Source organism: Terrabacter sp. AAH1, assembly GCF_054456855.1.
The window spans coordinates 1-56551 of record NZ_JBTJJV010000018.1; the positions used below are offsets into that span (position 1 = coordinate 1).

A 56551-nucleotide genomic window follows, 5' to 3' on the forward strand; every position below is an offset into this window, starting at 1 on the left:
CGCCAGCCCCGCCCCCAGCAGCGCCAACGCCTGCTCCCGCTGAGCCAACGAGTACGTCCCCGGGATTCCGCCCATGCCTGCCTCCACGCAATTCGTGTTGCGCAGACGATCTGAAGCCAAGGTGTGAGGAACTGCGCACTCGATGGTCGAGTGCTCAGTTCCCGACGCGCGGCGTCCCGTCGAGTGCTCAGTTCCCGACGGGCGGCGTGGTTCAGCGGGCGGGGACGATCGTCCCGGTCACCTCGGCGATGCCGACGCGGGAGCCGTCGGGGCCGGGCGCCCAGGCCGTCATCGTGACGGTGTCGCCGTCCTCGAGAAAGCCGCGGGTCGTGCCGTCGTCGAGGGTGAGCGGCTCGGTGGCGTTCCAGGTCAGCTCGAGCAGGCTGCCGCGGCTCTCGCGGGTCGGGCCGCTGATGGTCCCCGAGGCGAAGAGGTCACCGTCCCTCAGGGACGCTCCGTTGACCGTCAGGTGCGCCAGCATCTGGGCCGGTGACCAGTACATCGCGGAGTGCTCGGGGCGCGAGACGACCGTGCCGTTGAGGGCGACCTCCAGGTGGACGTCGAGGCCGAACGCATCACCCTGAAGGTAGGGCAGGACCTGCGGATCGGACTGTCCCGGAAGGGGGATGCGTGCATCGGCGAGCGCGTCGAGCGGCGTCACCCACGCCGAGACCGACGTCGCGAACGACTTGCCGAGGAAGGGCCCGAGCGGGACGTACTCCCAGGCCTGGATGTCGCGGGCGCTCCAGTCGTTGAGGATGACGACGCCGAAGAGGTGGTCGGCCGCGTCGTCGACGGAGACCCGAGAACCGAGCTCCGTCGAGCCGCCGACGACGTAGCCGAGCTCGGCCTCGATGTCGAGACGGATGCTGGGGCCGAAGACGGGGGCGGGGCCGGACGGCGCCTTGCGCTGGCCGGTCGGTCGGACGACGTCGGTGCCGGAGACGACGACCGTGCCCGCGCGGCCGTGGTAGCCGATGGGAAGGTGCTTCCAGTTCGGCGGCAGCGCGGCATTGTCGGGCCGGAAGATCTTGCCGACGTTGCTCGCGTGGTCCTCGCTCGCGTAGAAGTCGACGTAGTCCGCGACCTCGACGGGTAGGTGGAGCTCGACCTCGGCGATCGGGTGCACGTGGGGGGACACGCCGGCGCGGTGCACCTCGTCGGTGAGGACCTCGACGAGCCACTCGCGCGCCACCGTCCACGCGGCACGGCCGAGGGCCAGGAACGCGTTGAGGTTCGGCGTCAGCCACGCGGTCGCGAGGTCGGGGCCGTCACCGACGAGCCCTGCGTCACGACCCACCGCGGCAACGGCACCGGCGTCGAGCACGAGGTCGCCGATGCGCACCCCTACCCGGCGAGTGGGGTCGTCGCTCGTGCTGAAGACGCCGTAGGGCAGCGTGTGGATGCCGAAGGGGTGGTCGTCGGGGACGTCGAGCCAGGTGGACTTCTGGGCGGGCGTGGTCACGCGCGGGTCTCCTTGGTGGGAACGAGGCCGAGCGCCTCGAGCTCGGTCAGGGGGTCGAGCACGCCGCAGCAGCCGTATGCCGTGAAGCTGGTGCGCAGGCGTCGGGCGTCGTCGTCGTGCAGGCCCGACACCGCGGTGACGAGCACCTCGGTGTCGCGGCGCCCCAGCTCGACCGCGAGCTCGCGGGTCTCGGCGCCGTCGAGGGCCTCGTGGGTGGCGAGGAGCACGTTCAGCAGGCCGTGCATGGGCTCACCGCCGTGGTCGCCGCGCACCACGTGGTGCAGCCCGCCGGTCAGCTTGAACGACAGTCCGCGCAGCACGACGGCGTCGAGGAACCCGGCGAGGGTGGTCTCGTCGGGCCACGGCCAGGCCGGGGTCGCTCCGGTGCGGAACTTGGCGGTGACGTCGTGCTCGTGGTCGACGGCTTCGGCGATGTCGTCGAGGCCCGACTCCTGGTCGGAGCCGAGTCCGACCTCGACGACGAGGGGGACCTCCAGGTCGAGCGCGCGGCGCCAGCCGGAGTCGCCGTCTGCCCAACCGAGCTCGACGGCGGTGACGGCGACGCGGGGGTCGTCGCGCAGCAGGTCGACGGCGTCGAAGAGCGGGTCGAGGGGGGCGCCGGGACGCACGACCAGCCCGACCTGCAGGGGGTCGGCGACGGCCCTGTCGTCCTTGGCGGCCAGCACTGCGACCTCGGCCGCCGCGGTGGCCGGCACGAGCAACGGACCGAGGTGCACGGCATACGGCCCGGTGCGACGGTCGAGGTGCTCGCGGACCGCGACGTCGACCGGGGCGAGGCCCGGCGGGAAGACGGCGGCGTCGTCGACGAGGTGGTCGAACAGAGGCGCGAACGGCGTCCTTGACATGACCGGGAGCGTACTCCACTGTTGCGATAGTGATACACCAGCGTCCGCTGAGCGGACGCGCTCGACGGAGAGGCTCGCACCCGTGGCGCACTACCAGGCTGTCGGAGACATCCCGCCCAAGCGGCACACCCAGCACCGCCGTCCCGGCAAGGGCCGCACGCCGGGCGAGCTCTACTACGAGGAGCTCATGGGCGAGGAGGGCTTCAGCTCCGACAGCTCGCTGCTCTACCACCGCAACATCCCGTCGACGACGGTCGGCGCCGCGGTCTGGGAGCTGCCAGACCAGTCGACCACTCCGAACCACCCGCTGGTGCCGCGCCACCTCAAGCTGCACGACCTCTTCGACGCGAAGGCGGTCCGCGACACCGACGTCGTCACCGGACGACGCCTCGTGCTCGGCAACGGCGATGTGCGCATCTCGTATGCCGTTGCGGCACAAGCGAGTCCGTGGTACCGCAACGGCATCGGCGACGAGTGTGTCTACGTCGAACGGGGCCGCGCCAGGGTCGAGACCGTGTTCGGCGCGTTCGAGGTCGGTGAGGGCGACTACGTGATCCTCCCTCGCGCGACGACGCACCGCTGGATCCCGAAGCGCTCGACGAAGGACCCGCTCCGCGTCTACTGCATCGAGGCCAACAGCCACATCGCGCCGCCGAAGCGCTACCTGAGCAAGTACGGCCAGCTCCTCGAGCACGCCCCCTACTGCGAGCGCGACCTGCGTCAGCCCGAGGGGCCGCTGCTCGCCGAGCACGTCGGCGCCGACCCCGACGAGCAGACCGACGTCTACATCAAGCACCGGGGCAACGGGCCCGGCGGTGTCGTCGGCACGATCCACACCCTGCCCTTCCACCCGCTTGACGTCGTCGGGTGGGACGGCTGCCTCTACCCCTACGTCTTCAACGTGCGCGACTTCGAACCGATCACGGGCCGCATCCACCAGCCGCCGCCCGTCCACCAGGTCTTCGAGGGTTGGAACTTCGTCATCTGCAACTTCGTGCCGCGCAAGGTGGACTACCACCCGCTCGCGATCCCGGTGCCCTACTACCACTCGAACGTCGACAGCGACGAGATCATGTTCTACGTCGACGGCGACTACGAGGCGCGCAAGGGCTCCGGCATCGGCAGGGGCTCGATCTCCGTGCACCCCGGCGGTCACCCCCACGGTCCCCAGCCGGGAGCGACCGAGGGGTCGCTCGGGGTCGAGCGGTTCGACGAGCTGGCGGTCATGGTCGACACCTTCCGCCCCCTCGAGCTAGGTGAGGGCGGCCTCGCCGTCGACGACGGGGTCTACGCGGCGTCGTGGTCCAAGGGCCTCGGCGGTGCGTCAGGTCCCGGTGGCGCCCACTCCGAGGGCTGAACGTGGTCCCCGGCCCAGAGGTCGGTCGCGGGCCCGCGCGAGTCGAGTCCTCGCAGACCCTCGACCGCGGCATCCGAGTGCTCGAGGCGCTGGCGGGGGACGTCGGGCCCGGAGGCCTCACCGTGACGGAGCTCGCGGCCTCGCTCGGTGTCGGTCGGCCCGTCGTCTACCGCCTCGTGACGACCCTGGAGGAGCACCGCCTGGTCTCGCGGGCCCCCGACGGCCGCCTACGTCTGGGGCTCGGCGTGAGCCGGCTCGCCGCGGCGGTGACGCCCATCGTCCGAGCTGAGGCGCGACCGGTCCTGCGCGAGCTCGCGGACGCGGTCGGGGCCACGGCCCACCTCACCATCGCCGAGGGGGACGAGGCGCTCGCGCTCGTCGTCGTGGAGCCCTCGTGGACCGACTTCCACGTGGCCTACCGCTCCGGCGCGCGCCACCGGCTCGACCAGGGCGCAGCCGGGCGCGCCATCCTGGCCGGCCGCGCAGGGCGAGCCGGCCTCGTGGCGACGGACGGCGAGCTGCAGGCCGGCGCCCACGGGCTCGCAGTGCCGCTCGGCGTGGGTGCAGACGCCCTGCCCGGCGGTGTCGAGGCGTCGGTAGGTGTCGTCTCCCTCGAGCCCCTCGACGCGCGCAGTGTGGGCCCCCGCCTGCAGCGAGCGGCTAAAACCCTGCGAGCCGTCCTGCGCTGACAGCCCACCGTGACGGGTCGAGGTGTGACGTCGCAACCGAGCGCGACGGCATACCTCGATCCGGCGTCAGCCGGCGACCGCCGGTGCGCCCAACAGCCTCACGCCGGCCTCGCTGAGCTCAGCCAGCGCCGCGTCGGTCGTCCCTCGCGCGACACCGGCGGTCAGGTCGAGCAGGACGGTCGTGTGCAGACCCTCGCGCCGCGCGTCGAGCGCCGTGGCTCGCACGCAGTGGTCGGTCGCGATGCCGACGACGTCGACCTGGGCGACACCCCGGTGCCGGAGCCAGTCGGCGAGCGGGACGTGGTCGTCGTCGTCGGACCGGCCCTCGAAACCGCTGTAGGCCGCGGCGTGCTCACCCTTGCGGAAGACCGCCTCGACGTGGCCCAGGGCCCCCGCGAGACGTGGGTGGAACTCGGCGCCCTCGCTGCCGGCGACGCAGTGCACGGGCCACGTGTCGACGTAGTCGGGGCGCTGCGAGAAGTGGTCGCCCGGGTCGATGTGCCAGTCGGCCGTGGCCACCACGTGGTCGTAGTCGGCGGCGTGCCGGCTCACGTGCTCGGTGACCAGTCGGGCCACCTCGGCGCCTCCCGCGACGGCGAGCGACCCGCCCTCGCAGAAGTCGTTCTGCACGTCGACGATGACCAGCGCCCGCGTGCTGCCGCCGGGGGCGTCGGGATGGCTCTCGCTCTTGGATTCGGCCACGGCTCAGTCCTCCTCGTAGATGGTGGGGATCACAGGCTCGCCGCGTGACAGCTGCGCGGCAGCGCGCGGCAGCTCGGCACGCGAGGCCTCGTGGCGAGCTCTCGCCTCGTGGATGTCCTGGTGGTCGACGACCTCGCCGCCACGCACCAGCTCGATCATGAGGGGCCGGTCGTCGCCGTCGTCGCGGGGACGCTCGCCGATGCCGATGACCTCGGCCTGGGCGACCCCGTCGGGTCCGAGCCGCCGCATCGCCCACTTGCGGCCGCCGACCGAGGTCTTGTCCTTGCTCTTCTTGGCCACCCCCTGCATCGCGCCGGAGGCGTCCTCGCGCTGGACGAGCTTGTAGACCATCGACGCGGTGGGGGCTCCGGAGCCGGTGACGAGCGCGGTGCCGACGCCGTAGCCACTGACCGGGCCTGCGGCCAGTCCCGCGATGGCGTACTCGTCGAGGTCGGACGTCACGATGATGCGGGTGTCGGTGTTGCCGGCGGCGTCGAGCTGGGCGCGCACCTCCGTGGCCTGGATCAGCAGGTCGCCGGAGTCGAGCCGCACCGCCCCGAGCTCCGGACCGGCGATCTCCATCGCGAGCGCGACCGCCGTCCTGACGTCGTAGGTGTCGACGAGGAGGGTCGTGCCCTTGCCGAGCGACTCGACCTGCGCGGTGAACGCCTCCCTCTCGGAGTCGTAGAGCAGCGTGAAGGCGTGGGCCGCCGTTCCCGTCGTCGGGACGCCGTAGCGCCGACCTGCCTCGAGGTTGCTCGTCGCGTCGAACCCGGCCACGTAGGCCGCTCGGGCAGCGGCGACGGCCGACTCCTCGTGGGTGCGGCGCGACCCCATCTCGATGCACGGGCGACCCCCCGCGGCGCTGGTCATGCGCGAGGCCGCCGACGCGATCGCCGTGTCGTGGTTGAGGATCGAGAGCACCAGCGTCTCGAGGATGACGCCCTCGGCGAAGGTGGACTCGACGACGAGCACGGGCGACTGCGGGAAGTAGCACTCGCCCTCGGCGTAGCCGCTCACGTCGCCCGAGAACCGGTAGGACGCGAGCCAGTCGACGGTCGCGCGGTCGACGACGTCGTTGTCCCTGAGGAAGCGCAGCTCGTCGTCGCCGAACCGGAACTGCTCGAGCGCCTCGAGCACCCGTCCGGTGCCGGCGATGACGCCGTAGCGGCGCCCGTCGGGCAGCCGACGCGCGAACGCCTCGAACACGCACCGGCGCTGCGCCTCGCCCGAGGCGAGGGCCGCCTGGAGCATGGTCAGCTCGTAGTGGTCGGTCAGCAGCGCCGTGCTCGCGGCGCGAGGGCTCGTCGGGCTCACCCTTCTCACCCTAGGGGTGCGCGGGCGCCGAACGCCCGAGGAGCCGTGGGGCTCGCCTCCGGGTCGGGGGCGGCCGCCCGGGGACCTAGGGTGGCTCTGTGACCGCAGCCACCCTCTCCCTGGCCCCCGTCGAGCAGGAGGTGACCTCGACCCAGGACGTCGTCGCGCCCGACCTCCCGTGGGTGACGATCGTCTGGAACGACCCGGTCAACCTCATGACGTACGTGACGTGGGTCTTCGAGACGTACTTCGGCTACCCGCGGCCCAAGGCGGAGAAGCTGATGATGGACGTCCACGTCAAGGGCAAGGCGGTCGTCTCCAACGGGCCCCGTGAGTCCATGGAGCGCGACGCCGAGGCCCTTCAGGGCTACGGACTCTGGGCGACCTTCGAGAAGGACGATTGATGGCACGCGCCTTCCTGCGCGAGGACGACGACTACGTCGCGCTGCTCGACACGACCGAGCGCACGGTTCTCTACGGGTTGATGCAGCAGACCCGCACCCTGCTGTCTCCCGAGATCGAGCCCACGGGTGACACGTTCGACGACCTCGTCGCGACGATGGGGCTGTCCTTGAGCGCGAGCGACTCTGCGACGCAACCGGACTCGTCCGGCCTTGCTGACCGCGACCCCGCCCTCGACCGGCTCCTGCCGACCGCGCACCGCGGTGACGACCAGGTGGCGGCGGAGTTCCGTCGGCTCACCGAGGAGGGCCTGCGGCAGCGCAAGAGCGGCAACCTCGACCTCGCACTCGACCGCCTGTCGGACGCCTCCGGCGACCGGGTGGTCCTCGGCCCGCACCAGGCGCCGGCCTTCCTCATGGCGCTCACCGACGTGCGCCTGCTCCTCGGCGAGCGGATGGGCATGCGCACGGAGGAGGACGCCGAGGCGCTGCACGCCGCGATGGAGGTCATCGACGACGACGACCCGCTCGGCTACGCCATGGCCTGGTACGACTTCCTCACCTGGCTGCAGGAGACGCTGACCCACGCGCTCATGGGCACCGACCTCGCGCTCGGCGAGGCGGCCTACGACGAGGACGACATCGACGACCTCACCGAGGACGACGACTACGACGACGTCGACGACCGCGACCACGACGTCGAGGACGGGCCGCGCGGGGCGGTGTGACACACCCGACGTCCCGGTCGCGGTCCGGCGTCGGCGTCGGCACCTAGGCTCGTCCCGTGGACGTCACGATCGTCGGGTGCTCCGGATCCTTCGCGGGGCCGCGCTCGCCCGCGTCGTCGTACCTCGTCCAGGCCGAGCACGAGGGGCGCACGTGGAGCATCGTGCTCGACCTCGGCAACGGGGCGCTGGGCGCCCTCCAGAACCACGTCCAGCCGTATGCCGTCGACGCCGTCCTGCTCAGCCACCTGCACGTCGACCACTGCATCGACATGTGCGGCCTCTACGTCATGATGCGCTACGTGCCCGGTGGCCCCGGCCGTCCGGCGATGCCGGTGTGGGGTCCGCCCGGCACCGGCGTGCACCTGGCCCGTGCCTACGGCGGCGGCGACAGCGAGGACGTCTTCGGCACGTTCGACTTCCACGACCTGCGCGACCGCGAGCCGGTGTCCGTCGGGCCGTTCACGGTCACGCCGGTCCGGGTCAACCACCCCGTCGAGGCGTTCGGCTTCCGGGTCGAGGCCCACGGCCGCACCCTCGCCTACACGGGCGACACCGACACCTGCGACGAGCTCTCCGACCTCATGGCCGACGCCGACCTCGTCCTGGCCGACTCCGCCTTCGTCGACGGGCGCGACAGCGTGCCCGACATCCACCTCTCCGGCAGACGTGCCGCAGAGGCCGCCATCCGGGCCGGGGGAGTGGGACGCCTCATGCTCACGCACATCCCGGCGTGGAACGACCCCGAGGTCTGCCGCGACCAGGCCGCGGCCGTCTGGCCGGGCAAGGTCGAGCTCGCCGAACCGGGCGCCAGCTACACCCTCTGAGCCGGCCACGAGGTGGACGGCCGGGGTGGTCACGGCGGTCGCCCGGGTACGGAGACTCTCGGTGCGGGCGCCGACGGCCCCACCCCGAACCCACAGGAGGCACCGTGCAGCAGCGAACCATCGGGACGAGGAAGGTCAGCGCCATCGGGCTCGGCGGCATGCCGATGTCGATCGAGGGACGACCCGACGAGGAGCGCTCGATCCGCACGATCCACGCGGCCCTCGACGCCGGGGTCACCTTCATCGACACGGCGGACGCGTACCACCGCGACGCCGACGAGGTCGGGCACAACGAGTCGCTCATCGCCAAGGCCCTCTCGTCGTGGACGGGCGGCGGGTCCGACGTGCTCGTCGCGACCAAGGGCGGCCACCTGCGCCCGGGCGACGGCTCCTGGACGCTGAACGGCCGCCCCGACCACCTCGAGGCGGCGGCCAAGGCCTCGCTGGCGCGGCTGGGCGGCGACGCCATCGGGCTCTACCAGTTCCACCGGCCCGACCCCGACGTGCCGTACGCCGAGTCGGTGGGGGCACTCGCCGACCTGCTCGACGAGGGCGTCATCGAGATGGCCGGCATCTCGAACGCCGACCCCGCCCAGATCCGCGAGGCGCAGGAGGTGCTCGGCGGCCGGCTCGTCTCGGTGCAGAACCAGTTCTCGCCGGCCTTCCGCAGCAGCACGCCCGAGCTCGAGGTGTGCGCCGAGCTCGGCATCGCCTTCCTGCCGTGGAGCCCGCTCGGCGGCATCAGCAAGGCCGGCGAGCTCGGCAGCCGCCACGACGCGTTCGCCGACGTGGCCCGCGCGCACGACGTGAGCCCGCAGCAGGTCGCCCTGGCGTGGGAGCTCGCGCTCGCCCCGGTCGTCGTGCCGATCCCCGGTGCCTCGCGCCCCGAGAGCATCCGCGACTCGGTGCGGGCGGTCGACCTCGAGCTGTCGCCCGACGAGGTGGAGCGGCTGTCGGCGGCGTCCGCGGACTGACCACCCGGCACCCGCGGTGCGGACCCGCGCCCCCGGCATGGCTAGCCTCGACGTCATGACCAACCGACATGACGGACGTGCCCCCGACCAGACGCGCGAGGTGCGGATCACGCGCAACTGGCTCGACCATGCCGAGGGGAGCGTCCTCGTCGAGTTCGGCCGCACCCGGGTGCTGTGCGCGGCGTCCTTCACCGAGGGTGTGCCCCGGTGGCTCAAGGGCAAGGGCACCGGTTGGGTCACCGCCGAGTACGCCATGCTGCCGCGGGCCACGAACACCCGCTCCGACCGCGAGAGCGTCAAGGGCCGCATCGGCGGCCGCACGCACGAGATCAGCCGGCTCATCGGACGCAGTCTCCGAGCCGTCATCGACACCAAGGCGCTGGGCGAGAACACCATCGTCCTCGACTGCGACGTGCTCCAGGCCGACGGCGGCACCCGCACGGCTGCGATCACCGGCGCCTTCGTCGCGCTCGCGGACGCCATCGAGGACGCGCGCGCCAAGGGCCTCATCGCCAAGAAGGCCGAGCCGCTCACCGGTTCCGTGGCCGCCGTCTCCGTCGGCGTCGTGGGCGGGCAGGCCGTCCTCGACCTCGACTACCCCGAGGACTCCACGGCCGAGACCGACATGAACGTCGTCATGACCGGCGACGGACGCTTCATCGAGGTGCAGGGCACAGCCGAGGGCGAACCCTTCGACCGCAACCTGCTCGACCAGCTGCTCGACCTCGCGAAGAAGGGGTGCGCCGACCTCACCGAGCGCCAGCAGCAGGCGCTCGCCTCCCCGGCCCTCGACACGGTCGACACGGTCGGCTCGGCCGGCACGGCGGACGTCGCCGACGGGGGGTCGGTCGCGTGACGAAGGTCGTCCTCGCCACCCGCAACTCCCACAAGGTCGAGGAGCTGCGCGAGATCCTCGCCGACGTGAGCGCCGAGCTCGGGCTCGAGATCGTCGGACTCGACGAGTTCCCCGACGCGCCCGACGTCGTCGAGGACGGCGTCACCTTCGAGCAGAACGCCATCCTCAAGGCCGCGTCGGCGGCGCACGCCACCGGTATGCCGGCACTCGCCGACGACTCCGGGCTCGCCGTCGACGTGCTCGGTGGAGCCCCGGGGATCTTCAGCGCGCGCTGGTCCGGTGGGGGCGGCGACCGCGCCAACCTCGAGCTGCTCCTCAACCAGCTGGGTGACGTGCGCGACGAGCACCGTGCGGCGGCGTTCGTCTGCGCGGCGGCGCTCGTACTGCCCGACGGACGCTCGGCCGCCGAGCTCGGCCGGTTCCCGGGCACGGTGGGCCGCGAGCCGCGGGGCACGAATGGTTTCGGTTACGACCCGATCTTCGTCCCATCCGACCAACCGGACGGCAACGAACGCACACTGGCGGAGTACGACGCCGACGAGAAGAACCACGTGTCGCACCGGTCGCTCGCCTTCCGAGCCCTGGTGCCGCACCTGAAGGAGCACCTGAGGCCATGACCGCAACCAGCCCGGCCACCCGTCCCGAGACCGCTCAGGAGCCGGTGGCTCGCCCACTGTGGTGGGGAGCCGTCGACGGGTTCGTGGCCGGGCTGGTCACCGTCGGTCTCGCGACCCTGGCGGCGGCCGCGCTCGTCGCGGTCGGCCAGTCCTCCGGACAGCCGGCGCCGATCGCGGCGGTGAGCGGAGCCTTCATCGACCGGACGCCGCCGTGGCTCAAGGACTTCGCCGTGTCCACCTTCGGCACGAACGACAAGCGAGCCCTGCTCGTCGGCACCGTGGTGGTGCTCGCGCTCGTCTGCGCCGCGATCGGCGCGGTCGCCATGCGGCGCCTGGTGCCGGCGCTCGTCGCCTTCGCCCTCGTCGGGGTCGTCGGGGCCGCGGCCGTGATGACCCGACCGGCTGCCGGGCCGCTCGACGTCCTCCCGACCGTGCTCGGAACCGTCGCCGGGCTATGGTTCCTCAGCCGCGCCGCCCCAGCACCGACCGGCGCTGCCGGCGCTGCGAACCCGGGCAGGCGCTGGCTGCTCGGTGGCGCGGTGGGTGCCGTGACGGCATACCTCGGCGGTTATGCGGGTGGCGGCTCGTCGGCGGCCACCGTGTCGCGTGACGCGCTCAAGAGCGCGCCGGTCAAGGGCACGAAGCTCGCCATCCCTGCCGGGGCCGACCTGCGCATCCCCGGCCTGACGCCCTACCTCGTCCCGAACGCCGACTTCTACCGCATCGACACGGCGATCGTCGTGCCGCGCATCGACGCCGACGACTGGAGGCTCAAGGTCACCGGCATGGTCGACCGTGAGGTCGAGATCGACTGGAAGACCTTGCAGGGCAAAGAGATGCAGGAAGCCCTCGTGACGTTGACGTGCGTCTCGAACGAGGTCGGCGGCGACCTCGTCGGCAACGCCGTATGGACCGGGTGGCCGGTGCGCGAGCTGCTGGCGCTCGCCGGGCCGAAGGCCGGCGCCGACATGGTGCTGCAGACGAGCATCGACGGCTTCACGGCCTCGACGCCGCTCGGGGCGCTCACCGACGACCGCAACGCGCTCCTCGCGATCAGGATGAACGGCGAGCCGCTGCCCTTCGAGCACGGCTTCCCCGTACGCGTCGTCGTCCCGGGCCTCTACGGCTACGTGTCCGCGACGAAATGGGTCACCGAGCTCAAGGTGACGACGTACGAGAAGGACGTCGCGTACTGGTCGACGCGTGGTTGGTCGGCGACGGGGCCGATCAAGACCGCCTCGCGCATCGACGTGCCTCGAGCCGGCGCCACCGTCAAGGCCGGGACGGTGGCCGTGGCAGGTGTCGCGTGGCACCAGCACACCGGCATCTCCAAGGTCGAGGTGCAGGTCGACCAGCAACCCTGGGCCGAGGCGCGGCTCGCCGCGGACGCCAGCATCGACACCTGGCGGCAGTGGGTCTACGAGTGGCAGGCGACGCCCGGCAGCCACGAGCTTCGGGTGCGCGCGTACGACGCGAAGGGCGAGGCGCAGTCACCGCTCGAGGCCCCGCCGGCACCGGACGGCGCGACCGGCATCCACGTCGTCACCGTGAAGGTGGAGTGACACCGCTGCCGACGACGGCCTCGGCCTCGATCTCGACGAGCAGCTCGGGCTCGACGAGCGCGCCGACCTGGACCATCGTCGACGCCGGCCGCACCTCGGCGAAGACCTCGCCGTGCGCGCGGCCGACGGCCTCCCAGTCGCGGATGTCGGTGACGTAGAGGCGGGTGCGCACGACGTCGGCGGGGGAGGCCCCGCACTCGGCGAGGGCAGCCACGACGATCTCGAGAGCCACCTGCGCCTGCCGGTACGCGTCGCCGGGCGCCACCACCTGCCCGTCGCGCACCGCGGTGGTGCCGGCGACGTGCACCGTGTCGCCGACGCGCACGGCGCGCGAGTAGCCGACCACGCCCTCCCACGGGCTCCCCGTGCCGATGTTGCGTCTCATGCACGCAGGCTAGCCACCGGCACGACGACGGTCGGCAGGCCGGCGGTCGGCAGGAGGAACCAGTGCCGCGCGAGACACACGACGCGGGCGTGCTCGACCGGTCCGTCGGTGCTGTCGAGCTGGTAGCGGTCGGTCAGCTCGGCGACGGCGCCGCACTCGGGACACACCGTCGTCTCCAGCCCCGGCGCGCCTGCGCCCGCGATCGTCTCGTCCATGTCGACCCCCCGGCTCGAATCCGTTCTTCCCAGACGGAGCCTCGGGAACGGTCCGGTGATACCGGCTCGCGTGCCTGCTGGCTCCTCGCGGCGAGCGGCCAACTACAGTGGGCGGCGCAGCAGTCGGCGGACGTGGTGGAACTGGTAGACACGCAGGATTTAGGTTCCTGTGCCTCAGGTGTGCGGGTTCGAGTCCCGCCGTCCGCACCAGCGGCACCGATCGGCCGCCCCGGGGGCGGCCGGATCGCCCGAGGCGGGTACGAGGGGTACCGATACGCTTCGTGAAAGCCTTTCGTCCAGCGCGAGATTCGTGCGCGCCCTGACCACAAGCAGCGGTCAGCCGGCGCGCACCGACCAGGAGGAGCCCCCGTGACGTCCAGACTCGAGCCCGGCGAGCAGGCACCGGCCTTCTCCCTCCCTGACGACGCCGGCAGCACCGTCTCGCTCGACGACTTCGCCGGCCGCAAGGTCATCGTCTACTTCTACCCGGCCGCCATGACCCCCGGCTGCACGAAGCAGGCGTGCGACTTCAGCGAGTCGCTCGACTCCCTCAAGAAGGACGGCTACGAGGTCGTCGGCATCTCGAAGGACAAGCCGGCGAAGCTCGCGAAGTTCCGCGAGCGCGACCACCTCACCATCCCGCTGCTGAGCGACGAGGACCTCTCGGTCCACCACGCGTACGGCGCCTGGGGTGAGAAGAAGCTCTACGGCAAGACCGTGGAGGGTGTCATCCGGTCGACGTTCGTCGTCGACGAGGAGGGCAAGGTCAGCCACGCGTTCTACAACGTCAAGGCGACCGGCCACGTGGCCAAGCTCCGCCGCGATCTCGGCCTCGCCGACTAGAGTCGAATCGTCCCGAAAGGAAGCCAGATGACCGACACCGCACGCATCGAGCAGGACATCCGGGCCGCCCGCGCGCGTCTCGAGGGCACCGTCAACGAGCTGGCCTACCGGGCGCAACCGCAGGTCATCGCCGAGCGGCAGGTGCAGAGCCTCAAGCTGCGCCTCGCGTCGGCGACGCACACCGAGGACGGCGAGCTGCGCATCGAGCGCATCGGTGCGGTCGTGGCCGCCGCCGTCGTGGTCGTCGTGGCGGTGGGACTGCTCCGCCGCCGGCGCGGCTGACCCGGCCGCCACCGGTCACCGACCAGCGCAAGCACGAGGCGGTACGGGTCACCATGGGCAAGAAGGACACCGCCACGACGGCGCAGGAGCTGCCGGTGCGGATGCTGCACGACCGGGTGCTCGTCTCCCTCGAGAAGGAGGGGGACCGGCGCTCAGGCGGCGGCATCCTGATCCCCGCCACGGCATCCGTCGGCAAGCGCCTGGCGTGGGGCGAGGTCGTGGCCACCGGGCCGAACGTGCGTCAGGTGCAGCTCGGCGACCGGGTGCTCTTCGACCCCGAGGACCGGGCCGAGGTGGAGCTGCAGGGCACCGACTACGTGCTGCTGCGCGAGCGCGACATCCACGCCGTCGCGGCGCAGCGCACCGACGCCGGGCAGACCGGCCTCTACCTCTGAGCGCCCGGACCAGACCTCAGAGGACCGCGGAGCCGTACATCTCGCCGAGCGGGTCGCAGATCAGCTCGAGGCGGGCTCCGTTCGGGTCGCGGAAGTAGATCGAGGTCCCGCTCTCCTCGACGTACTCCACGCCGGCCCCTGTGAGCCGGCCCTTGAGCCTCTCCCACGTCGCGGGCTCGACCGAGATGGCGATGTGGTGCAGTCCGCCGAGCACCTCCGCGTACGGGCCGACGTCGAGGCCGGGGAAGTCGAAGAAGGCCAGGAGGTTGCCGTTGCCGATGTCGAAGAAGAAGTGGTTCGAACCCCGGTAGTCGCGGTTCTCGAAGATCTCGGTCAGCGGGAAGCCGAGCACCTCCTGGTAGAACTTCACGGTCTCCTCGAGGTCGCGGGCCACGACGGCGAAGTGGTGCAGCCCCCGAGCGGTCGACGCCGGGCGGTTCTCGGGCGGCTGCAGGTACGCGCCACGCACCCGCTCGCGCTCGGCGTCGATGGCGGACAGGTCGATCTCGGTCACGGGTGCCTCGGATCCTGGCGTCGGTGTCGACAGGCGGTCGGCAGTTGCGCGTTCAACTCAGGCTAGCCCCGCGGTCGGCGGCTGGTGCCGAGTTGACCTCAGCCGACGACGGTGACCGAGTACCCACCGGACTCCTGCCGCTCGGCGTCGGTGTGCGAGAACCGGAGCAGGTGGGCGTGGGGTCCGCCCTCGGCGAGCGCGCGGGCAATGCCCTGCGCGTCGAGCCCATCGAGGTTCCACAGCCGGCTGAGGCCCTCGAGCAGGGCGTCGCCAGGCTCTGCGTCGCTGAGCACACCGAGCTGCTCGAACCGCTCGGGGCCGACCTTCTCGATGAGACGCCGCGTCCCGAGCGGTCTCGCGAACGGGTGGACGCGCTGCTTGTCGCGGCCGGGTCGTACGCGCTCGACGACCCCGAGCTCGACGGCGACGTCCCAGAGCCTGGCGCTGTCGGCGACGAGCCAGCCCCGGTCGGTGCGGAACATGGTCAGCAGGTGCTGGCCCGAGCCCGTCGGCACCCCCAGCCGCAGCGCCTTGGCCGACGGTGGCCTCAGTCGCGCTGCCGCACCGAGCTCGGTCTTCGTCGTGCCGAGGACGCCCTTGAGGAGCGGCGTGACGGCAGCACCGCCGTGGCGCAGCTCGAGCGTCCCTGTCGTCGTGACGAGGCCGCCGAGCGTGAGGAGCAACGACTTCGCCGAGTCCGTCCCCGCGAGGATGGTGAGGTTGCGCTGCGCCACGTGACGGTCGTGGTTGGCGTCGAGCGCCCCCGACCACTCGTCGAGCGGGCAGCTGACGCTGGCCATGAGGCACTCGTGCCCGGTGAGGTCGGCCGGGACGTCCCAGGTCCGGTCTAGCTCGACGACCCGCATCGCGCCGGGCTTGGTGCGGTCGTCGAGCTGCGGCACCACCGCCATGCCGATGGGCTGGGGCTGGTAGGCCGGGTTGGCGGGGTCGCCGCCGAAGAAGCCCGGGTTGACGAACCACGCCCGCACGTGGACCCCCACCGCGGGCAGCAGACCGAGGTTCCAGACCCGGACGAAGACCCGGTAGCGGCGGCCGGCGGTCGGGCTGGCGACGAGCTGCGCGGGCGAGAACGGGCCCGTGTACGCGGCGTCGACGAGCAGGATGTCGGGCGACTCCCAGCACGGGATGCTCGGCCAGGTCGGGCGGACGGCACGGTCTCCCGGGCTGTAGGCGCGGACGAGGAGGTAGGGGTAGACGTCCTCACGCCGGGGTCGCCGCTCGCCCCCGATCCGCTCGATGAGCTCCCTGGCAGCGTCCTCGACGCCGTGGCCGGGAGTCCAGTTCGGGTCGAGGTCTCCGCTCGGACGCTCGGTGTGCCCGAACGATCCCGGCGGGTCCTGCCCGCGCTGGGCGGCGTCCTCCTTGGGGGTGAGGACGGGGTGCTGCTGGTCGTCGCGGTGGCGTGCCATCGCTCAGCCCTCCTTGCGGTGCAGGCGCTCGCGCCATTCGGGGTCGGTGTTCGGCTCGTGCTCCTGGGGCCGGCCGCAGTCGGCCGGGCCCGAGCCGGGCAGGTAGTGGACGGCGAGATCGTGCGACTCGTCGTACCAGCGGTCTGGCTGCGTCGGGCAGTCGTGGTCGGCGTGGAAGAACTGGGGCGAGGTGCACGGCAGGTCGTAGCCGTAGTCCTCCGACCCGACCGGGTCGATGTCGGGCACGCAGGGCACCGTGCTGCGGTCCCAGTCCCACGTGCGCCAGGCGTAGCCGCGGTCGGAGTCGAGGTTGAAGTCGGGCACCCCGAAGTCCTTCTGCCCGACCTCGTCCGCCATCCGCCCGACGAGGTAGAGGCCGTAGTCGACCGGGCCGCCGAGGTGCTGGTCCGCGGGCAGTCGCGCGTCGAGCACCTGCTCGGTCTCGCCGGGTGAGCCCGCCTTCTCGAGGTCGTGCCGCGCGCCGTCGTGGCCCGTCACGCCGGAGAGCAGGACGGTGGAGCGAGACCCGACGACGTAGGGCCCGGCGTGGGTCGGGGCACCCTCCTGGGCGACGCCGTCGCCGGCCTGGTTGGTCAACGGATACCGCCAGGGCGCAACCCATTCCGAAGGTTTGAACTCGTCGCCTGCGGCGTCGCCGGCATACCGGAGCGGTGACGTGAGCCCCAGCGCGCCGACGAGGTCGACGCGGCCGATCGACGACGGGAGGTCGCGGACGATGCCGCGCGGGTACGCGTGGTCGAGTCCCCGGGCGTCCGTGGCGTGGAGCCGGCCGGACGGCTCGGTGACCGGCGGCGGCGAGGTCGGGATCCCGAACGGGTTGTCGAGGGCGGACGCGATGTCGTACGTGCCCTCACGGCCGAGCGTCGTGAGGCCGGGGTTGATCTCGGCCGGCTTCGGCATGGCGAAGCCCGACATCACGAGGGCGCGGCGGGCCAGCAGGTAGAGGTTCCACGCCGGCACGATGACGGCCCAGTAGATGACCTGTCGCGCGGGGAACGTCGCGATGTCGACGATGAGGCCGGGCAGCACCGTCGCGAGCCACACCGCCACCTGGGCGAGGTAGACGGCCCACGCGAAGAGCGCGAGGAGCAGGTCGAGCAGGGTGAACGAGTCGTCGTCGTCGACGTCGGCGCCGCGCGAGGGGTCGTCGTCGATGCCGGAGCCGCCGCCCCCGGGAGGCGTCGGGAAGGAGTGGTCGGTGAAGACCGATGGCGGTGGCGGGAGCCTGAGGCTGATCGCGTCGCTGCTCGTCATCTTGAGGTAGCGGTAGACCATCTCCCACATCTGCGCCAGCGCCGGCTCGTTCGGGCGCCCGTCCGGTTGCCCGGTCACGGGGTCGGTGGCCGAGAACGGCGGGTCCTGCAGCAGGATGTGCGGCCCGTCCGCGCCGTAGACGTCCCGCATCGCGTCGAGGAGTCCTTCGACGAGGTGGTCGGGCAGCGGCCCCGTGTCGAGGTCGAAGAACGTGTGCCGGAAGGCGGTCGCCGTCGGCCCGTCCCCGTTGTCGTATGCCGGGAAGCCGGCCCAGTAGTCGTAGGCGGGCGCGTCGTCGCGACCGTTGTACGGCGCGTCGTCGCGGTGGCGGAAGGCGAGCCGGAAGTGGAGCGCCGAGGTGCCGTACTCGCCGTAGAGAGCGCCGGGGTGCCGGGCGCCGTAGTTCTCGGAGTCCATGTGGTTCTCGACGAGGTGGTGGCGCTGCCAGTGGTCGCGGTAGGGGCCGCCGGACTTCGCGTTCGTGAACGGGTGCCCGGTGACGTCGGTGGCGCAGTGCGACATCCAGCCCACGGCGAAGGCGATGCGCGCCTCGGCGTCCTGCCGCTCGTCGTCGGTCGTCGCCGCGGCGAGCGCCTCCTGCGCCTGCTGGAAGAGGACGAACGGGAACTGGTACGTGCGCCGGTAGTGGAACATGTCGGACCAGTAGAAGGCGTCGTCGCCGAACCCCTGAGGCACCCCCGAGGTGAGCACCCCGAACCAGTCGCCCATCTCGGCGAGCAGGCCCTTGAAGGCGGTGATGATCGCGGAGGTGAGCGAGTCGAGGACCTGCGCGAGCTGCGTCGAGAGCCCGCCGGTGAGCTGCGAGGCGAGCTGCGCGTTGTTCGTGGTGATCGGGTCGATCCACTTCTCCCACTTGCTGACGAACTCCGCGTCCACCACCTCCCACACGTCGAGGGCCCACTGGACGACCTGGCGGATGACCTGACCGGTGGTGTTCTTGAAGTCGGGCAGCAGGTAGAAGAGGTCTGGGCCGAGGGATCCCAGCTCGAGGTAGTTGCGCCAGGTGTGGCAGTGCTCGCCGATGACCCGGGCCTGGGCCGGGTCGATGGCGAGGCTCGGCGGGACGGTCCCGTCGCGGAGGTTGCGGGCGGTGTCGTGCGCCGCCTCGAGGTGGACGTACCAACCGGGCATGTCGGACTCCTTCGCGGGAACGGGACCGATTGGTCCTCTTTTTCCAAGAGGTCCGACTCACCGGCGTGATACGCCGCCGGCTGCTCGGGCGTCGATGAGGTGCCGCGTCGAGTGGGCGACGAACGGCTCGCCGCCCCGCAGCTGCTCGTCGAGCCGACGCAGGGTCGTCTCGTACCGCTCGACCGTGAAGTCCGGCACCCACCACACGCACTTGCGCAGGATCCACACGACCGCGCCGATGTCGTGGAACTCCATCCGGCACCGTGCCCGGTCCAGGCGCTCGACCACGAGCCCGTGCTGCTCTGCCGTGGCGCGCTCGCGCTCGGGGTCGCGTCCCCGGCGCTCCTCCGGCAGCGGGCCGAGGAAGTACTCGACGAGCTCGAAGGCCGACGCCGGCCCGACGTGCTGCGCGAGATAGCGCCCTCCGGGCTGCAGGACCCTGGCGATCTCCGCCCAGTCGGGCCGCACGGGGTGCCGGGACGTGACCAGCTCGAAGGAGTCGTCTGCGAAGGGGAGCGGGCCGCCGTCGGTGGGGACGACGCGTACGCCACGTGGGCCGAGCGTCTGCCGGGCCTTCTCGGCGTTGGGCGCCCACCCCTCGGTCACGACCATGACGGGGGGCAGGGTCGCAGCCTCGGCGACCACCTCACCGCCACCGGTGTCGAGGTCGAGGGCCGAGCCCACCGTGGCGAGGCGTTCCGCGAGCAGACGGGAGTACCCCCACGGTGGCCGCTCCTCGGTCGCCCGGCCCTCGAGCCAGCCGAAACCCCACCCCGTGACGTCTGCCGCCTCAGCCTCCGACACCAGCTCCTCGAACGAACGCATGCCCGAAGGTTGGCAACGGGTCCCCAAGCGGGTCAACTGGATTCGGTTCCTCGGTCTCGTGGGCACCGGTGAGCCGGAGTCTGCCGCCGCGACCAACTATGGTGCGAGCATGGTCACCCGGACCCGGATCGCCGTGGCGGCGCTGGTGCGCGCCGACCAGATCCTGCTCGCGCACCGCCATCCGTCGCGTGAGCACTATCCGGACTGCTGGGACCTCGTCGGGGGGCATGTCGAGCCTGGTGAGTCGCCTCGACAGGCGGTCGGACGGGAGTGCCTCGAGGAGCTCGGTGTGCGCCTGCACGACCCTCGACGGATCCCGATGACCATCGCCGACCCCACCCTCGAGATGCACGCCTTCCTCGTCACCCGCTGGGACGGGGAGCCCGTCAACAGGGCACCCGAGGAGCACGACGACCTGCGCTGGTTCCGGCGGGGCGAGCTCACGGACCTGACGATGGCGCACGCCGGCTGCCTCGCGAGCGCCCTGCACGCGCTGGAGCTGGCGGCCGCGGAGCCGGGCGGGGCGGCGGTCCGGCCACCGGGCCAGGTGTCGACCCGGACCGTCGGGGACGTGCCGCAGGCGTGAGGAGGGCCCCGGTCCCTGTGGACCGGGCCCTCCGCCCGAGTCGAACGAGGGCGGGCGCTCTCGCGAGACCCGGTGGACGGCATACGTCCTCGGGGCATTCTCAGCGCCCGCTCGGCATCCGGTCCGTGCCGGTCGGTCAGGGTTCGGCAAGGGTTCACGGGCACGCCACGTCGTGGGCACCGCGACCGGCCGCGACCTCCCTAGCGTCGAGTGGCCAGAACCCCACCACCCCAGAGGACCTCTGATGCAGCTCCGCCACCTCCTGACCGCCCTGGCCTCCGTCGCCCTGGCCGGCCCGCTCGCCACGGGTGCCGCGGCCCCCGCCACCGCGGGCGACTCCACCACGACCCCCGGGCCGGTCCTGCCACAGAAGACCCACTTCGACCTGCAGGCCCACCGCGGCGGCATCGGCATGACGACCGAGGAGTCCCTCGAAGGCTTCGGCAAGGCGATGCGCCTCGGCGTGACGACACTCGAGCTCGACACGCAGGTGACCAGGGACGAGAAGGTCGTCGTCAACCACGACCGCCAGGTCAGCGCCCAGAAGTGCCGCGACACGGCGCCGGTCACGCCCGGGGACCCGATGTACCCCTACGTCGGCAAGTACCTCAAGGACCTCACGCTCGCCCAGGTCAAGACGATGGACTGCGGCTACCAGCAGCTGCCCGGCTTTCCCGAGCAGGAGCAGGTCGCCGGCTTCCGCATCGTCGAGCTCAAGGACGTGCTGAACCTCGTCAAGGCGTACGACGCCAAGCAGGTCACGCTCAACATCGAGACCAAGGTAGAGGCCGGTGCGCCAGAGCAGACCGCGCCGCGAGCGCTCTTCGTGCGCCGCGTCTTCGAGGAGATCCGCGCCTCGGGCATCGAGGACCAGGTGACGATCCAGTCGTTCGACTGGGGCGCCCTCAACGAGATGCACCGCCTCGCGCCGACGTGGCCGCTCGTCGCCCTCACGAACCACGACTTCCTCCAGGTCGGCAAGCCGGGTGCATCACCGTGGCTCGGCGGCGTCGACGCCGACGACTTCGGCGGCGACTTCGTGCGCACCGCCGCCGCTGCGGTGCCCGCGGGCCTCGTCGCGCTCTCGCCCAACTACGGCTTCCCGCAGAACGGCAAGGTCGGCGACGCCGGGTTCCGCTTCTACCCCGACGCCGCGATGGTCCGCGCCGCCCACGGTCGCGGCCTGAAGGTCGTCCCGTGGACGTGCGACGACATGGCCACGGTGAGCGCCCTCATCGACACGGGCGTCGACGGCATCATCACGAACTACCCGAACCGGGTCCGCCAGCTGATGGCCGACCGCGGCATGCGCCTGCCGAAGGCGTACGCGCCCCGCTGAGCCCGGCGGACACGTCGGCTTCAACCCACCAGCTCCGCACTCCCACAGGAGATCTCATGGTCAACCTCGACCGCCGCCGCTTCCTCCAGATCGCCGGAGGCGCCACCGCCGCCACGATGCTCGGCGACAGCATCGCCCGGGCCGCCTCCATCCCGGCGAACCGCCGCACCGGAACCGTCAAGGATGTCGAACACATCGTCGTCCTCATGCAGGAGAACCGCTCCTTCGAGCACTACCTGGGCAGCCTCCGCGGCGTGCGCGGCTTCGGCGACCCGCACCCGGTGCAGCTGCCCAGTGGGCGCTCGGTGTGGCACCAGTCCGACGGCGCACGCGACGTGCTGCCCTTCCACCCCACGGCCGACGACCTCGGCGCGGCCTTCCTCGAGGGCCTCCCGCACAGCTGGACCGACGGTCAGGCAGCCGTCAACAGAGGGCACTACGACGGGTGGGTGCCGGCCAAGGGGACGACGACGATGGCGTACCTCGAGCGTGAGGACGCGGCCTTCCACTATGCCCTGGCCGACGCGTTCACGGTCTGCGACGCCTACTACTGCTCCTTCATCGGCAACACCGACCCGAACCGCTACTACCTGTGGTCCGGCTGGACCGGCAACGACGGCAAGGGCGGCGGCCCCGTCCTCTACAACGACGAGCTCGGCTACGACTGGCGCACCTACCCGGAGCGCCTCGAGAAGGCCGGCGTCTCGTGGAAGGTCTACCAGGACGAGGGCACCGGGCTCGACGCGGCGGGCTCGTGGGGCTGGACGTCCGACCCCTACATCGGCAACTACGGTGACAACTCGCTGCTCTACTTCAACAGCTACCGCAACGCCGCGGCGGGAACCCCGTTGTACGAGAAGGCTCGTCGTGGCACCAAGGCCCGCGACGGAGAGGACTACTTCGAGCTGCTGCGCCGCGACGTCCAGTCCGGCCAGCTGCCGTCTGTCAGCTACATCGCCGCGCCCGAGGCCTTCAGCGAGCACTCGAACTGGCCGACGAACTACGGCGCCTGGTACATCTCGAAGGTCTTGGACACCCTGACCTCGAACCCGGAGGTGTGGGCGAAGACGGTGCTGCTCATCACGTACGACGAGAACGACGGGTTCTTCGACCATCTCGTGCCGCCGCACGCGAACTCCCCTGTCATTCCGGGCGCCTCGACCGTGCCGACCGACCACGAGTTCTACGACGGGCAGCACGGTCCGGGGTCGTACGGCCTGGGGCCGCGCGTGCCGATGTTCGTCGTGTCGCCGTGGAGCACCGGCGGCTGGGTGGCGTCCGAGACGTTCGACCACACGTCGGTGATCCGGCTCATGGAGACCTGCTTCGGGGTGAGGGAGCCCAACATCACGCCGTGGCGTCGCGCCGTCACCGGCGACCTCACCTCGGCGTTCGACTTCTCGCGCACGGACGAGAAGGTGCCGAGCCTGCCGAGCACGACGAGCTGGAAGCCGTTCGACGACAAGCGCCACCCGTCCTACCGCCCGACGCCGCCCGCGCAGGGGTCGATGCCGGCGCAGGAGCCGGGCACCCGCCCGGCGCGCCCGACGCCGTACGACCTCGACGTCCGCGAGCTGTCGACGCCGAGCGCGGTCACGCTCGAGCTGCACAACCGTGGGCAGCGGGGAGCGCACCTGCAGGCGCGCCTGATCGAGCCGGGGGAAGTGCAGGTCGGTCGGACGGTCCATGTCGCGCACCACCCCGTCGGCGCGGTCGAGGAACGAGTTGGCCGGCACGCCGGAGCGGTCCGGACGCACCCCGGTCATCATCATGACGTGGTTGGGGATGGTCTCCATGACCGGCAGGGACCGCGCGTTCGGGTACCACGTGCCGCCGTCGCGCAGGGCGACGAGGTTCGGCATCAGGGTGGCGTCGAGCTCGTCGGGTCTCATGCCGTCGGTCACGAGCACGTACACGCGGGTGCGGGAGGGGCCCCCGAACGTGCCGGCCGTCGCCGGTGCGGCGGCCAGGGAGGCGCCGGCCGCCGCCGACAGCACGACGGCGGCACCACCCCCGCCTGCGAGCCGCAGGAAGGTCCGGCGGGAGGTCATGGGCGCACTCATCGGGCCGCCCCCGCCGCCGCCGTGAGGGCGTTCGTGCCGACGGGCACGGTGAACCCGGTCTCCCACGACGACGTCGCAGCGCGGTCGGTGCGGTCGGTGACGACGTACCAGTCCATCTGGGCGGCCTTGGGGGTGAGCGTCAGCACCGAGTATCCGTGGCTGTCGAAGTCGAGCCACTTCACGTGCCGGTTGTTCGCGCGGATGGCGTCCTCCACCGCGAGCGACGTGGTGCGCGGCGCCGCGCCGGTGAGGTCGTCGAGGTTGTTCGAGGTCACCGACGTCGCGACGAGCTCGACCCCGACGGTCCGGCTCAGCGGGTAGGTGCCCGCGTCGACGGGCAGCTCGCACGCCCAGCCGGAGTGGATGTCGCCGGTGATGAACACGGTGTTCGTGACACCGTGGTCGGCGAGGAACGTGACGAGCTCACGCCGGTCAGCGGTGTAGCCGTCCCACTGGTCGACGTTGTACGGGACGCCCTGCCGCGGCAGCAGGCCGGTCATGTCGGCGATCGGTCCCGCCACGTAGTTGTCGAGCGGCGGGAAGAGCACGGGGGTGACCATGACGGGGTTGCCGACGAGCTTCCACACCGCGTCGTTCTCGATGAGGCGGTCCTTGAGGAACTGCATCTGGGCGTCGCCGGTGATGGTCCGGGCCGGGTCGTCGACGGCGGCGAGGTCTGTCGTCGTGACCTGCTGGCTGCGGTAGCTGCGCAGGTCGAGCATCGTCAGGTCGGCGAGGCTGCCCCACTGGAGGTGCCGGTAGGCCTGCACGCCGTCGCCGAGGGCCGCGGTGCCGGAGAGGCGGATCGGCATCCACTCGTCGTAGGCGCGCCGGGCGGCCGCCTTGCGCGCGGCGAAGTCGCCCTCCCCGGGCTGGTGGTTCTCTGCGCCGCCGGACCAGGCGTCGTTCGCGGTCTCGTGGTCGTCCCACGTCGTCACCCAGGGCACGTGGGCGTGCAGCGCCTGCAGGTCGGTGTCGGTCTTGTACTGGCCGTGCCGCTGGCGGTAGTCCGCGAGCGAGACCATCTCGTGGGTCGGCTCATGCGGGCGCACGACGACGTTGGCCCGGCCGTTGGCGTACTCGCCGGTGCCGTACTCGTACACGTAGTCGCCGAGGTGGACGACGGCGTCGAGGTCGCCGCGCGCGGCGAGGTGGCGGTACGGCGAGAACCAACCGGCCTCCCAGTTCGAGCACGAGACGACCCCGAGCCGGAGGCGGTCGACGGAGGCGCCGCGAGCCGGGGCGGTGCGGGTGCGGCCCGTCCCGGAGACAGCGGACCCGAGGGTGAAGCGGTAGTAGTAGGTGGTTGCCGCGGCGAGGCCGGTGACGTCGACCTTGACGGTGTGGTCGCGTTCCACACCGGTCGTCACGGTTCCCTTGCGCACGACCGCGCGAAAGCCCGCGTCGGTGGCGACCTGCCAGCCGACGGTCGCGCTCGGGCCGGTGCCCGATCCCGGCGTCGCCTCGGCGGTAGGGTCACGCGAGTCCAGATGACGACCGCCCCGGGGAGCGGGTCACCGGAGGCGACTCCGTGCCGGAAGGTGGCCGCGGACCCGGGGGTGCTGGCTCCGGACGAGGGGGCGGCGCCGACCGCCAGCGCCACGGACCCGGCGGCGGCTGCGGAGCCTGCGAGGAAGCTGCGTCGTTCGATCATGGTCATGCAGCGTCAACGGTGCTTGTGTCCGGCGGGTGACGGAGACGAGCCGAACGTTCACCAAGGCGTCGTCTGTGGGTCACGTCCGTGCGTGAAGGGCCGGATGCGCGGCGCCCGACGGCTCGCCGGACGTGACGACGACCACTCGTCATCGGAAACGGGCAGCCCGGACGAGACCGTTCTCGGGGACACGAGTAAGGCCCGGTCCGCGGGGACCGGGCCTTACTCGTGAAAGTGCGCCGTCAGGGACTCGAACCCCGAACCCAGTGATTAAGAGTCACTTGCTCTGCCAATTGAGCTAACGGCGCAACGAGGGGAAACGTTAGCAGCCGCCCCCGGCCGGTACAAAATCGAGGGTCCGTCGGCCCCTCGAGAGCGCGGCGGCGGCGCGGGCAGCCCCTGCCGACGGGCGGATTCGTCCTCCCGGGGACGCGGGCCGAGGCCGCGCGCGCGTCACGGCGTCGCGCTCGCCGTGGAGATGAGCGACAGCGCCAAGCTGACGACGATCACTCCGATGACGATGCCGACGGTGATCCGCTGGGCCTTCTTGTTTCCCATGAGCATGTCACCCATTGTCGGGCACGGGCGGTCGTGCGTCTCAGCCGGCCAGCACGACGACGAGCGTGCGTGGGCCGTGGACGCCCTCGACACGGCTGAGCTCGATGTCGCTGGTGGCCGACGGCCCGCTGATCAGGGTGGTCGGCCGCGTCGGGTCGAGCCGGCCCAGGCCTTCGGGCACGGTCTGCACGACGTCCTGCACGCGTACGACGCAGACGTGCGTGTCGGGCACGAGGCTGAGCGCGCGCCGCCCGCAGAGCGGACCTCCGTCGAGCGCGATCGTGCCGGTCTCGGAGACCGCGGCGACACTGCCGGTGACGACGGCCGGCACCGCGTCGAGGTCACGGGCGGAGGCGGTGCCGTCGTCGCTGCGCGCCACGTGGACCCCGCGCACCCAGGCGTCGGGGACGCCGGGCGCGTGCAGCACCTCGTGGATGCCGCGCCCGGCGAGGGCGGCGGCGACGGCGGCGCCGATCGCGACGTCGTCGCCGCCGGCGCGGACCACGGTCGCCCGGTAGTCCTCGAGCCGGTCGACGAGCTGCGCGACGACCGCGTCGGAGCCGGGTGCGTGCTCGCCTACGACGCGGTAGCTGCGGGGCACGGGCAGCCCCTCGGACGCGTCGCCGCGCGCCCGGCGGATGCGCGCGAGCATCTCGTCGCGGGCGCTCACGGCCGGTCACCTCGCGTCCGCGCCCACCAGTCGCGGAACGTCTCGGCGGGCGGGCTCGGCACGTCGCGCGACGCGGTCCAGCCGTTGAGCGGCGGCGGGAGCGGCAGCACCGGCTTGCCCTGTCGTATGCCGTGCCGACCCCTCGTCGCCGCGCGTCCGACCCGCGCGAAGCGCTTCGGGTCGGCCATGACCCAAGCGGCTGCCTTCATCGCCGCGGCCTCGGATGTGGGGAGCCGGTGCTTGGCAGCGTGCGCCTCGGTGTGCTCGGCGCGCAGCTCGACGAGCAGGTCGGGGATGTTGATCTTGACCGGGCACACGTCGTAGCAGGCGCCGCAGAGGCTCGACGCGTACGGCAGCGAGTCGTTGGGATCGGACCCGCCGGTGATGCCGGTGAGGAACGGGGTGAGCACGGCCCCGATCGGACCGGGGTAGACCGATCCGTACGCGTGCCCTCCGGTTCGCTCGTAGACCGGGCAGACGTTGAGGCAGGCCGAGCAGCGGATGCAGTGCAGCGCGGTGCGGCCGAGGTCGTCCGCCAGGGCGCGCGTGCGACCGTTGTCGAGCAGCACGAGGTGGAACTCCTGCGGCCCGTCGCCGGGCGTGACGCCGGCCCAGCTCGAGGTGTAGGGGTTCATCCGCTCACCGGTCGAGCTGCGGGGCAGCAGCTGGAGGAACACCTCGAGGTCTCGCCAGGTCGGCACGACCTTCTCGATGCCCATGACGGTGATGAGCGTCTCGGGGAGCGTGAGGCACATGCGCCCGTTGCCCTCGGACTCGACGACGGTCAGCGTGCCGGTCTCGGCCACACCGAAGTTGGCGCCCGAGACGGCCACCTTCGCCCGGAGGAAGACCTCACGCAGGTGGGTCCGGGCGGCCGCGGCGAGCACGGCCGGCTCGTCGGTGAGGCCGGGGTCGACGCCGGGCATCTCGAGGGCGAAGATCTCGCGGATCTCCGATCGACCCCGGTGGATGGCGGGCACGAGGATGTGCGACGGCTTGTCGTGGCCGAGCTGGACGATGAGCTCGGCGAGGTCGGTCTCGTGGGCGGTGATGCCGGCGCCCTCGAGGGCCTCGTTGAGGCCGATCTCCTGCGTGGCCATCGACTTGACCTTGACGACCTCGTTCTCGCCCGTCGCCCGCACGAGGTCGAGGACGGTGCGGTTGGCCTCGGCCGCGTCGCGGGCCCAGTGCACGGTGCCACCGCGCGCGGTGACGTTGGCCTCGAGCTGCTCGAGCAGCTCGGGCAGCCGGGCCATCGTGTCGGCCTTGATCGCCGAGCCGGCCTCGCGCAGCGCCTCCCAGTCGGGCACCTCGCCGACGACGGCAGCGCGCTTCGCGCGGATCGTCGAGGTCGCGTGGGCGAGGTTGCGGCGCAGCTGCGTGTTCGCCAGCGCGTCGCGCGCGGCGGCCGGGAAGGGCCGGTCGCCGGTGAGCTGGCCCACCGCAGTGTCGGCGGCGGGACCGGGGACCCGGCCCTGCGGCATACCCAGGAAGGTGCTCATGCGGTGCTCGCGAGGATCTCGGCGAGGTGCACCGGGCGCACTCCGGTGCGCAGCCGGGACAGGCCGCCGCCGATGTGCATGAGGCACGACGCGTCGCCGGCCGTGACGACCTCTGCGTCGGTCGCGAGCACCGCCGACATCTTGTCGGCGAGCATCGCGGTCGAGGTGTCGGCGTTCTTCACCGAGAAGGTGCCACCGAAGCCGCAGCAGGAGTCCGCGGCAGGCAGCTCGACGAGGTCGATGCGCCGGACGGCCCGCAACAGCTGGAGCGGCCGGTCGCCGACCCCGAGCAGACGCAGCGAGTGACAGGTCGGGTGGTAGGTGACGCGGTGCGGGTAGGCGGCGCCGACGTCGGTGACCCCGAGCACGTCGACGAGCAGCTCGGACAGTTCGAAGGTGCGCGCGGCGACAGCCTCGGCGCGGACCGCGAGCGCCTCGTCACCGCTGCGCCTCGCGACGGCGGCGTGCTGGTGGCGCACCGAGCCGACGCACGAGCCCGACGGCGCCACGACGGCCTCGCAGCCCCGTGCCATTGCCTGCTCGAAGACGTCGACGTGGTGGCGCACCAGGCCCACGGCGTCGTGCTGGTAGCCGGTGTTGGTGTGCATCTGGCCGCAGCAGGTCTGCGCCTCGGGGAAGACGACGTCGTGGCCGAGTCGCTCGAGCACGGCCACCGTCGCCCGCGCCACGTCGGGGAAGAGCACGTCGCCGAGGCAGGTGACGAACAAGGCGATCCTCATGCGCACTCCTCTCGTCACAGCAATCTACCCGGTCGAGCCTCCGTGCTCGGGACGTGACTGGGGGAGTACACCATTCGACGTAGTCACCCCTCGTGCGCGGGAGCGAGGACGCGTCGCCCGCTCCTGCCCACACTGGAAGGTCCAAGAGCAGGACGAGAAAGACGGGGGCCCGCCGATGGCACGTCCAGTGGCACGCCGGCACGAACGGTCACGGCGACGGATCGGCCTCGCCACGAGCGTCGCCGCCGCACTGGGGCTGGCGACAGTCCCGCTCGGGGCCGCGGAGGGCGCGGTCAGCACCCTCTACGTGGCCAAGACCGGGTGCTCCGACACGGGGACGGGCACCTCGAGCGTGCCGTACTGCACGATCGCGAAGGCCGCCAAGGTGGCCGTCGCCGGCCAGACCGTGCTCGTCTCCAGCGGCACGTACACCGACGAGGTGTTTCCTTGGCACTCGGGCGTCTCCGGCTCGCCCATCGTGTTCCGGCCCGCACCCGGAGCCACGGTGACCATCTCGGGGGCCAAGCACGGTTTCACCATCTCCAACCAGAGCTGGATCACGGTGTCGGGCTTCACCATCCAGCGCTCCACGAGCAACGGCATCTACGTCTTCAACGCGACCGGCCTGACCCTTTCGGGCAACACCGTGCGCACCTCGGGCCAGCGCGTGTCGGGCGCGACGGCATACGGGATGTACCTCAACTCGATGACCCGATCGGTCGTGCAGGGCAACCTCGTGACCGACAACTCGGCGTCCGGCATCTTCGTGACCAACGGCTCGACCGGCAACCAGCTCGTCGGCAACGAGAGCTCGTGGAACGCGTACGGCTACGTGCGCAACGCCGTCGGCATCGACCTGCGCGCACCGGGCAACCTCGTGAGCGGCAACCGGACCCACGACAACGAGGACTCCGGCATCCAGTCGTACCCGGGCGGCGACCGCAACACCATCGTCGGCAACGTCAGCCACCACAACATGGGGTTCACCACCGCGGCCCTGTCGAACTGCAGCCCACCTCCCACCGGCAACACGTCGGGGTGCATCACGGGCGACCACGGCATCGACGACTTCGGGGTGACGGGAAGCTCCGTCGTGGGCAACACCGTCTACAACAACGTCAGCGCCGGCATCAACCTCGAAGGGATCGCCTCGGGGACGTCGACCGGCTTCACCATTGCGAACAACATCGCCGTCGACAACGCGATCGGCTGCCCCGACGGCGCCGGCGGCACGGTCAAGTGCCCGCGGACGAGAGGCAACATCCGCGTCGACTCCACGTCGCAGCTCGGCACCACGGTCGACTCCGACCTCGTCAACCTCAGCACGACCGGCACGATGATGGTCTGGGGGTCGACGTCCTACACGTCGATGGCCGCCTTCCGGACCGCGAGCGGACAGGAGTCGCGCGGACTGCAGGGCGACCCGCGGCTGGGCAACCCGACCGCAGGCGACTTCTCCCTGCGGGGCGGTTCGCCCGCGATCGACTCGGCGAACTCCGGCGCCCCCGGCGAGCCCACCACCGACGCGGCCCGTCGGGCGCGCGTCGACGACCCGGCCACGGCGAACACCGGCACCGGCCCCCGCGCGTACGACGATCGCGGCGCCTACGAGTACCAGCCTTCGACCCTGAGCCAGGTGACGCCATGAACCGGTCATCAGCCCGTCTCCGCCCGCTGCTGGGCGCCGCCCTCGCGCTCGGCGTGGCCGCGGGAGTCGCGGTCGCGGCGAACGGCGCCACCGGAGAGGCAGCGCGCGACGCGGCATCCGTCGTGTCGCAGACGTCCCCGGTGTCCTCCCTGCCGTCGACCGCCGAGTGCACCGCCATGGGCACCCTCGCGGCGGACGCGGCCGGCGCCGCCGCGTCCTCCGGCACGCCGGCGTCCGTGCGCGCCCTCCGGGGCAGAGCCGCCGCCGCGGCGCGCGCCACGAGCTCGGACGACGTGCGTGAGGCGACCCAGAACCTCGCCGACGACCTCGCGGCCCTGCGCGTGGCCCTGGCGACCGTGGCGGGCGACCCGGCGCAAGCCGCCCACCGGCGCGCCGACATCGAGGGCGTGATCCGTGGCGACGTGGCGGCGATGCGTCGCCTCTGCGGCCGCTGACGCGTCGACCCGGACCGGGCGAGACCCGCGTCGACGCGCGAAGGGCCCCGCACCACGTGCGGGGCCCTTCGCTTCTGGGGTGAGTGACGGGACTTGAACCCGCGGCCACCTGGACCACAACCAGGTGCTCTACCAGCTGAGCTACACCCACCATGCACAACACGAGCCGGGCCCGAGGGCTCGGCGCCGTGTCACGGCGACGACAATGCTACAGGCTCTCCGAGGGTGCTCGTGACCACCCCGCGTCGTGCGGCGGACGGCTCAGTGCTCGATGACGTGCGGCGACGCGAGGGCCTTCGCCGTGGCCGAGTCCGGACCGGGCTGCGGCACGAAGACGGCCTCGCGGTAGTAGCGCAGCTCGGCGATCGACTCCCGGATGTCGGCCAGCGCCCGGTGGCCACCCGACTTCTTCGGTGCGTTGAAGTAGACCCGGGGATACCAGCGGCGCGAGAGCTCCTTGATCGAGCTCACGTCGATGATGCGGTAGTGCAGGTAGGACTCGAGCACCGGCATGTCGCGCGAGAGGAAGCCGCGGTCGGTGGCGACCGTGTTGCCGCCGAGCGGAGCCTTGCGCGGCTCGGGCACGAAGGTGCGGATGTAGTCGAGGACGATGTGCTCGGCCTCCTGGAGGGTCACACCCGAGTCGAGCTCGGTGATGAGGCCCGAGGTGGTGTGCATGTCGCGCACGAAGTCGTCCATCTGCTCGAGGGCCTCGGCCGGGGGCCTGATGACCACGTCGATGCCGTCACCGAGCTGGTTGAGCTCGAAGTCGGTGACAAGAGCGGCGACCTCCACAAGGGCGTCGGACTTCAGCGATAGGCCCGTCATTTCGCAGTCGATCCAGATGATCCGGTCGGCGATGGCTCGGTGGTTGGTGTCGCTCACCGCTCCACCATAGTTGTTCGGGCCTCACGGTCCCGGCGCACGGACGGCCGACGGGCACCGCCCTGCACTAGCCTGCCTGCATGACCTCAGGGGACGTGACGACCCAGCAGCCGGGAGGCGGCGCGGGCAACCATCCGCAGCAGTGGAGCCCGGTGCGCAATCCGACCCGCAGACCGATGCTCCGGACCGCGCTCACGATCGGGATCTCGGCCTCCGTCTTCCTCGTGTGCCTGCTGATCCTCCTCGGGATCCTTGGCGAGCGGCTCAGCTCGCAGACCATCGTCACGTCGGCGCTGATGGCGATCATCCCGCTGTTCATCATCGTGCCCACGTTCCTGTGGCTCGACCGCTATGAGGCGGAACCCGTTCGATACCAGTTGTTCTCGTTCCTGTGGGGCGCACTGGTGGCTGTCGTCGGAGCGTTCTTCCTCAACACGTTCGGCCTCAAGCTGCTCGTCGAGGCCAGCTGGACCGACCCGCTGCAGACCGGCGCCGTCTACCTCGCACCCGTCACGGAGGAGACGCTCAAGGGCCTGGGCATCCTGCTCATCTACCTGCTGCGTCGCCGCGAGTTCGACGGGATCGTCGACGGCATCGTCTACGCCGGTCTCATCGGTGCGGGCTTCGCCTTCAGTGAGAACATCCTCTACCTCGGCCAGGCCTACAACGAGTACGGCAACGAGGGCCTCACGTCGACCTTCCTCGTGCGCGGCCTGATGGGCCCGTTCGGCCACCCGCTCTTCACGTCCCTCACCGGCATCGGCATCGGTATCGCAGTGTCCGCCCGCCGGCCCCTCGTGCGCGTGCTGGCGGTCCTCGTCGGCTGGGTGTGCGCGATGATCCTCCACGGCCTCTGGAACCTCTCCGCGCTCGCCGGCATGGACGGGTTCTTCGAGGCGTACGTGACCTACCAGGTCCCTCTCTTCCTCGCCTTCGTGGCCTTCCTCTTCTGGCTGCGCCGTCGTGAGGGGCGGCTCATCGGCCGCTACCTCTCGCCGTATGCCGACGCGGGCTGGCTGACGCACGCCGAGGTGACGATGCTGTCGCACCTGCGGCTGCGCCGGTCCGCGCGGGCGTGGGCGCGTCGCAACGGGGGCCGGGCGGCGAAGAGGTCGATGGACGCGTTCCAGGACAGTGCGAGCGACCTGGCGCTGCTGCGCTCGAGGCTCGTCCACGGCACCGCCGAGGACGGCGCGTCGGAACGCGAGATGGTGCTGCTCGAGGCGATCACGGCGCACCGTCGCGCCTTCGTCGGCTCGCCGGTCACCTGAGCGAGGCGGGCGGCCCGGCGCGTCGCTGCCGGTGCCTATCATTGGACGGCGCCCGCTTCGGGCGCCCGCCCCTGTAGCTCAGCGGATAGAGCAAGAGCCTTCTAATCTCTTGGTCGCAGGTTCGAGTCCTGCCGGGGGCGCTCTCGCCATGTACGGCGCCACGACTGGGTACGTGTTCACGGCACGCCCGCCGATGGGTTTGGTTGTGCCGACGCAACACGGAAGGATTCAGGCGTGGCAGGTGATACAGGGGTGGGCAATGCCCGTCTCCTCTCGGCGGTGCAGGCGCTGCGATCCGCCGTCTCCGAAGCCACCCTCCCGCTCGACCTCCCCGGCGCCCCGGCCGCCCGGCTGACCCGCACGCGGCTGCTCGACCAGCTCGACGACTACGTCATCCCGAGGCTGACGTCGCTCGACGCCCCGTTGCTCGCCGTCGTCGGCGGGTCGACGGGCGCCGGCAAGTCGACCCTCGTCAACTCCGTCGTGGGCCGTGAGGTGACCCTGCCGGGGGTGCTTCGGCCGACCACCCGCTCGCCGGTGCTCATCCACCACCCGTCCGACGCGGCGTGGTTCTCCGGCCCCCGCATCCTGCCCGGCCTCGCCCGGATCACCGGCCGCCACTCGGCGTCCGACGGGCCGGGCGCCGTGCGCCTCGTGCCCACCGACGAGGTGGCGGCAGGTCTGGCGCTGCTCGACGCCCCCGACATCGACAGCGTCGTCGAGGCCAACCGCGACCTGGCTGCCCAGCTCCTCGCCGCCGCGGACCTCTGGATCTTCGTGACCACCGCCGCCCGCTACGCCGACGCCGTGCCGTGGGAGCTGCTGCGCGAGGCGTCCGAGCGCGGCACCGCGGTCGCGGTCGTGCTCGACCGCGTGCCCCCCAACGCGGTCGACGACATCCGCACCCATCTGGCGGGGATGCTGCGCGAGCAGGGCCTGGACCAGGCGCCGATCTTCACCGTCGTCGAGTCCGAGCTCGTCGACGGCCTGCTCCCCGACGACCAGACCCAACGGCTGCGCGGCTGGCTCGCGGCGCTCGCGGGCGACGCCCAGGCGCGCGCCGACGTCGTCCGCCAGACGCTCCAGGGCGCCCTCGTCTCGCTCGACGCGCGCACCACGTCGCTCGTCACCGCCTCGAAGGAGCAGACGGCGGCAGGCCACACGCTCGTGAGAGCGGCCGAGGCGGCATACGCGGAGGCGAGTGCCCAGGTGCACGAGGGGATGGTCGACGGGACCCTGTTGCGTGGAGAGGTGCTCGCGCGCTGGCAGGAGTTCGTCGGCACCGGCGAGTTCTTCCGGCAGGTCGAGTCGACGGTGTCGCGCGTGCGTGACCGGTTCACGTCGTTCCTGCGCGGTGAGCCGGCCCGGGCCGACCACCTCGGGGAGGCGCTCCAGTCGGGGGTCGAGTCCCTCGTCGTCAACCGCGCCGAGCTCGCTGCCAGCTCCATCGCCCGGGTCTGGCGCACCCTGCCCGGCGGCGACCAGCTGATCGTCGCCCACCCCGGGCTCGCCCGCTCCAGCAGCGACCTCGAGACCCGCATCCAGCGCCTCGTGCGCGACTGGCAGGGCGACATCCTGCAGATGGTGCGCGACGAGGGCAAGGACCGTCGCACGACCGCGCGCATCATGGCCTACGGCGTCAACGGGCTCGGCGTCGTGCTCATGCTCGTCACGTTCGCGAGCACCGCAGGGATCACCGGCGCCGAGGTCGGCATCGCCGGCGGCACCGCGGTCGTCGGCCAGAAGCTGCTCGAGGCCGTCTTCGGTGACCAGGCCGTCCGCGAGCTGGCGCGCAAGGCCAGGGAGCTGCTGACCACCCGCGTCGACGAGCTGTATGCCGTCGAGCTCGCCCGCTACGAAGGAGCTGTCTCGACGTTGCAGGTCGCCACCGACCAGACCGACCGACTGACTGCCGCAGCCGCTGCCGTCGAGGACGCGCGATGAGCCCGATCAGGATGGGGCGCGCGTCGGTGAAGGCCGTCTCGGCGGCCGAGCTCGGCACCCGCACCACCGAGCTGTCCATGGCGCTGGTGTCCGGCGCCGACGAGCTCGACCCCACCCACGTGCAGGGCGCGCGCCGCGTCGTCGACAAGGCCGTGGAACGCCTGGGCATCGCCGGCGAGCACACCGTCGTCGCGCTCGCGGGCGCCACGGGCAGCGGCAAGTCCTCGCTCTTCAACGCGCTCGTGGGCGCCGACGTCGCCACCATCGGCGCGCGCCGTCCGACGACCTCGCTCCCGACGGCGGCCATCTGGGGTGACGCCGACGCGTCCGAGCTGCTCGACTGGCTCGGCGTGAAGGAGCGGCACGTCGTCGACACCTCCACTCCCCGTGGTGACGGTGCGGCGGCCCCCGGTCCCGTCAGGGTCGAGGTGGCAGGCTCGCTCGACGGCCTCGTGCTGCTCGACCTGCCCGACTTCGACTCGCGCGAGCTCTCACACCGGCGCGAGGCGGAGCGCATCCTCGAGCTCGTCGACGTCTTCGTGTGGGTGACCGACCCGCAGAAGTACGCCGACGCCCGCCTGCACGACGAGTTCGTCAGCCTCATGTCGCAGCACGACGCGGTGACGCTCGCCGTGCTCAACCAGGCCGACCGGCTCCCGGGCGAGGGGGTGAGGACTGTGGGCAAGGACCTCGCGCGGCTCCTGGTCGCCGACGGCGTCACCGGCGCACAGGTGCTCGCCACGTCCACGGTCACCGGCAACGGCGTCGCCGAGCTGAAGCAGCGTCTCGCCAATGCCGTTGCAGGACATGCGGCCTCGCGTCAACGGCTCAAGGCCGACGTGGTCGGCGCCGCCGCGCGTCTCCGGTCGGGAGTGGCGGACGGCGAGGCCGATGTCGGCGCGATCCCGCGCGACGAGCTCGACGCGTCGCTGGCACGTGCCGCCGGTGTGCCGATCGTGCTGGACGCCGTCGCCCGCGACTACCGGCGAGAGGCGTTCGCGCACACCGGCTGGCTCTTCGCCCGCTGGACCAAGGGCTTCGCGGCCGACCCGCTGCGCCGGCTGCGTCTCGACCGCACCGGCGGTCGGCCGCCGATCCCCGTCGCCATCGACGGCGCCGACGTGCGGGCCGTGCTCGGCCGGTCGTCGATCCCGGCCCCGAGCGTGTCGACGGTGTCCGCCGTCGACGTGGCCACCCGAGCCTTCGTGCGCGACGCGTCGGAGTCGCTCCCGGTGCGCTGGGCCCAGACCGTCGAGGACGCCGTCGACCGGGGCGAGGGCACCCTCACCGACGCGCTCGACCGCGCCGTCATCGGCACCTCACTGCGCGCCCGCCGACCGGTGTGGTGGTTCACCGTCAACATCATCCAGTGGGTGCTCGGCCTCGTCGCCCTGGCCGGACTCGTCTGGTACGCCGTGCTGTGGGGCTTCGCGCTGCTCCAGCTGCCGCGGCCCGAGACGCCTGCCGTCGGCATCGTGCCGCTGCCCCTCGTGATGCTCGTCGGGGGCGTGCTGCTGGGGTTGGGGCTCGGGGTGCTGTCGCGCTTCTGGGCGCGCATCGGGGCACGGCACCGGCGCGCGGTGGTCGGCAAGCGGCTCTCCGAGTCGGTGGCTGCGGTGGCAGACGAGCACATCCTGGTCCCGGTCGACGAGGTGCTCGCGCGCCACCGTGCGACCCGCGAGCACCTGGACGCCGCAGCCGGCTGACCCCCTCCTCCCCGGTCGAGGCCGTCGCGTGGGACGGCGCGAGACACCTCGGCGCGAGGCCTGCAGATGGGTCGTCCACATCCCCTCGGCGCCCGGCCCTGCTGTCCACAGCGGCGACGCGCAGGCTGTCGCAGCCGACGACCTGACCCGAGGGTGGGCTGCAGGCGGCACCCAGCCGTCACGCACGAGCCAAGGAGCCCACCAGTGAACGAGATCCGCATCACCCTGCACGGCAACGTCGTCAGCGAGCCCGTCGAGCGCGTCGCGCGCAACGGTTCCCCGTACACGACGTTCCGTGTCGCGACGACGCCCTACCGCCGCACCGCGGACGGCAAGTTCGTCGACGGCGAGACGAGCTTCTACGACGTGATCGCCTTCAACGCGCTCGCGGCCAACACGACAGCGGGGCTGCGCAAGGGCCAGCCCGTCCTCGTCGAGGGCAAGCTCGCGATCAGGACCTACATCGGGAACGACGGCAACGCGCACACCTCTCCCCAGATCGACGCAGACCACATCGGGCACGACTTCACCTGGGGGCGCGCGAGCTTCGAGCGCGTCAGCCGCGCGGCCGCGCTCGGCCACGACCGCACCGCCGACCCCGACGTCCAGCAGGCCGTGCGGGCGCTGGGCGGCGGTCAGGCCGTCGGCGACCGGCCCGACTACGTCGACGCCGACGGCGTGGTCGACGACGACTACCAGCCCGACGTCGACGCCATCGGCACCGAGGCCGGGCGGGATGCCGGGGTCCTCGCGACGGGCGACCCCGAGACGGACGACTACGAGGTCGTCGGCGCCTCGGCCTGAGTCGTCGGTGCCCGTGACGAAGGCGCACGGCTGCGGCGGCCGGACCACTCCCGTCGCCGCAGCCCGCAGCCGTCCTGGCAGGGCGGCACCGATTTCGGTGGGGCGTGCGCAGACAGATAGCGTGTGCGCATGGCCGAGTACATCTACACCATGACCCGTGCGCGCAAGGCGCACAACGAGAAGGTCATCCTCGACGACGTCTCGATGTCGTTCTACCCCGGCGCGAAGATCGGCATGGTCGGTCCGAACGGTGCGGGCAAGTCGACGATCCTCAAGATCATGGCCGGACTCGACCAGCCGAGCAACGGCGAGGCCCGCCTCGCCGCCGGCGCCAGCGTCGGCATCCTGCTCCAGGAGCCGCCGCTCAACGAGGAGAAGACCGTCCTCGGCAACGTGGAGGAGGGCGCCGGCGAGATCAAGGCGAAGCTCGACCGCTACAACGAGATCTCCGCCGAGATGGCCGACCCCGACGCCAACTACGACGCGCTGCTCGCTGAGATGGGCAAGCTGCAGGAGGACATCGACCACGCCGACGCGTGGGACCTCGACAGCCAGCTCGAGCAGGCGATGGACGCCCTGCGCTGCCCGCCGGCCGACTCGCCGGTCACCAACCTCTCCGGTGGTGAGCGCCGACGCGTTGCGCTGTGCAAGCTGCTCCTCCAGAAGCCTGACCTGCTGCTGCTCGACGAGCCCACCAACCACCTCGACGCCGAGTCGGTGCTCTGGCTCGAGCAGCACCTCGAGGGCTACCCGGGCGCCGTCATCGCCGTCACCCACGACCGCTACTTCCTCGACAACGTCGCACAGTGGATCGCCGAGGTCGACCGCGGGCGTCTCTACCCCTACGAGGGCAACTACTCGACCTACCTCGAGAAGAAGTCCGAGCGCCTCCAGATCCAGGGCAAGAAGGACGCGAAGCTCGCCAAGCGTCTCAAGACCGAGCTCGAGTGGGTCCGCAGCAACGCCAAGGGCCGTCAGGTCAAGAGCAAGGCGCGCCTGGCCCGCTACGAGGAGATGGCCGCCGAGGCCGAGCGCACCCGCAAGCTCGACTTCGAGGAGCTCCAGATCCCCCCGGGCCCGCGTCTGGGCTCCACGGTCATCGAGGTCACGAACCTCAAGAAGGGCTTCGGCGACCGCGTCCTCATCGACAACCTCTCGTTCTCGCTGCCACGCAACGGCATCGTCGGCGTCATCGGCCCCAACGGCGTCGGCAAGTCGACGCTCTTCAAGACGATCGTCGGTTTCGAGCAGCCCGACTCGGGCGAGGTCAAGATCGGCGAGACCGTCAAGATCTCCTATGTCGACCAGGGCCGTGAGGGCCTCGACCCTAAGAAGAACCTCTGGGAGATCGTCTCCGACGGGCTTGACTACATGAAGGTCGGCAACGTCGAGATCCCGTCGCGGGCCTACGTGTCGCAGTTCGGCTTCAAGGGTCCCGACCAGCAGAAGCTCTCGGGCGTGCTGTCGGGTGGTGAGCGCAACCGTCTGAACCTCGCGCTGACCCTCAAGCAGGGAGGCAACCTGCTGCTGCTCGACGAGCCCACCAACGACCTCGACGTCGAGACCCTCGGCTCGCTCGAGAACGCCCTGCTCGACTTCCCCGGCTGCGCCGTCGTCATCACCCACGACCGGTGGTTCCTCGACCGCATCGCGACGCACATCCTCGCCTACGAGGGCACCGAGGACGACCCGGCGAAGTGGTACTGGTTCGAGGGCAACTTCGAGTCCTACGAGGCCAACAAGGTCGAGCGGCTCGGCCCCGAGGCGGCGCGCCCGCACCGCGTCACCTACCGCAAGCTGACGCGCGACTGACACCAGGTTGAGACCCTGCGGCCTCGCCGTCGCAGGCCACGGGCCGGGCACCTCGGTGCCCGGCCCGTCGTCGTGCCGCGACTCGTGCTGGCTGCTCGTGACCGTCGACCCGGGGCCGGCTCTCGCGGGGTCAGATCCAGTTCCGGCGCCGGAAGACGACGTAGAGCGTGGCAGCGATCCCGAGGATGACGGCCGCGCTGACGAGCACTCCCACCGGCTGGCCGAAACCGGGGTAGGGCACGTTCTGGCCGTACCACCCGGTGACGGCCGTGGGCACCGCGATGATGGCGGCCCACCCGGTGAGCTTCTTCATGACGGTGTTGAGGCGGGCGTCCTGCAGTGACAGGTTGGTCTCGAAGACGGTGGTCACCATGTCGCGCAGCGACTCGGTCCACTCGGCCGCGCGCAGCACGTGGTCGTAGAGGTCGTCGTAGAACCCGTCGAGCTCGGGGTGGCGTTGCTCGAGGTCGCTGCGGTGGCGCAGCACGGCGTTGACGACGTCGCGCATGGGCAGCACGGCGCGGCGCAGCTCGACGAGCTCCTTGCGCAGCCGGTAGGTGCGCAGCTGTACGGCGTGCACGTTGCCGCTCTCGTCGAAGAGGAGATCCTCCAGCCCCTCGATCGCGTCGTCGAGCTGCTGGATCGCCTCGAAGTGCCCGTCCACGACGGTGTCGAGCAGCCCGTGCACGAGCGCGCCGACGCCGAGCCGCAGCAGCTCGGGGTCGTCGTTCCAGCGCTCCACCACCGGCTGCAGGTCGAACGAGTCGTCGCTGCGCACCGTGATGACACCACGTGGCAGCACGAAGGCAGAGATGCGGGTCGTCCGGAGGCGCGACTCGCGAGCCGTCGGGTCGAGGCGCACGGCGCTGGGCGTCAGGGGTTCTGACGGCGCGGTGGCCGTGTCGAGCTTCGCCGCATAGACGGTGAGGAACGTGTGGCGCGCGTGCCGTGTGGCCTTGGGGCGCTCGCCGGCCGTCACCGCGTCCTCGACCGCGTGCGGGTCCAGGCCCAGCTCCTCGGCGAGGGCGAGCAGCCCCACGTGGTCGGGCTCGCACAGGTCTACCCAGACGAGCGACGCCTCGTCGCCCAGGTGCTCGGAGACGTCGTCGAGCGGGAAGCCCTCCTCGACGACCTTGCCGTGCTCCCACCGGCAGCTGGTCACGCGTCCCGCTCCGCTGCTGCTCACGTCTTCAGTCTCGCAGCCGATCACGCGATCAGTGGCGTGACCTCGCGTGATGTCGGGCGCTCGCCGAGGGCGAGCTGCCAGGCGACGGCCAGCCGGCGGCCCACCTCGTCGGCCTCGTCGGGGGCCACGCAGAAGGGCACCCGCACCCAGCGCGTGAGGCCGCCCTCGACGCCGAACTGGCCGCCACGGGCGAGCCGCACCCCGGCGGACTCCGCAACGCGGGCGAGCTCGTCGCCGCGTGGGGCCGGCAGCTCGCACCAGAGGTTGAGACCGCCGCTGGGCACGTCGAACCGCCACTGCGGCACGTGCCGGTGCAGGGCGGCCACGAGCGCGTCGCGTCGTGCCCGCGCCTCGCGGCGGCGTTCCACGAGCAGCGTGTCACCTTGGCGCAGCAGGTCGGCCACGACGAGCTGTTCGAGGATCGCGGTGCCCAGGTCGAGGCTGTGCCGGGCCTCGATGACCGCCTCCACGGCGCCCTCGGGAGCCCGCACCCAGCCGACCCGCAGCCCACCCCACCACGTCTTGCCCGCGCTGCCGAGCGTGTGCGTCCCGCGCGAGGTGAGGGCGAAGGGCGGCGGGAGCGCCGACCCGGTGGGGTCGTCGAGGCCGAGCTCGACGAAGGTTTCGTCGACGACGGGGACCGTGCTCGACCGGGCCAGCACCGGCGCCAGGGCCTCCCGGGTGTCGCCGTCCATGACGAGACCGGTCGGGTTCTGGTGGTCGGGTATGAGGTATGCCGCTCGCGCACCGCTCTGACGCAGCCCCACCTCGATGGCCTCGACGTCCCACCCCGTCGGCGTGAGCTGGGCCGGGACCGCGCGGTAGGACGAACGACGCACTCCCACGATGGCATTGGGGTAGGTGGGGCTCTCGACGAGCACGCGGTCGCCGGGCTCGAGGCACGCGCGCAGGACGGCGGACAGTCCGCCGTGGGCGCCGGACGTGATGACGACCTGGTCGGGCGACGTGGGCAGCCCGCGGCCCTCGAACCAGGCAGCCACCGCGGCGCGTGTCTCAGGGAGCCCTCTCGGGTCGTAGCCGGCCGTTGCGAGGTGGCGGGGCAGCTCGGTCAGGGCGCGCTCGTAGGCTGCAGTGACGCCCGCCGCGGCCGGGAGGGCGGCATACGTGAGGTCGATGACGTCCGGTGGCACGTCGGTGGGGATGAGGCCGGCCTGCGACAACGCGAGGCCGGAAGGGCCGGCGGGCAGGCAGACGACGCTGCCGGACCCGCGGCGGGTGGCGATGAACCCCTCGTCGCGCAGCGCGTCCAGGGCGGCACCGACGGTCGTACGGCTGAGCCCGAGCTCGCCCGAGAGCGTGCGCTCGCTCGGCAGCCGGGTGCCGACGAGGACGCGGCCGTCCGCGACGATGCGCCGGATGCCGTCGGCCAGTCCCCGGTACGTCGGCCGGGGGAGCGGGTCGGTCCCGAGAAGCAGGGCCAGAGAGCGAGCCGAGATGGTGCGCATCGGGCCACTCTTGCACGATTGGCCCTTAAAAGTCAGGCCAGTGGCCCTGAGGATGGACGACATGAGACGCCACGTGCCCCTCGCGAACCTCTCCCCGCGGCAGCAGCTGCGCGCCGGCCGCTTGCCGCGCCGCGTCGTCCAGCTGTTCGTGGGCCTGACCCTCTACGGCGTCTCGATGGCCATGATGATCCGCTCGACGCTCGGCCTCGACCCGTGGGACGTGTTCCACGCCGGCATCACGACGCACGTGCCGATGTCGTTCGGCACGGTGACGATCATCGTCGGGGCACTCGTGCTGCTGCTCTGGGTGCCGCTGCGGCAGTGGCCGGGTCTCGGCACCGTCGCCAACGTCGTCGTCATCGGCCTCGCCGCCGACGCGGGGCTGGCGCTCATCGAGGCACCTGAGTCGCTCTGGGCCCGCATCGTGCTGCTCGCGTCCGGCATCGTGCTCAACGGTGTCGCCGGCGGCCTCTACATCGGCAGCCAGCTCGGCCCGGGCCCACGCGACGGTCTCATGACCGGCTTCGCCCGCCGCACCGGCCTCTCGATCCGACTCGTGCGCACGACGATCGAGGTCGTCGTGCTCTCGGTGGGCTGGCTGCTCGGCGGCCCCGTCGGGCTCGGCACCGTGCTGTATGCCGTCTCCATCGGTCCACTCGTCCAGTTCTTCCTCCCGCGGCTCACCGTCGAGCTCGCGCCCGCGGCGCCCCAGCCGGCCGCGGCTGCGGTCACCCCGCCGTCCACCATCGGCGCGACGCCCTGCTGAGCGCGGCGCGCGTTCGTCAGCCCCCGAGAGGCCAGGTCTGCAGCACCCGGCAGGCGCCGGGCTCGTACCACGCGAGCTGCAGCTGCTCGGCGCGGCAGCGGGCCGGCAGCCACGGACCGACCGCCCGCGCCGTCGAGGCCTCGGTGACGTCCCCCGAGAGGGCGTCGAGCGTCAGGTGCGGCACCACGTCGCCGAACTCGCCGGCATACGGCGGGCACTCCGGGAAGGCCGCCCACAGCCGTCGGGTCAGTGACGCGAACGACGTCGCAGGGTCGGGCAGGAGGTGCACGATGCCGTTGGGGAAGGTGTCGATGCGCTGGAGGGTGAACTCGAATGACCTTGTCTCCCAAGCAATCTCGGCCACTGCCGCCAGAGTCGCGGGGGTCAGCGACTCGGCAGGCAGGAACGGCGCGAGCGCGGTGACGTGCGCGTGCCCGAAGTCGGGGTCGTCGGAGACGTACGCCTGGTCGTAGTGCTCGTGGCGCGTGCGCACGTAGGGCTCGAGCTGCGGCACCGGCACCTGCAGCACGCTGTGCCCGCGCGGCACCACCCGCCCCGCGTCCTCGCTGGTCAGCGCTCGGCGCCGACGAGCCGCAGGGCGAGGGCAGCGTTCGTCGACCCGATCTCGGCCGGCGTGCGCCGGATGGTGGGGGAGTACCACCGGGCGACGTCGACGACGATCGAGAGCAGTGCGAGCGACGTGTGGGCGCTGTCGTCGACCGTGAAGGCGCCGTCGGTGACGCCGCGCTCGAGGACGTCGCGCACGAGGGAGTCCATCTCCTTGCGCAGGGCCAGCACCTCGGCGTGGTGCTCGGGGGTGAGGTGGTGGTGCTCGTACTGCACCACTCGCGCGACCTGGTACTGCTCGACGTGCCACTCGGAGAACCGTGCCATGACGTTGGCGAGCTGGTCGGCGGGCGTCGGGCCCTCGGCGATGGCCGAGCGCAGCAGCCGCAGCGCCGACTCGTGTCCGCTGCGACTGAGGTTGAAGAGCAGCTCCTCCTTCGACCCGAAGTGGACGTAGACGCCGGCGGGGGAGAGCCCGGCGCCTGACGCGATGTCGCGGGTCGTCGTGGCGTGGAAGCCCTTGTCGGCGAAGGCGTGGGCGGCAGCCTGCAGCAGGCGGTCGACGGTGGTCGCGTCGGGGTCGGACGTCGGCGCGCCCGACGCGCCCGATGCGCCCGACGCGGCGGGCGCCGCTGAGGAGGTCGCGGAGGACGTCGTGGATGGCTGCGGCACGTTGACAGCATGCCGCAGCGGAGTCAGACTAAGCAAGCGCTTAGTTACCGATCGGTACCGGCGCGTCGCACCCGTGAGCACGCCCGATGGAGGACGCCATGCCCCGCAACATCTACGACGAGGACCACGAGGCGATGCGCGCCTCCGCGCGAGAGTTCGTCGCCCGCACGCTCGCCCCCCGTGCCGAGGAGATGGTCGAGCTCAAGTCGATCCCGCGCGACATCTGGACCGAGGCCGGCAAGCAGGGCTTCTTCGGCTTCGACATCCCCGAGGAGTTCGGTGGCGCCGGCGTCGACGACTACCGGTTCAACGCGATCGTCGCCGAGGAGATGTCGCGCTTCAACGCCGCGACGAGCTCGTGCTTCGGCATCCACTCCGACGTCTGCCCGCCCTACATCGTCGACCTCGGCACCGAGGAGCAGAAGCAGCGCTGGCTGCCCGGCATGGCGAGCGGCGACCTCATCTGTGCCATTGCGATGACCGAGCCCTCGGGCGGGTCCGACCTCGCAGCCCTCAAGACCACCGCGGTCCGCGACGGGGACGCGTGGCTGCTGAACGGGTCCAAGACCTTCATCACCAACGGCTACCAGGCCGACCTCGTCATCGTCGCCGCCCGCACCGACGCGTCCAAGGGCGCCAAGGGCATCACGCTCTTCATGGTCGAGCGCGGCATGGAGGGCTTCAACAACGGCCGCAAGCTCGACAAGGTCGGCATGGACGAGTCCGACACCGCCGAGCTCTTCTTCGAGAACGTGCGCGTGCCCGACGAGAACCGCCTCGGCGAGGAGGGGATGGGCTTCATCGCGATGATGCAGCGCCTCCCGCAGGAGCGCATCGGCGCCGCCGTCTCCAACGTCGCCCACGCGAAGAAGATCCTCGAGGAGACGATCCAGTACGCGAAGGACCGCAAGGCCTTCGGCCAGCCGATCGGTGCCTTCCAGCACAACAAGTTCCTCATGGCCGAGCTCGTGACGAAGATCGAGGTCGCCGAGGCGTACGTCGACGACTGCGTCGCGGCCCACGCCGACGGCAAGCTGTCGGCCGTCGACGCGGCCAAGGCCAAGTGGTGGAGCTCGCAGGTGCAGAACGAGGTGCTCGACCACTGCGTGCAGCTGCACGGTGGCTACGGGTTCATGAACGAGTACCGCGTCGCCCGCGCCTGGCGTGACGCCCGCGTCACGAAGATCTGGGCCGGCTCGAACGAGATCATGAAGGAGCTCATCGGCCGGGACCTCGGCTTCTGATGGGGGTCCACTCCGGAGCGGTCGCGATCGTCACGGGTGCGAGCCGCGGCATCGGCCTGGGCATCGCCGAGCGGCTCGTCGCCGACGGCGCCAAGGTCGTCATCACGGCACGCAAGCCCGAGGCGCTCGCCGAGGCGGTCGAGCAGCTCGGCGGCCCCGAGCACGCGCTCGGGATCGCCGGCAACGCCGCCGACGAGGCGCACCAGGACGAGGTCGTCGCTGCGGCGCGTGAGACGTTCGGCGGTCTGCACCTGCTCGTCAACAACACGGGCATCAACCCCGCCTACGGCCCAATGCTCGACAGCGGCCTCGACGTCGCCCGCAAGGTGCTGGACGTCAACGTCGTGGCCGCGTTCTCGTGGATCAGGAAGGCGGTCGCGGCAGGCCTCGGCGACGCCGAGCACCCGGGCGCTGTCGTCAACCTCGCGTCGGTCGCCGGTCAGGGCGCCAGCGGCGTCATCGGCTGGTACGGCGTGTCCAAGGCCGCGCTCATCCACCTGACGACCGAGCTCGGCTACGAGCTGGGTCCCGACGTGCGCGTCAACGCCGTCGCGCCGGCTGTGGTCAAGACGAAGTTCGCCGAGGCGCTCTACGAGGGGCGCGAGGAGAAGGTCGTCCGCGCGTACCCCATGAAGCGTCTCGGCCTGCCCGAGGACGTCGCGGGCGCGGTCAGCTTCCTGCTCAGCCGCGACGCCTCGTGGATCACCGGCCAGACGCTGACCATCGACGGTGGCGTCACCCTGGGCGGCGCCCTGTAGCGAGTCCCCTTGGCCCACAGCGGCATACGTCGATCACGTATGCCGCCGTGGGTCAAGGGTGGACAGGAACCTTCCCCGGGTCGGCCCGGTGGTGCCAGCGTTGACGTGGCACTCACCGGGACCCAGGAGGAAGTCGTGTCCGACACTGTCGCACTCGTCACGGGAGCCACACGCGGGATCGGGCGCCAGGTCGCCGCCGACCTCGCCGCGCGGGGGTTCACCGTCGTCGTGTCGGGCCGTGACGCGGCCGCGGCTCTGGCGACGGCGGCCGAGCTGTCCGACCGGGGCGAGGTGCGAGCCCTGGGGCTCGGCCTCGACGTCGCCGACTGGACCGAGGTCGCCTCGGCCGCCGATCTCGACGTGGCGCGAGACGTCATGGACACCAACCTCTTCGGCGCGTGGCGCATGGTCCAGGCGCTGCTGCCGATGCTGCGGGAGAGCCCGCACCCACGTGTCGTCAACGTCTCGAGCGGCGGAGGGTCGCACGGGGACGAGCAGTTCGGCCTCACCCGTCGCGGTGGTGCCGCCGCGAGCTACGGCATCAGCAAGGCCGCCCTCAACGCCCTGACGGCCACCCTGGCGGCCGAGCTCGCCGGGACCGGGGTCCTAGTCAACGCCGTCTGCCCGGGCCTCACGGCCACGTGGCCGGGCGCGGAGCAGATGGGCGCGCGGCCGGTCGAGGAGGGGGCGGCCTCGGTCGTCGCGGCTGTCGTCCTGCCCGACGGCGGTCCGTCCGGCGCCTTCCTGCGCGACGGACACCCGATCCCGTGGTGACCGGGTGCCGAGCTGGGGCGAGTTGACACGATTTAGGCAGACCTTACTAAGGTGAGCCTTACCTAAGTCCGCTCGGGTGTCCGAGGTGGACCGGGTTCCCGTCACCTCAGAGAGAGACCGTCGCCGTGCCCCGCCTCAGAACTGCCCTCCTCACCGCTGCCGCGGCGCTGCTCGTGCTCGCGGGCTGCACCACCGGACCCACCGGCGGCGGCGCCGACCCGGCCCCCGCCAGCGGGACGAGCGGGCCGGGAGGGGCCGACGCGACGGCATACCCCGTCACGCTCACCGACGCGTTCGGCAGCGTCACCATCACGAAGGAGCCGAAGCGCGTCGTCACCCTCGGGTGGTCCGACGCCGACCACGTCGCTGCCCTCGGGGTCGCCCCGGTCGGCGCCCCCAAGGTGACGTGGGGCGGCAACGCCAACCTCTCCACCGACTGGTTCGACACGCAGCTCGCCGCCATCGGCGGAGTGCAGCCGACCCGCTTCGACGACGCCGACGGCAACCCGGTCGAGGAGATCGCGAAGCTGCAGCCCGACCTCATCCTCGCGACGAACTCCGGCATCACGAAGGTGGAGTACGACAAGCTGCGCAAGCTCGCACCCGTCGTCGCCTACCCCGAGGTCGCCTACGGCACCCCGTGGCAGGACTCCCTCGAGACGATCGGCAAGGCCCTCGGCCGCACGAAGCAGGCCGCAGAGGTCGAGAAGAGCACCGTCGCCGCGCTCGACGCCGCCAGGGCGAAGTACCCGCAGCTCGCGGGCAAGACGTTCATCTACGGCTACATCGCCCCGACCGACCTCTCGCAGATCGGCTTCTACACCCCGAGCGACCTGCGTCCGCGGATGCTCACCGAGCTCGGCATGAAGAACGCCCCCTTCGTCGAGCAGCGGGCCAGGAACTCCAGGGAGTTCTACCTGACGGTCAGCTCCGAGCAGGCCGCCTCGCTGACCTCAGACGTGTTCCTCACCTACGTCACCGAGGACTCGCAGGTCGCCGCCATGAAGGAGGATGCGCTCGTCGGGCGGGTTCCGGCGATCCGGTCCGGCGCCCTGGTCGCGACCAAGGACGAGAAGGTCGGGCTGACGATGAGCTCGCCCACCCCGCTGTCGATCCCGTACATGACCGAGCTGTTCGTCCCGCTCGTCGCAGCCGCCGCCGACAGGGCCGACGCCGCTTCATGAGCACCACACGGACCGCCGACCGGACGGGTGTCACGCCTCCGGCCGCCACCCGCTCCGGCAGCGGCCCGGTGCTCGTCGCCGTACTCCTCGTGCTGCTCCTCGTCGCCGTGCTCGCGTCGATCACATTGGGCTCCAAGGCGGTTCCCTTCACCGATGTCGCACGAGTGCTGACCGGTGACGGTGACGGCATCGCCGACCGGGGCATCATCGAGGCGCGGGTCGCCCGCACCGTCGTGGGGGTCCTCGTGGGCGCAGCGCTGGCCGTCGCAGGCGCGGCCATGCAGGGACTGACCCGCAACCCGCTCGCCGACACCGGACTGCTCGGGGTCAACGCCGGCGCGAGCCTGGCCGTCGTCGTCGCGATCGCCGTCTTCGGCGTCGGGTCGCTCACCGGCTACGTCTGGTGGGCGATGGCGGGCGCCGGGCTGGCCGCGGTGCTCGTCCACGCGCTGGCCGGTTTGGCCGGGGGAGGGGTGACGCCGCTGCGGCTCACCCTCGCGGGGGCGGCGGTCACCGCCGGCCTCGCGAGCTGGTCGTCGGGACTCCTCGTGTCGAGCAAGCAGTCCTTCGACTCCTTCCGCTTCTGGCAGGTCGGCACGATCGGGGGCCGCGGGCTCGATCTCGTCGTCACCGTGCTGCCCTTCTTCGCCGTCGGTCTCGCCCTCGTCCTCCTCACCGTGCGACGGCTCGATGCACTGGCGCTGGGCGACGACCTCGCGCGCGGCCTCGGTGAGAACCTCGTGCTGGCCCGCGCCGCGGTCGCGCTCGGGGTCGCGGTCCTCTGCGGCGCCTCGACGGCGCTTGCCGGGCCGATCGGCTTCCTCGGCCTCGTCGTTGCGCACGGCGCGCGCTTCGCCGTCGGACCCGACCACCGCCGCATCATCCCCGTGTGTCTCGTCGGCGGGCCGGCGCTGCTGCTGCTCGCCGACACGGTCGGCCGACTCGTCGCCCAGCCCAGCGAGGTGCAGGCCGGCATCATGACCGCCGTCGTCGGCGTGCCCATCTTCGTGCTGCTCGTGCGTCGCGGACGGATGGCGAGCCTGTGACCGCCACGGCCGTTGCCCCGGCGCCCGCCGCATCCTCCGCCGTGGACCGCGTGCGGCGCGCACGGCGCCGGCCGGCCCGCCGGGTGCGGCTCGTGCTGACGGCGCTCGCCGCCGCCGCCTGCGCAGCCGTGCTCGTGCGGGTGCTCCTCGGCGAGTACGTCGTGGCCCTCGCCGACCTCGTGCCCATCGTGCGCGGCGAGCCGCTGCCGAACGCCCCGGGCGCCTCGTTCATCGTCATGGAGGCCAAGCTGCCCCGTGCCCTCCTCGGCGCCCTGGCCGGGCTGGCCTTCGGCGCCGCGGGCGCGATGTTCCAGACGACGCTCCGCAACCCGCTCGCGAGCCCCGACATCATCGGCATCAGCCTCGGCGCGTCGGCCGCGGCCGTCGTCGCCCTCACGACGCTCGACGCCCAAGGGCTCTGGCTGCCCGCGGCGGCCCTCGCCGGCGCGCTCGCCGTGAGCCTGCTCATGCATGCCGTCGGGCGCGGGACCGGGCTCGCCGGCCAGCGGATGGTCCTCGTCGGCATCGGCATCGCGGCGATGCTCTCGAGCGTCATCCAGCTCGTCATGACCCGCACGTCGATCCAGGACGCGCAGGCCGCGCTCGTCTGGCTCACCGGCTCGCTCGCCCGGGCGACGTGGCCGGTCATCGGGCTGCTCGCGGTCGCGCTGGTCGTGCTCGCGCCGGTCCTCGCCCTCTGCGCTCGCTGGATGCGGCTGGCCGAGCTCGGCGACGACCTCTCGACGACCCTCGGGGCGCCGGCCGGACGGGCCCGGCGGGGTCTCGTGGTCGCGGTCGCGATGGCGGCTGTCGCGACGAGCGCGACCGGTCCGATCGCCTTCGTCGCCTTCCTGTCGGGCCCCATCGCCCGGCGCCTGTGCGGCGGCCGGCCCTCTCTCTGGGCAGCCGCCCTGGTCGGCGCCGTCGTCGTCGTGCTCTCGGACTTCGCGGGCGACTACCTCATCCCCGACGTCAACCTCCCTGTCGGCGTCGTCACCGGCGCCCTCGGTGCCCCCCTCATGCTCGCGGTCCTCGTCACCGCGGGTCGAGCCGGAAAGGCGTGACATGACCACCACGACCCTCACCCCCGCGTCCACCGACGTCGCGGGTCCCCGCACCCTCGCGATGAGCGCCCGCGGGCTCACGCTCTCCCACGCCGGCCGCACGGTCGTCGACCGTCTCGACCTCGACGTCCCGGCCGGGCAGGTCACGGTGGTCGTGGGTCCGAACGGTTGCGGCAAGTCGACGGTGCTGCGCGGCCTCTCCCGACTGCTCAGGCCGAGCGCGGGCGCGGTGCGCCTCGCGACGGACGGCGCGGAGGCGGACATCTGGTCCCTGCGGCCGAAGGAGTTCGCACGACGGGTCGCGCTGCTGCCGCAGAGCCCGCCGCTGCCCGACGGCATCACCGTCGTCGACCTCGTCGGCCGCGGCCGCCACCCGCACCACACGCTCGCGCGCCGATGGTCGGCCGCCGACGACGAGGCGGTCGTCCGAGCCATGCACGCCACCGGCACGCTCGACCTCGCCGACCGGCACGTCGACGAGCTCTCCGGCGGCCAGCGCCAGCGGGTCTGGATCGCCTTGACGCTCGCCCAGGAGACCGACGTCGTCCTGCTCGACGAGCCGACCACCTACCTCGACGTCGCCCACCAGATCGACGTGCTCGACCTGCTGCGCGACCTCAACCGCCGCGACGGCACCACGGTCGTCATGGTGCTGCACGACCTCAACCTCGCGGCGCGCTACGCCGACCACGTCGTCGCCCTGCGCGAGGGCCGCCTCGTCGGCTGCGGTGCCCCTACCGACCTCGTCGACGAGGACTTCGTCGCCCGCGTCTTCGGGCTCGGCAGCCGAGTCATCGCCGACCCCGTGACGGGCTCTCCGCTCGTCGTGCCCGCTCCCACCCCCGAGCAGACCGGAGCCACCCCGTGACCACGACCGCCGTCAACCCGCTCCTGCTGCTCACCGCGACGGTGCGCCGCGTCGAGCGCCTCAGTCCTTCCTTCGTGCGAATCCGTTTCGGGGGAGAGGGTTTCGAGCACCTGGGCCCCGAGGGGCCGACGCTCGACCAGCGCGTCAAGCTGCTCATCCCGACGCCCGGGCACGTCGTGCCACGCCTTGACCCGGCAGCGTGGTATGCCGCCTGGCTGGCGCTCCCCGCGGAGGAACGTGGCGTCGTGCGCACCTACACGGCCCGCGCCGTCGAGGGCGAGGGTGACGAGCGACAGCTCGTCGTCGACTTCGTGCTGCACGGCTCGGTCGGGCCCGCGGCAGCCGGGCCGGCAGCCACCTGGGCCGAAGAGGCCCGCGTCGGTGACGAGATCGGGCTCCTCGCGCCGCGCCGTGGTCACGAGCGCTCGTTCGGCGGCATCGAGTTCGCGCCCGCCGACGCACGACGGCTCGTCCTCGTCGCCGACGAGACCGCCGTGCCCGCCCTCGCCTCGATCGCCGAGGCGCTCCCCGCGGACGCCGACGGCGTCGTCGTCGTCGAGGTGCCCGACGCCACCGACTTCCTCGACGTCCCCTTCCCGCCCGGCATCGAGGCGCACTGGATCGCCCGTGGCGACCGGCCCCGAGGCACCCAGACGGTCGCCACGCTTCGCGAGTGCCTGCACCTGGACACCCTCGGCCGTCGCGTCGAAGACCAACCGTCGCCCGTTCGGGCGGGCGACCTCGACGACGACGTCTGGGAGACCGCGCTGTACAGCTCGTCAGGCGACGACGTGGCCGGCGCCCCCGACGAGGCCGCCCACCTCGGACCCGACGACACGTACGCCTGGGTGGCCGGCGACTCCGACACCGTCAAGGCGTGCCGGCGCCTGCTCGTGGGCGAGGGCGGCATGCCGCGTCATCAGGTGGCCTTCATGGGGTACTGGAAGCAGGGACGCGCGAGCTGACCCCGACCACGCGACGCGCCGACCGGCATACGGCCGGTGTTGCGTGGTTCCGGGGCAGGCAGGCAAGAATGGCGCCTGCGGCCACCGTCGTCCGCCCAGTGCCACGAGGTGGCACCGCGGCCATCCGGCCGCAACCGACGACGGAAGAAGGTCCATGGAGATCTGGCCCGGCAAGCCCTACCCCCTCGGGGCCACCTACGACGGCTCGGGAGTCAACTTCGCGGTCTTCTCCGAGGTCGCCGAGCGCATCGAGCTCTGCCTGCTCGACGACGACCTCAACGAGACGCGTCTCGACCTGCCCGAGGTCGACGGCTTCGTCTGGCACGGCTACGTGCCCTACGTGCAGCCCGGGCAGCGCTACGGCTTCCGGGTGCACGGTCCCTACGACCCTGCGAACGGGCACCGCTGCAACCCGAGCAAGTTCCTGCTCGACCCCTACGCGAAGGCGATCGAGGGGCAGGCCGAGAACGACCAGTCGCTCTACTCGTACACCTTCGGCGACGCCAAGGCCGCCACGACGACAAAGATCAACACCGACGACAGCGTGCGCCACACGATGCACTCGATCGTCATCAACCCGTTCTTCGACTGGGGCGACGACCGTCCGCCGCGCCACGAGTACCACGAGAGCGTCATCTACGAGGCCCACGTCAAGGGCCTGACGAAGCTGCACCCCGAGATCCCCGAGGAGATCCGCGGCACGTACGCCGGCATCGCGCACCCCGCGATGATCAAGCACCTGGGCGACCTCGGCATCACGGCCATCGAGCTCATGCCCGTGCACCAGTTCGTCCAGGACGCGCCGCTCGTCGACCGCGGCCTGTCGAACTACTGGGGCTACAACACGATCGGCTTCCTCGCTCCGCACAACGAGTACGCCGCCGGAGGGCAGCGCGGGCAGCAGGTGCTCGAGTTCAAGGCCATGGTCAAGGCGCTGCACGCGGCCGACATCGAGGTCATCCTCGACGTCGTCTACAACCACACCGCCGAGGGCAACCACATGGGCCCGACGCTCGCCTTCCGCGGCCTCGACAACAACAGCTACTACCGGCTCGTCAGCGACGACCTCAGCCACTACTACGACACCACCGGCACCGGCAACAGCCTGCTCATGCGCAGCCCGCACGTGCTGCAGCTCATCATGGACTCGCTGCGCTACTGGGTCACCGAGATGCACGTCGACGGCTTCCGCTTCGACCTCGCGGCGACCCTGGCCCGGCAGTTCCACGAGGTCGACAAGCTGTCCGCGTTCTTCGACCTCATCCAGCAGGATCCGGTCGTCAGCCAGGTCAAGCTGATCGCCGAGCCGTGGGACGTCGGCGAGGGCGGCTACCAGGTCGGCAACTTCCCGCCGCTGTGGACCGAGTGGAACGGCAAGTTCCGCGACACCGTGCGCGACTTCTGGAGGGGGGAAGGCGGCGCGCTGGGTGAGTTCGCCTCTCGCTTCACGGGTTCCAGCGACCTCTACGAACACTCGGCGCGCAAGCCCATCGCCTCGATCAACTTCGTCACCGCCCATGACGGTTTCACGCTGCGCGACCTCGTGTCCTACAACGAGAAGCACAACGAGGCCAACGGTGAGGGCAACAACGACGGCGAGAGCCACAACCGCTCGTGGAACTGCGGCGTGGAGGGCCCCTCGGACGACCCGACCGTCCGCGACCTCCGGCTGCGGCAGCAGCGCAACTTCCTCACGACCCTGCTCTTCTCGCAGGGCGTGCCGATGATCCTGCACGGCGACGAGCTCGGCCGCACCCAGCAGGGCAACAACAACGGCTACTGCCAGGACAACGACATCTCGTGGATCCAGTGGATCCTCGACGAGGACGACCAGCAGCTGCTCACCTTCACGCAGTCGCTCGTCAAGCTCCGCCGCGAGCACCCGGTCTTCCGTCGCCGGCGCTTCTTCGCCGGCAGCGCGGACCACGGTGGCGAGAGCGAGCTCGGTGACATCGCGTGGTTCACCCCGGACGCCCAGCACATGGACGACGAGGCGTGGAGCAACGGCCTCGCGAAGTCGCTCATGGTCTTCCTCAACGGCTCGGCCATCCCCGAGCCCGACCCGCGGGGGCAGACGATCTACGACGACTCGTTCCTCGTGATGTTCAACGCCCACGACGAGCCGCTCACCTTCACGCTGCCAGACGACGAGTACGGCGCCGAGTGGATCCCGGTCATCGACACGGCCCTGCACGACGTGCAGGTCAACCGTCTCGAGCCCACGTGGCAGATCCAGGTCCAGCCCCGCAGCACCATCGTGCTGAGGTGCCCGCGCGAAGTCGTCTCGCCCATCATCCCGGGCGTCACAGAGGAGGCCACCGCGTGAGGTATGCCAGCGCGCCCGTCTCGACCCACCGGCTCCAGCTCGAACCGGACTTCACCCTCGACGACGCGGCGGCGCTGGTCGACCACCTCGCGAGCCTCGGCGTCACGCACCTCTACCTGTCGCCGATCCTGCAGGCCGCGTCCGGGTCGAAGCACGGCTACGACGTCATCGACCACTCGAAGGTGGCCGAGGGACTCGGCGGCGGCGCGGCATACGCCCGCCTCGTCGAGCGTGCCCACGCCGCCGGCCTCGGCATCGTCGTCGACGTCGTGCCCAACCACATGACGACGCCGACTCCCTTGTCGCTCAACGTCCCCCTGTGGTCGGTGCTGCGCGACGGGCGCACGTCGCCGTATGCCGTGTGGTTCGACGTCGACTGGGACGCCCAGGACGGGCGCCTCCTCCTCCCGGTGCTCGGCGGGCCGCTGGAAGACGTGCTCGCCGGCGGGGAGATCACGCTGGGGAGGCAGGACGGCGAACCGGTCGTCCGCTACTACGACCACGTCTTCCCGGTAGCACCCGGCACCGACCTCGACCAGCCGCTCGGTGCGCTGCTCGACGCCCAGCACTACCGGCTGGCGTCGTGGACCGTCGGGGACTCGGAGCTCAACTACCGACGCTTCTTCGACGTCACCTCGCTCATCGCGGTGCGCGTGGAGGAGCCCGAGGTCTTCGACGCGACGCACGAGCTCCTCGTCGAGGGCGTGCGGTCTGGCTCGATCCAGGGGCTGCGCATCGACCACCCCGACGGCCTCGCCGACCCCGAGGGCTACCTCGAGCGGCTCGCCGACGCCACCGACGGCGCGTGGGTCGTCGTCGAGAAGATCCTCGAGGGCGACGAGCCACTGCAGCAGGGTTGGAAGACGGCGGGGACGACCGGCTACGACGCGATGTTGCGTGTCGGCGGCCTCTTCGTCGACCCGACCGGCGCGATGCCGCTCACCCGCCTCTCGGACGAGCTCCTCGGCGAGTCGCAGGACCTCGACGCCATCGTCGCGGAGTCGAAGCGGTGGGTCGTGTCGGTGATGCTGGCGACGGAGGTCAGCCGCCTCGTGCGTCTCGTGGAGCGTGCCCGGCCCGACCTCGACGAGGCCGAGGTGAGGCGTGCCCTCGAGACGATGCTCGTCGGGATGGGCCGCTACCGCATCTACCGTCGGCCCGGCACCGAGCCGACGGCGGCGGACGTCGGAGAGCTGGAGGCAGCCGTCGTCCGCGGTCGGGAGTCGCTCGAGGGGCTCGACCTCGACCCAGCGGTCGTCCAGGGTCTCGTCGACCTCGCCCTCGGCAGGGGCGAACGGGCCGACATCCCGGCCGCCGACGAGTTCCTCGTGCGCTTCCAGCAGACGTGCGGCCCCGCAATGGCCAAGGCGATCGAGGACACCGCGTACTACCGCTACGTGCGGCTGGTGGGCCTCAACGAGGTGGGCGGCGACCCCCGACAGGTAGGCGTCCCGGCCGAGGCGTTCCACCATTTCGCCGGACGGATCCTCGACACCTGGCCCCAGACGATGACGACGCTGTCCACCCACGACACCAAGCGTTCCGAGGACGTGCGGGCGCGGCTCTTCGTGCTCGCGGAACGCCCCGAGGCGTGGGCCGGCTGGGTGCGCACGGCGCGTGAGCTCGCCCGCGGGTTCCGCGGCGCTGAGCTCGACGCGCTCACCGAGTACTTCCTGTGGCAGACCGTCGTGGGAGCCTGGCCGATCACCGAGGAACGGCTGCAGGCCTACGCCCTCAAGGCGATCCGCGAGTCGAAGCTGCACACGCGGTGGACCGAGCCGAACGAGGCCTACGAGTCGGCGGTCGAGGACTTCCTGTCCGGAGTGGTGTCGACCCCCGAGGTCGTCGCTCACGTCGAGACGTGGGTCGCCGACACCGCCGACGAGACGCGCGTCAACGTGCTGGGGCAGAAGCTGGTCCAGCTCACGATGCCCGGCGTGCCGGACGTCTACCAGGGCACCGACCTCGTCGACCTCTCGCTCGTCGACCCCGACAACCGGCGCCCCGTCGACTACGAGGACCGGCGCGAGCGGCTGGCCCGGCTCGACGCAGGAGGCGCGCCGGCCGACCTGTCGGACGAGAAGCTCCTCGTCACCGTCGCCGCCCTGCGCACCCGCCGCGACCGACCCGAGTGCTTCACCGGCGAGGCCGCGACCTACCAGCCACTGCCGAGCGGCTCGGACCACGCGGTGGCCTTCGGACGTGGCACCTCGACGGGTGTCGACGTCGTCACGGTGGTGACCCGCCTCGCCGGCCGTCTCTCCGACGCCGGCGGGTTCGGCGACGAGAGCCTCGACCTGCCGGATGGCCGGTGGTCCGACGTCCTCTCGGGCCGCACGCTCGGCGGCGGCAGT

Annotated in this window: 52 protein-coding genes, 4 tRNA genes and 2 pseudogenes (1 of these 58 cut by a window edge); 35 read left to right on the plus strand and 23 right to left on the minus strand. The window is 71.7% G+C overall.

What is annotated here, in order from left to right; translation table 11 throughout:
- Positions 1–211: 211 nt before the first annotated feature.
- Together fahA and ACXR8F_RS19685 are read right to left on the minus strand one after the other, a co-directional pair.
- Entirely contained in the window at positions 212–1465 is a 1254-nt protein-coding gene (gene fahA / locus ACXR8F_RS19680; RefSeq protein ID WP_458803092.1) for a fumarylacetoacetase, read from the minus strand.
- Positions 1462–2331, minus strand: a complete 870-nt coding sequence (locus ACXR8F_RS19685) for a hypothetical protein (RefSeq protein WP_458803094.1) — start codon at positions 2329–2331, stop codon at positions 1462–1464. The genes fahA and ACXR8F_RS19685 overlap by 4 nt, the downstream gene beginning before the upstream one ends.
- A gap of 82 nt (positions 2332–2413) precedes the next feature.
- On the opposite strand from ACXR8F_RS19685, the gene ACXR8F_RS19690 reads away from it, so the two are divergent.
- Both ACXR8F_RS19690 and ACXR8F_RS19695 read left to right on the plus strand, forming a co-directional pair.
- A complete protein-coding gene (locus ACXR8F_RS19690; RefSeq protein WP_458803096.1) occupies positions 2414–3688 on the plus strand; it encodes a homogentisate 1,2-dioxygenase domain-containing protein in 1275 nt (424 codons plus the stop codon).
- 2 nt (positions 3689–3690) lie between these two features.
- A complete protein-coding gene (locus tag ACXR8F_RS19695) occupies positions 3691–4377 on the plus strand; it encodes an IclR family transcriptional regulator (RefSeq protein WP_052677211.1) in 687 nt (228 codons plus the stop codon).
- Between the two features lie 66 nt (positions 4378–4443).
- Here ACXR8F_RS19695 and ACXR8F_RS19700 read toward each other — a convergent pair whose 3' ends face one another.
- Positions 4444–5079 carry an isochorismatase family protein gene (locus ACXR8F_RS19700; RefSeq protein ID WP_458803098.1) on the minus strand — a complete coding sequence of 212 codons (636 nt, stop codon included), beginning with the start codon at positions 5077–5079 and terminating at the stop codon, positions 4444–4446.
- Between the two features lie 3 nt (positions 5080–5082).
- The gene (locus tag ACXR8F_RS19705; protein WP_045190264.1) at positions 5083–6396 is read right to left on the minus strand and encodes a nicotinate phosphoribosyltransferase; all 1314 of its coding nucleotides are present in this window, start codon (positions 6394–6396) and stop codon (positions 5083–5085) included.
- A gap of 98 nt (positions 6397–6494) precedes the next feature.
- Between ACXR8F_RS19705 and clpS the strand changes: the two genes are divergently transcribed.
- The 7 genes from clpS (at position 6495) to ACXR8F_RS19740 (ending at position 12358) form a co-directional block, all read left to right on the plus strand.
- Positions 6495–6800 carry an ATP-dependent Clp protease adapter ClpS gene (clpS, locus tag ACXR8F_RS19710; RefSeq protein ID WP_458803101.1) on the plus strand — a complete coding sequence of 102 codons (306 nt, stop codon included), beginning with the start codon at positions 6495–6497 and terminating at the stop codon, positions 6798–6800.
- A complete protein-coding gene (locus ACXR8F_RS19715; RefSeq protein ID WP_458803103.1) occupies positions 6800–7525 on the plus strand; it encodes a DUF2017 domain-containing protein in 726 nt (241 codons plus the stop codon). The genes clpS and ACXR8F_RS19715 overlap by 1 nt, the downstream gene beginning before the upstream one ends.
- Positions 7526–7581: 56 nt before the next feature.
- Entirely contained in the window at positions 7582–8349 is a 768-nt protein-coding gene (locus tag ACXR8F_RS19720) for an MBL fold metallo-hydrolase (RefSeq protein ID WP_458803105.1), read from the plus strand.
- 104 nt (positions 8350–8453) lie between these two features.
- Entirely contained in the window at positions 8454–9323 is an 870-nt protein-coding gene (locus ACXR8F_RS19725; RefSeq protein ID WP_458803107.1) for an aldo/keto reductase, read from the plus strand.
- Positions 9324–9378: 55 nt separating this feature from the next.
- On the plus strand, positions 9379–10179 hold the full coding sequence (gene rph, locus ACXR8F_RS19730; RefSeq protein WP_458803109.1) for a ribonuclease PH: 801 nt from the start codon (positions 9379–9381) through the stop codon (positions 10177–10179).
- Entirely contained in the window at positions 10176–10796 is a 621-nt protein-coding gene (rdgB, locus tag ACXR8F_RS19735; protein ID WP_045190258.1) for an RdgB/HAM1 family non-canonical purine NTP pyrophosphatase, read from the plus strand. Before rph ends, rdgB begins: the two co-directional genes overlap by 4 nt.
- Positions 10793–12358, plus strand: coding sequence for a molybdopterin-dependent oxidoreductase (locus tag ACXR8F_RS19740; RefSeq protein WP_458803112.1), 1566 nt, complete (start codon positions 10793–10795; stop codon positions 12356–12358). The genes rdgB and ACXR8F_RS19740 overlap by 4 nt, the downstream gene beginning before the upstream one ends.
- Here ACXR8F_RS19740 and ACXR8F_RS19745 read toward each other — a convergent pair.
- The gene (locus ACXR8F_RS19745) at positions 12339–12743 is read right to left on the minus strand and encodes a RidA family protein (RefSeq protein ID WP_045190254.1); all 405 of its coding nucleotides are present in this window, start codon (positions 12741–12743) and stop codon (positions 12339–12341) included. The genes ACXR8F_RS19740 and ACXR8F_RS19745 overlap by 20 nt on opposite strands.
- The gene (locus tag ACXR8F_RS19750; RefSeq protein ID WP_045190252.1) at positions 12740–12958 is read right to left on the minus strand and encodes a hypothetical protein; all 219 of its coding nucleotides are present in this window, start codon (positions 12956–12958) and stop codon (positions 12740–12742) included. Before ACXR8F_RS19750 ends, ACXR8F_RS19745 begins: the two co-directional genes overlap by 4 nt.
- A gap of 126 nt (positions 12959–13084) precedes the next feature.
- Here ACXR8F_RS19750 and ACXR8F_RS19755 point away from each other — a divergent pair.
- From ACXR8F_RS19755 to ACXR8F_RS19770, 4 genes are all read left to right on the plus strand, one after another.
- Positions 13085–13168 (plus strand) — tRNA-Leu (locus ACXR8F_RS19755).
- 159 nt (positions 13169–13327) lie between these two features.
- Positions 13328–13801: a thioredoxin-dependent thiol peroxidase gene (bcp, locus tag ACXR8F_RS19760; RefSeq protein WP_045190250.1), complete on the plus strand. Its 474-nt coding sequence runs from the start codon at positions 13328–13330 to the stop codon at positions 13799–13801.
- A 27-nt stretch (positions 13802–13828) separates the two neighbouring features.
- Positions 13829–14083, plus strand: coding sequence for a DUF3618 domain-containing protein (locus ACXR8F_RS19765; RefSeq protein WP_045190248.1), 255 nt, complete (start codon positions 13829–13831; stop codon positions 14081–14083).
- Between the two features lie 53 nt (positions 14084–14136).
- Entirely contained in the window at positions 14137–14478 is a 342-nt protein-coding gene (locus tag ACXR8F_RS19770) for a GroES family chaperonin (RefSeq protein WP_045190246.1), read from the plus strand.
- A gap of 16 nt (positions 14479–14494) precedes the next feature.
- Here ACXR8F_RS19770 and ACXR8F_RS19775 read toward each other — a convergent pair whose 3' ends face one another.
- From ACXR8F_RS19775 to ACXR8F_RS19790, 4 genes are all read right to left on the minus strand, one after another.
- The gene (locus tag ACXR8F_RS19775) at positions 14495–14992 is read right to left on the minus strand and encodes a VOC family protein (RefSeq protein WP_458803116.1); all 498 of its coding nucleotides are present in this window, start codon (positions 14990–14992) and stop codon (positions 14495–14497) included.
- 98 nt (positions 14993–15090) lie between these two features.
- Positions 15091–16422, minus strand: a complete 1332-nt coding sequence (locus ACXR8F_RS19780; RefSeq protein ID WP_458803118.1) for a hypothetical protein — start codon at positions 16420–16422, stop codon at positions 15091–15093.
- A gap of 3 nt (positions 16423–16425) precedes the next feature.
- The gene (locus ACXR8F_RS19785) at positions 16426–18849 is read right to left on the minus strand and encodes a zinc dependent phospholipase C family protein (RefSeq protein ID WP_458803120.1); all 2424 of its coding nucleotides are present in this window, start codon (positions 18847–18849) and stop codon (positions 16426–16428) included.
- A gap of 57 nt (positions 18850–18906) precedes the next feature.
- Positions 18907–19674: a class I SAM-dependent methyltransferase gene (locus ACXR8F_RS19790; protein ID WP_458803122.1), complete on the minus strand. Its 768-nt coding sequence runs from the start codon at positions 19672–19674 to the stop codon at positions 18907–18909.
- A gap of 109 nt (positions 19675–19783) precedes the next feature.
- Here ACXR8F_RS19790 and ACXR8F_RS19795 point away from each other — a divergent pair, with 109 nt between their 5' ends.
- The 3 genes and pseudogenes from ACXR8F_RS19795 to ACXR8F_RS19805 form a co-directional block, all read left to right on the plus strand.
- Entirely contained in the window at positions 19784–20260 is a 477-nt protein-coding gene (locus tag ACXR8F_RS19795) for an NUDIX domain-containing protein (protein WP_458803124.1), read from the plus strand.
- A 244-nt stretch (positions 20261–20504) separates the two neighbouring features.
- Entirely contained in the window at positions 20505–21599 is a 1095-nt protein-coding gene (locus ACXR8F_RS19800; protein ID WP_458803126.1) for a glycerophosphodiester phosphodiesterase family protein, read from the plus strand.
- 116 nt (positions 21600–21715) lie between these two features.
- Positions 21716–23182 (plus strand): annotated as a pseudogene (locus ACXR8F_RS19805) (phosphocholine-specific phospholipase C); the annotation flags it as partial.
- A 96-nt stretch (positions 23183–23278) separates the two neighbouring features.
- Here ACXR8F_RS19805 and ACXR8F_RS19810 read toward each other — a convergent pair.
- The 7 genes and pseudogenes from ACXR8F_RS19810 to ACXR8F_RS19840 all read right to left on the minus strand — a co-directional run.
- Positions 23279–23662, minus strand: a pseudogene (locus tag ACXR8F_RS19810) (alkaline phosphatase family protein); the annotation flags it as partial.
- On the minus strand, positions 23659–25047 hold the full coding sequence (locus tag ACXR8F_RS19815) for an alkaline phosphatase D family protein (protein WP_458803128.1): 1389 nt from the start codon (positions 25045–25047) through the stop codon (positions 23659–23661). The gene ACXR8F_RS19815 and the pseudogene ACXR8F_RS19810, both read right to left, overlap by 4 nt.
- Positions 25029–25322 (minus strand): PhoD-like phosphatase N-terminal domain-containing protein, encoded by a 294-nt coding sequence (locus ACXR8F_RS19820; RefSeq protein WP_458803130.1) that lies wholly within the window; start codon positions 25320–25322, stop codon positions 25029–25031. Before ACXR8F_RS19820 ends, ACXR8F_RS19815 begins: the two co-directional genes overlap by 19 nt.
- 229 nt (positions 25323–25551) lie before the next feature.
- Positions 25552–25624 (minus strand) — tRNA-Lys (locus ACXR8F_RS19825).
- 290 nt (positions 25625–25914) lie between these two features.
- Positions 25915–26544, minus strand: a complete 630-nt coding sequence (locus ACXR8F_RS19830) for a LutC/YkgG family protein (protein WP_458803132.1) — start codon at positions 26542–26544, stop codon at positions 25915–25917.
- On the minus strand, positions 26541–28046 hold the full coding sequence (locus tag ACXR8F_RS19835) for a lactate utilization protein B (RefSeq protein WP_458803134.1): 1506 nt from the start codon (positions 28044–28046) through the stop codon (positions 26541–26543). The genes ACXR8F_RS19830 and ACXR8F_RS19835 overlap by 4 nt, the downstream gene beginning before the upstream one ends.
- Positions 28043–28786 (minus strand): (Fe-S)-binding protein, encoded by a 744-nt coding sequence (locus ACXR8F_RS19840; RefSeq protein WP_458803136.1) that lies wholly within the window; start codon positions 28784–28786, stop codon positions 28043–28045. Before ACXR8F_RS19840 ends, ACXR8F_RS19835 begins: the two co-directional genes overlap by 4 nt.
- Positions 28787–28961: 175 nt before the next feature.
- Between ACXR8F_RS19840 and ACXR8F_RS19845 the strand changes: the two genes are divergently transcribed.
- Both ACXR8F_RS19845 and ACXR8F_RS19850 read left to right on the plus strand, forming a co-directional pair.
- Entirely contained in the window at positions 28962–30434 is a 1473-nt protein-coding gene (locus tag ACXR8F_RS19845) for a right-handed parallel beta-helix repeat-containing protein (RefSeq protein WP_458803138.1), read from the plus strand.
- On the plus strand, positions 30431–30889 hold the full coding sequence (locus ACXR8F_RS19850) for a hypothetical protein (protein WP_458803140.1): 459 nt from the start codon (positions 30431–30433) through the stop codon (positions 30887–30889). Before ACXR8F_RS19845 ends, ACXR8F_RS19850 begins: the two co-directional genes overlap by 4 nt.
- 75 nt (positions 30890–30964) lie before the next feature.
- Here the strand turns inward: ACXR8F_RS19850 and ACXR8F_RS19855 are convergent.
- Positions 30965–31040: transfer RNA gene (locus tag ACXR8F_RS19855), tRNA-His, on the minus strand.
- A gap of 110 nt (positions 31041–31150) precedes the next feature.
- Entirely contained in the window at positions 31151–31774 is a 624-nt protein-coding gene (gene orn / locus ACXR8F_RS19860) for an oligoribonuclease (protein ID WP_458803142.1), read from the minus strand.
- Positions 31775–31854: 80 nt separating this feature from the next.
- On the opposite strand from orn, the gene ACXR8F_RS19865 reads away from it, so the two are divergent.
- The 6 genes from ACXR8F_RS19865 (at position 31855) to ettA (ending at position 39311) form a co-directional block, all read left to right on the plus strand.
- On the plus strand, positions 31855–33045 hold the full coding sequence (locus tag ACXR8F_RS19865) for a PrsW family intramembrane metalloprotease (protein WP_458803144.1): 1191 nt from the start codon (positions 31855–31857) through the stop codon (positions 33043–33045).
- A 67-nt stretch (positions 33046–33112) separates the two neighbouring features.
- Positions 33113–33185: transfer RNA gene (locus ACXR8F_RS19870), tRNA-Arg, on the plus strand.
- Between the two features lie 94 nt (positions 33186–33279).
- Positions 33280–34989, plus strand: a complete 1710-nt coding sequence (locus tag ACXR8F_RS19875) for a dynamin family protein (protein ID WP_458803146.1) — start codon at positions 33280–33282, stop codon at positions 34987–34989.
- Positions 34986–36695 (plus strand): GTPase, encoded by a 1710-nt coding sequence (locus ACXR8F_RS19880; RefSeq protein ID WP_458803149.1) that lies wholly within the window; start codon positions 34986–34988, stop codon positions 36693–36695. The genes ACXR8F_RS19875 and ACXR8F_RS19880 overlap by 4 nt, the downstream gene beginning before the upstream one ends.
- Positions 36696–36899: 204 nt before the next feature.
- Complete coding sequence (locus ACXR8F_RS19885) at positions 36900–37499, plus strand: single-stranded DNA-binding protein (RefSeq protein ID WP_045190189.1); 600 nt, start codon at positions 36900–36902, stop codon at positions 37497–37499.
- A 129-nt stretch (positions 37500–37628) separates the two neighbouring features.
- Entirely contained in the window at positions 37629–39311 is a 1683-nt protein-coding gene (ettA, locus tag ACXR8F_RS19890) for an energy-dependent translational throttle protein EttA (RefSeq protein WP_458803151.1), read from the plus strand.
- Between the two features lie 130 nt (positions 39312–39441).
- On the opposite strand, the gene ACXR8F_RS19895 is transcribed toward ettA, so the two are convergent.
- Entirely contained in the window at positions 39442–40497 is a 1056-nt protein-coding gene (locus tag ACXR8F_RS19895) for a magnesium transporter CorA family protein (protein ID WP_458803153.1), read from the minus strand.
- Positions 40498–40517: 20 nt separating this feature from the next.
- The gene (gene yczR, locus ACXR8F_RS19900; RefSeq protein WP_458803155.1) at positions 40518–41963 is read right to left on the minus strand and encodes a MocR-like transcription factor YczR; all 1446 of its coding nucleotides are present in this window, start codon (positions 41961–41963) and stop codon (positions 40518–40520) included.
- A gap of 61 nt (positions 41964–42024) precedes the next feature.
- On the opposite strand from yczR, the gene yczE reads away from it, so the two are divergent.
- Complete coding sequence (gene yczE / locus ACXR8F_RS19905; protein ID WP_458803156.1) at positions 42025–42729, plus strand: membrane protein YczE; 705 nt, start codon at positions 42025–42027, stop codon at positions 42727–42729.
- Between the two features lie 16 nt (positions 42730–42745).
- On the opposite strand, the gene ACXR8F_RS19910 is transcribed toward yczE, so the two are convergent.
- Both ACXR8F_RS19910 and ACXR8F_RS19915 read right to left on the minus strand, forming a co-directional pair.
- Complete coding sequence (locus tag ACXR8F_RS19910) at positions 42746–43276, minus strand: 2'-5' RNA ligase family protein (protein WP_458803157.1); 531 nt, start codon at positions 43274–43276, stop codon at positions 42746–42748.
- 23 nt (positions 43277–43299) lie between these two features.
- Positions 43300–43968, minus strand: a complete 669-nt coding sequence (locus ACXR8F_RS19915) for a TetR/AcrR family transcriptional regulator (protein WP_458803159.1) — start codon at positions 43966–43968, stop codon at positions 43300–43302.
- 98 nt (positions 43969–44066) lie between these two features.
- Between ACXR8F_RS19915 and ACXR8F_RS19920 the strand changes: the two genes are divergently transcribed.
- From ACXR8F_RS19920 to treY, 10 genes are all read left to right on the plus strand, one after another.
- Positions 44067–45212 (plus strand): acyl-CoA dehydrogenase family protein, encoded by a 1146-nt coding sequence (locus tag ACXR8F_RS19920; RefSeq protein WP_458803160.1) that lies wholly within the window; start codon positions 44067–44069, stop codon positions 45210–45212.
- Positions 45212–45970: an SDR family oxidoreductase gene (locus ACXR8F_RS19925; protein WP_045190182.1), complete on the plus strand. Its 759-nt coding sequence runs from the start codon at positions 45212–45214 to the stop codon at positions 45968–45970. Before ACXR8F_RS19920 ends, ACXR8F_RS19925 begins: the two co-directional genes overlap by 1 nt.
- 135 nt (positions 45971–46105) lie before the next feature.
- Complete coding sequence (locus tag ACXR8F_RS19930; RefSeq protein ID WP_458803163.1) at positions 46106–46744, plus strand: SDR family NAD(P)-dependent oxidoreductase; 639 nt, start codon at positions 46106–46108, stop codon at positions 46742–46744.
- Between the two features lie 125 nt (positions 46745–46869).
- Positions 46870–47928: an iron-siderophore ABC transporter substrate-binding protein gene (locus ACXR8F_RS19935; protein WP_458803165.1), complete on the plus strand. Its 1059-nt coding sequence runs from the start codon at positions 46870–46872 to the stop codon at positions 47926–47928.
- A complete protein-coding gene (locus ACXR8F_RS19940; RefSeq protein WP_458803167.1) occupies positions 47925–48974 on the plus strand; it encodes a FecCD family ABC transporter permease in 1050 nt (349 codons plus the stop codon). The genes ACXR8F_RS19935 and ACXR8F_RS19940 overlap by 4 nt, the downstream gene beginning before the upstream one ends.
- 41 nt (positions 48975–49015) lie before the next feature.
- Positions 49016–50038: a FecCD family ABC transporter permease gene (locus tag ACXR8F_RS19945; RefSeq protein WP_458803168.1), complete on the plus strand. Its 1023-nt coding sequence runs from the start codon at positions 49016–49018 to the stop codon at positions 50036–50038.
- 1 nt (position 50039) lies between these two features.
- Positions 50040–50906: an ABC transporter ATP-binding protein gene (locus ACXR8F_RS19950; protein WP_458803170.1), complete on the plus strand. Its 867-nt coding sequence runs from the start codon at positions 50040–50042 to the stop codon at positions 50904–50906.
- A complete protein-coding gene (locus tag ACXR8F_RS19955; RefSeq protein ID WP_458803172.1) occupies positions 50903–51871 on the plus strand; it encodes a siderophore-interacting protein in 969 nt (322 codons plus the stop codon). The genes ACXR8F_RS19950 and ACXR8F_RS19955 overlap by 4 nt, the downstream gene beginning before the upstream one ends.
- A gap of 154 nt (positions 51872–52025) precedes the next feature.
- Entirely contained in the window at positions 52026–54197 is a 2172-nt protein-coding gene (gene glgX, locus ACXR8F_RS19960) for a glycogen debranching protein GlgX (RefSeq protein WP_458803174.1), read from the plus strand.
- Positions 54194–56551: the 5' portion of a malto-oligosyltrehalose synthase gene (gene treY / locus ACXR8F_RS19965; RefSeq protein ID WP_458803176.1), read on the plus strand. The gene runs 120 nt beyond the window's last position; the window shows 2358 of its 2478 coding nt (coding positions 1–2358); the start codon lies at positions 54194–54196; its stop codon lies beyond the right edge, outside the window. Before glgX ends, treY begins: the two co-directional genes overlap by 4 nt.

Coding starts and splice junctions, on each gene's coding strand:
- ACXR8F_RS19715 (WP_458803103.1), top strand. CDS start 6,800: ATGGCACGCGCCTTCCTGCGCGAGGACGACGACTACGTCGCGCTGCTC.
- ACXR8F_RS19820 (WP_458803130.1), bottom strand. CDS start 25,322: ATGACCATGATCGAACGACGCAGCTTCCTCGCAGGCTCCGCAGCCGCC.
- ACXR8F_RS19765 (WP_045190248.1), top strand. CDS start 13,829: ATGACCGACACCGCACGCATCGAGCAGGACATCCGGGCCGCCCGCGCG.
- ACXR8F_RS19920 (WP_458803160.1), top strand. CDS start 44,067: ATGCCCCGCAACATCTACGACGAGGACCACGAGGCGATGCGCGCCTCC.
- rph (WP_458803109.1), top strand. CDS start 9,379: ATGACCAACCGACATGACGGACGTGCCCCCGACCAGACGCGCGAGGTG.
- ACXR8F_RS19835 (WP_458803134.1), bottom strand. CDS start 28,046: ATGAGCACCTTCCTGGGTATGCCGCAGGGCCGGGTCCCCGGTCCCGCC.
- ACXR8F_RS19950 (WP_458803170.1), top strand. CDS start 50,040: ATGACCACCACGACCCTCACCCCCGCGTCCACCGACGTCGCGGGTCCC.
- ACXR8F_RS19745 (WP_045190254.1), bottom strand. CDS start 12,743: ATGAGACGCAACATCGGCACGGGGAGCCCGTGGGAGGGCGTGGTCGGC.
- ACXR8F_RS19750 (WP_045190252.1), bottom strand. CDS start 12,958: ATGGACGAGACGATCGCGGGCGCAGGCGCGCCGGGGCTGGAGACGACG.
- ACXR8F_RS19880 (WP_458803149.1), top strand. CDS start 34,986: ATGAGCCCGATCAGGATGGGGCGCGCGTCGGTGAAGGCCGTCTCGGCG.
- yczR (WP_458803155.1), bottom strand. CDS start 41,963: ATGCGCACCATCTCGGCTCGCTCTCTGGCCCTGCTTCTCGGGACCGAC.
- ACXR8F_RS19845 (WP_458803138.1), top strand. CDS start 28,962: ATGGCACGTCCAGTGGCACGCCGGCACGAACGGTCACGGCGACGGATC.
- ACXR8F_RS19865 (WP_458803144.1), top strand. CDS start 31,855: ATGACCTCAGGGGACGTGACGACCCAGCAGCCGGGAGGCGGCGCGGGC.
- ACXR8F_RS19840 (WP_458803136.1), bottom strand. CDS start 28,786: ATGAGGATCGCCTTGTTCGTCACCTGCCTCGGCGACGTGCTCTTCCCC.
- glgX (WP_458803174.1), top strand. CDS start 52,026: ATGGAGATCTGGCCCGGCAAGCCCTACCCCCTCGGGGCCACCTACGAC.
- ACXR8F_RS19850 (WP_458803140.1), top strand. CDS start 30,431: ATGAACCGGTCATCAGCCCGTCTCCGCCCGCTGCTGGGCGCCGCCCTC.
- ACXR8F_RS19795 (WP_458803124.1), top strand. CDS start 19,784: ATGGTCACCCGGACCCGGATCGCCGTGGCGGCGCTGGTGCGCGCCGAC.
- ACXR8F_RS19685 (WP_458803094.1), bottom strand. CDS start 2,331: ATGTCAAGGACGCCGTTCGCGCCTCTGTTCGACCACCTCGTCGACGAC.
- ACXR8F_RS19780 (WP_458803118.1), bottom strand. CDS start 16,422: ATGGCACGCCACCGCGACGACCAGCAGCACCCCGTCCTCACCCCCAAG.
- yczE (WP_458803156.1), top strand. CDS start 42,025: ATGAGACGCCACGTGCCCCTCGCGAACCTCTCCCCGCGGCAGCAGCTG.
- ACXR8F_RS19740 (WP_458803112.1), top strand. CDS start 10,793: ATGACCGCAACCAGCCCGGCCACCCGTCCCGAGACCGCTCAGGAGCCG.
- ACXR8F_RS19925 (WP_045190182.1), top strand. CDS start 45,212: ATGGGGGTCCACTCCGGAGCGGTCGCGATCGTCACGGGTGCGAGCCGC.
- ACXR8F_RS19770 (WP_045190246.1), top strand. CDS start 14,137: ATGGGCAAGAAGGACACCGCCACGACGGCGCAGGAGCTGCCGGTGCGG.
- ACXR8F_RS19785 (WP_458803120.1), bottom strand. CDS start 18,849: ATGCCCGGTTGGTACGTCCACCTCGAGGCGGCGCACGACACCGCCCGC.
- ettA (WP_458803151.1), top strand. CDS start 37,629: ATGGCCGAGTACATCTACACCATGACCCGTGCGCGCAAGGCGCACAAC.
- ACXR8F_RS19940 (WP_458803167.1), top strand. CDS start 47,925: ATGAGCACCACACGGACCGCCGACCGGACGGGTGTCACGCCTCCGGCC.
- ACXR8F_RS19800 (WP_458803126.1), top strand. CDS start 20,505: ATGCAGCTCCGCCACCTCCTGACCGCCCTGGCCTCCGTCGCCCTGGCC.
- ACXR8F_RS19790 (WP_458803122.1), bottom strand. CDS start 19,674: ATGCGTTCGTTCGAGGAGCTGGTGTCGGAGGCTGAGGCGGCAGACGTC.